The organism is Collinsella sp. CLA-AA-H167, from assembly GCF_040095305.1.
GTDB lineage: Bacteria > Actinomycetota > Coriobacteriia > Coriobacteriales > Coriobacteriaceae > Collinsella.
On the sequence record NZ_JBBNGA010000017.1, the window covers coordinates 1 to 42,924 of the forward strand.

At 59.5% G+C, this 42,924-nt stretch carries 38 protein-coding genes and 1 rRNA gene; 12 read left to right on the top strand and 27 right to left on the bottom strand.

From position 1 onward, the window contains the following. Positions 1-171: 171 nt before the first annotated feature. Positions 172-819, bottom strand: a complete 648-nt coding sequence (locus AAAT03_RS09280; RefSeq protein ID WP_117779374.1) for a VTT domain-containing protein — start codon at positions 817-819, stop codon at positions 172-174. 223 nt (positions 820-1,042) lie between these two features. Between AAAT03_RS09280 and cysE the strand changes: the two genes are divergently transcribed. Further along, on the top strand, positions 1,043-1,747 hold the full coding sequence (gene cysE, locus AAAT03_RS09285) for a serine O-acetyltransferase (RefSeq protein ID WP_124786624.1): 705 nt from the start codon (positions 1,043-1,045) through the stop codon (positions 1,745-1,747). A 113-nt stretch (positions 1,748-1,860) separates the two neighbouring features. Here cysE and AAAT03_RS09290 read toward each other — a convergent pair whose 3' ends face one another. The 4 genes from AAAT03_RS09290 to AAAT03_RS09305 all read right to left on the bottom strand — a co-directional run bounded on the left by AAAT03_RS09290 (position 1,861) and on the right by AAAT03_RS09305 (position 6,574). Then, positions 1,861-3,876: an ABC transporter ATP-binding protein gene (locus tag AAAT03_RS09290; protein WP_124786625.1), complete on the bottom strand. Its 2,016-nt coding sequence runs from the start codon at positions 3,874-3,876 to the stop codon at positions 1,861-1,863. Position 3,877: 1 nt separating this feature from the next. Next, complete coding sequence (locus AAAT03_RS09295; protein WP_240143149.1) at positions 3,878-5,593, bottom strand: ABC transporter ATP-binding protein; 1,716 nt, start codon at positions 5,591-5,593, stop codon at positions 3,878-3,880. Positions 5,594-5,601: 8 nt separating this feature from the next. Continuing rightward, positions 5,602-6,102 (bottom strand): MarR family winged helix-turn-helix transcriptional regulator, encoded by a 501-nt coding sequence (locus AAAT03_RS09300; protein WP_349103181.1) that lies wholly within the window; start codon positions 6,100-6,102, stop codon positions 5,602-5,604. Positions 6,103-6,283: 181 nt separating this feature from the next. Then, positions 6,284-6,574: a hypothetical protein gene (locus AAAT03_RS09305; RefSeq protein ID WP_055251737.1), complete on the bottom strand. Its 291-nt coding sequence runs from the start codon at positions 6,572-6,574 to the stop codon at positions 6,284-6,286. 294 nt (positions 6,575-6,868) lie between these two features. On the opposite strand from AAAT03_RS09305, the gene AAAT03_RS09310 reads away from it, so the two are divergent. Together AAAT03_RS09310 and AAAT03_RS09315 are read left to right on the top strand one after the other, a co-directional pair. Then, positions 6,869-7,003 (top strand): nitroreductase family protein, encoded by a 135-nt coding sequence (locus AAAT03_RS09310; protein ID WP_349103182.1) that lies wholly within the window; start codon positions 6,869-6,871, stop codon positions 7,001-7,003. Continuing rightward, on the top strand, positions 7,000-7,389 hold the full coding sequence (locus tag AAAT03_RS09315; protein ID WP_349103183.1) for a diguanylate cyclase: 390 nt from the start codon (positions 7,000-7,002) through the stop codon (positions 7,387-7,389). Before AAAT03_RS09310 ends, AAAT03_RS09315 begins: the two co-directional genes overlap by 4 nt. 41 nt (positions 7,390-7,430) lie before the next feature. Here AAAT03_RS09315 and AAAT03_RS09320 read toward each other — a convergent pair whose 3' ends face one another. The 3 genes from AAAT03_RS09320 to AAAT03_RS09330 all read right to left on the bottom strand — a co-directional run bounded on the left by AAAT03_RS09320 (position 7,431) and on the right by AAAT03_RS09330 (position 10,616). Continuing rightward, positions 7,431-7,856: a hypothetical protein gene (locus AAAT03_RS09320; protein ID WP_161194918.1), complete on the bottom strand. Its 426-nt coding sequence runs from the start codon at positions 7,854-7,856 to the stop codon at positions 7,431-7,433. Positions 7,857-8,090: 234 nt separating this feature from the next. Beyond that, positions 8,091-9,308, bottom strand: coding sequence for a helix-turn-helix domain-containing protein (locus AAAT03_RS09325; RefSeq protein ID WP_349103184.1), 1,218 nt, complete (start codon positions 9,306-9,308; stop codon positions 8,091-8,093). Between the two features lie 273 nt (positions 9,309-9,581). Next, positions 9,582-10,616, bottom strand: coding sequence for a YeiH family protein (locus AAAT03_RS09330; RefSeq protein WP_349103185.1), 1,035 nt, complete (start codon positions 10,614-10,616; stop codon positions 9,582-9,584). A 193-nt stretch (positions 10,617-10,809) separates the two neighbouring features. Between AAAT03_RS09330 and AAAT03_RS09335 the strand changes: the two genes are divergently transcribed. Then, positions 10,810-11,511, top strand: a complete 702-nt coding sequence (locus AAAT03_RS09335) for a GntR family transcriptional regulator (RefSeq protein ID WP_050766156.1) — start codon at positions 10,810-10,812, stop codon at positions 11,509-11,511. Between the two features lie 114 nt (positions 11,512-11,625). On the opposite strand, the gene glmS is transcribed toward AAAT03_RS09335, so the two are convergent. Continuing rightward, the gene (glmS, locus tag AAAT03_RS09340; RefSeq protein ID WP_161192204.1) at positions 11,626-13,473 is read right to left on the bottom strand and encodes a glutamine--fructose-6-phosphate transaminase (isomerizing); all 1,848 of its coding nucleotides are present in this window, start codon (positions 13,471-13,473) and stop codon (positions 11,626-11,628) included. A gap of 312 nt (positions 13,474-13,785) precedes the next feature. Between glmS and AAAT03_RS09345 the strand changes: the two genes are divergently transcribed. Together AAAT03_RS09345 and AAAT03_RS09350 are read left to right on the top strand one after the other, a co-directional pair. Then, complete coding sequence (locus AAAT03_RS09345) at positions 13,786-14,919, top strand: LacI family DNA-binding transcriptional regulator (RefSeq protein ID WP_349103186.1); 1,134 nt, start codon at positions 13,786-13,788, stop codon at positions 14,917-14,919. 215 nt (positions 14,920-15,134) lie between these two features. Further along, positions 15,135-16,340: an ATP-binding protein gene (locus AAAT03_RS09350; RefSeq protein WP_349103187.1), complete on the top strand. Its 1,206-nt coding sequence runs from the start codon at positions 15,135-15,137 to the stop codon at positions 16,338-16,340. A 201-nt stretch (positions 16,341-16,541) separates the two neighbouring features. On the opposite strand, the gene AAAT03_RS09355 is transcribed toward AAAT03_RS09350, so the two are convergent. Continuing rightward, positions 16,542-17,192, bottom strand: a complete 651-nt coding sequence (locus AAAT03_RS09355) for an HAD family phosphatase (protein ID WP_349103188.1) — start codon at positions 17,190-17,192, stop codon at positions 16,542-16,544. Positions 17,193-17,365: 173 nt separating this feature from the next. On the opposite strand from AAAT03_RS09355, the gene AAAT03_RS09360 reads away from it, so the two are divergent. Then, positions 17,366-18,244, top strand: a complete 879-nt coding sequence (locus tag AAAT03_RS09360; RefSeq protein WP_349103189.1) for an ATP-dependent sacrificial sulfur transferase LarE — start codon at positions 17,366-17,368, stop codon at positions 18,242-18,244. Positions 18,245-18,374: 130 nt separating this feature from the next. On the opposite strand, the gene AAAT03_RS09365 is transcribed toward AAAT03_RS09360, so the two are convergent. From AAAT03_RS09365 to AAAT03_RS09390, 6 genes are all read right to left on the bottom strand, one after another. Further along, positions 18,375-18,827 (bottom strand): PTS sugar transporter subunit IIA, encoded by a 453-nt coding sequence (locus AAAT03_RS09365; protein WP_349103190.1) that lies wholly within the window; start codon positions 18,825-18,827, stop codon positions 18,375-18,377. A gap of 11 nt (positions 18,828-18,838) precedes the next feature. Beyond that, positions 18,839-19,777 (bottom strand): transketolase family protein, encoded by a 939-nt coding sequence (locus AAAT03_RS09370; protein ID WP_349103191.1) that lies wholly within the window; start codon positions 19,775-19,777, stop codon positions 18,839-18,841. After that, entirely contained in the window at positions 19,777-20,607 is an 831-nt protein-coding gene (locus AAAT03_RS09375; RefSeq protein WP_349103192.1) for a transketolase, read from the bottom strand. Before AAAT03_RS09375 ends, AAAT03_RS09370 begins: the two co-directional genes overlap by 1 nt. 63 nt (positions 20,608-20,670) lie before the next feature. Then, positions 20,671-21,354 carry a fructose-6-phosphate aldolase gene (gene fsa / locus AAAT03_RS09380; RefSeq protein ID WP_349103193.1) on the bottom strand — a complete coding sequence of 228 codons (684 nt, stop codon included), beginning with the start codon at positions 21,352-21,354 and terminating at the stop codon, positions 20,671-20,673. A 125-nt stretch (positions 21,355-21,479) separates the two neighbouring features. After that, a complete protein-coding gene (locus tag AAAT03_RS09385) occupies positions 21,480-22,754 on the bottom strand; it encodes a class II D-tagatose-bisphosphate aldolase, non-catalytic subunit (protein WP_006235615.1) in 1,275 nt (424 codons plus the stop codon). A 144-nt stretch (positions 22,755-22,898) separates the two neighbouring features. Beyond that, entirely contained in the window at positions 22,899-24,371 is a 1,473-nt protein-coding gene (locus AAAT03_RS09390; protein WP_070097143.1) for a fructose-specific PTS transporter subunit EIIC, read from the bottom strand. Between the two features lie 415 nt (positions 24,372-24,786). Here AAAT03_RS09390 and AAAT03_RS09395 point away from each other — a divergent pair, with 415 nt between their 5' ends. Both AAAT03_RS09395 and AAAT03_RS09400 read left to right on the top strand, forming a co-directional pair. Continuing rightward, on the top strand, positions 24,787-25,797 hold the full coding sequence (locus tag AAAT03_RS09395; protein ID WP_349103194.1) for a LacI family DNA-binding transcriptional regulator: 1,011 nt from the start codon (positions 24,787-24,789) through the stop codon (positions 25,795-25,797). A 129-nt stretch (positions 25,798-25,926) separates the two neighbouring features. After that, the gene (locus tag AAAT03_RS09400) at positions 25,927-26,892 is read left to right on the top strand and encodes a DNA/RNA non-specific endonuclease (RefSeq protein ID WP_349103195.1); all 966 of its coding nucleotides are present in this window, start codon (positions 25,927-25,929) and stop codon (positions 26,890-26,892) included. A gap of 129 nt (positions 26,893-27,021) precedes the next feature. On the opposite strand, the gene AAAT03_RS09405 is transcribed toward AAAT03_RS09400, so the two are convergent. The 4 genes from AAAT03_RS09405 to AAAT03_RS09420 all read right to left on the bottom strand — a co-directional run bounded on the left by AAAT03_RS09405 (position 27,022) and on the right by AAAT03_RS09420 (position 31,838). Further along, entirely contained in the window at positions 27,022-29,097 is a 2,076-nt protein-coding gene (locus AAAT03_RS09405) for an elongation factor G (RefSeq protein WP_117646325.1), read from the bottom strand. A gap of 319 nt (positions 29,098-29,416) precedes the next feature. Beyond that, complete coding sequence (locus tag AAAT03_RS09410) at positions 29,417-30,181, bottom strand: amino acid ABC transporter ATP-binding protein (RefSeq protein WP_349103196.1); 765 nt, start codon at positions 30,179-30,181, stop codon at positions 29,417-29,419. Further along, the gene (locus tag AAAT03_RS09415) at positions 30,174-30,812 is read right to left on the bottom strand and encodes an amino acid ABC transporter permease (RefSeq protein ID WP_118206397.1); all 639 of its coding nucleotides are present in this window, start codon (positions 30,810-30,812) and stop codon (positions 30,174-30,176) included. Before AAAT03_RS09415 ends, AAAT03_RS09410 begins: the two co-directional genes overlap by 8 nt. A 165-nt stretch (positions 30,813-30,977) precedes the next feature. Beyond that, entirely contained in the window at positions 30,978-31,838 is an 861-nt protein-coding gene (locus AAAT03_RS09420; RefSeq protein ID WP_349103197.1) for a transporter substrate-binding domain-containing protein, read from the bottom strand. Positions 31,839-32,272: 434 nt separating this feature from the next. On the opposite strand from AAAT03_RS09420, the gene rlmD reads away from it, so the two are divergent. Next, a complete protein-coding gene (gene rlmD / locus AAAT03_RS09425; RefSeq protein ID WP_349103198.1) occupies positions 32,273-33,721 on the top strand; it encodes a 23S rRNA (uracil(1939)-C(5))-methyltransferase RlmD in 1,449 nt (482 codons plus the stop codon). 67 nt (positions 33,722-33,788) lie between these two features. Here rlmD and AAAT03_RS09430 read toward each other — a convergent pair whose 3' ends face one another. The 5 genes from AAAT03_RS09430 to tilS form a co-directional block, all read right to left on the bottom strand. After that, positions 33,789-34,610 carry a phosphatase gene (locus AAAT03_RS09430; RefSeq protein WP_349103199.1) on the bottom strand — a complete coding sequence of 274 codons (822 nt, stop codon included), beginning with the start codon at positions 34,608-34,610 and terminating at the stop codon, positions 33,789-33,791. 165 nt (positions 34,611-34,775) lie between these two features. After that, entirely contained in the window at positions 34,776-35,960 is a 1,185-nt protein-coding gene (locus tag AAAT03_RS09435; protein WP_349103200.1) for a pyridoxal phosphate-dependent aminotransferase, read from the bottom strand. Positions 35,961-36,139: 179 nt separating this feature from the next. Further along, complete coding sequence (ftsH, locus tag AAAT03_RS09440; RefSeq protein ID WP_349103201.1) at positions 36,140-38,218, bottom strand: ATP-dependent zinc metalloprotease FtsH; 2,079 nt, start codon at positions 38,216-38,218, stop codon at positions 36,140-36,142. 61 nt (positions 38,219-38,279) lie between these two features. Beyond that, positions 38,280-38,828: a hypoxanthine phosphoribosyltransferase gene (gene hpt / locus AAAT03_RS09445; RefSeq protein ID WP_055251779.1), complete on the bottom strand. Its 549-nt coding sequence runs from the start codon at positions 38,826-38,828 to the stop codon at positions 38,280-38,282. Positions 38,829-38,976: 148 nt separating this feature from the next. Next, positions 38,977-40,518 carry a tRNA lysidine(34) synthetase TilS gene (tilS, locus tag AAAT03_RS09450; RefSeq protein ID WP_349103202.1) on the bottom strand — a complete coding sequence of 514 codons (1,542 nt, stop codon included), beginning with the start codon at positions 40,516-40,518 and terminating at the stop codon, positions 38,977-38,979. A 48-nt stretch (positions 40,519-40,566) separates the two neighbouring features. Here tilS and AAAT03_RS09455 point away from each other — a divergent pair, with 48 nt between their 5' ends. Beyond that, positions 40,567-41,376 (top strand): MBL fold metallo-hydrolase, encoded by an 810-nt coding sequence (locus AAAT03_RS09455; protein ID WP_118094359.1) that lies wholly within the window; start codon positions 40,567-40,569, stop codon positions 41,374-41,376. 81 nt (positions 41,377-41,457) lie between these two features. On the opposite strand, the gene AAAT03_RS09460 is transcribed toward AAAT03_RS09455, so the two are convergent. Beyond that, positions 41,458-41,889: an Hsp20 family protein gene (locus AAAT03_RS09460; RefSeq protein WP_117779449.1), complete on the bottom strand. Its 432-nt coding sequence runs from the start codon at positions 41,887-41,889 to the stop codon at positions 41,458-41,460. 277 nt (positions 41,890-42,166) lie between these two features. Here AAAT03_RS09460 and AAAT03_RS09465 point away from each other — a divergent pair, with 277 nt between their 5' ends. Continuing rightward, complete coding sequence (locus AAAT03_RS09465) at positions 42,167-42,634, top strand: hypothetical protein (RefSeq protein ID WP_349103203.1); 468 nt, start codon at positions 42,167-42,169, stop codon at positions 42,632-42,634. A gap of 131 nt (positions 42,635-42,765) precedes the next feature. Here the strand turns inward: AAAT03_RS09465 and rrf are convergent. Further along, a 5S ribosomal RNA gene (rrf, locus tag AAAT03_RS09470) occupies positions 42,766-42,881 on the bottom strand. Between the last annotated feature and the right edge of the window lie 43 nt (positions 42,882-42,924).

The following is a 42,924-nucleotide window of genomic DNA, read 5'->3' on the forward strand; positions in this document are numbered from 1 at the left end:
ACCCGTGCCCGAGCTCGAAGAGCCCTATGGCCGCCTTCCTGGCCTCGATATCATGCTTCACTCTCAAATCAACGCGCATAAAGAAAGCCTCCCATTTCTCATGTCCAAGAAATGGGAGGCAGTTCAAAGCGGTGACGGGCCTCAACTGCACGGTTTGCGCGCTGGCTCGAGCTAAGCGTTCTTTTTGCCCAGCTTAGCCTTAACCAGACCGACCACGGTCGGGATAATCGACACGGCAACGATGCCAACGATTAGCAGCTCAAAGTGCTCCTGCACAAAGGGAATGCCGCCAAAGAAGTAGCCCAGCAGCGTAAAGACCGTCGACCAGGTAATGCCGCCCAGCACGTTAAAGATGACAAAGTTGCGCCAGTGCATGCCGCCCATGCCAGCGATGAAGGGCACAAAGGTGCGGATAAACGGAAAGAAGCGGCCCAGGAAGATGGCCAGGTGGCCCCACTTGTCCAAGAAGTCCTCGGACTTTTTGATGCGCTCGGGCGTCATGGCCTTGACCTTGCCCGAGGCAATGATCTTTTTGCCAAAGAAATGGCCGATCATAAAGTTGCACTGATCGCCCAAAATGGCAGCGGCCCATGCGGTGGCCAGAAGCGCCACAATGTTAAAGCCGCCGTTGTGGGCGAAGAAACCCGAGGCGAACAGCAGCGAATCACCGGGAAGGAACGGGAAGAACACCACGCCCGTCTCGATAAAGATGATCAGGAACACGCAGCCGTAGGCCATAAGCGGGCCGGCGGCGATCCAGCTGGCGATCGCGGTGCGCGGGTCCTTAAGCAGCTCGGCGATAAAATTGATGAAACCCATGAAGTAAAACCTCTCAGTTGTGGGCGCGGATACGTCCAAGTTGACCAGTATACGGTTGCGGCGCCCCCTCGTGCGCAACCCCACAAAAGCATGACTCCATTACCAGCAAGTTTGCATAACTGACACCTGTCGTGCAAAGCTGCCAAGATTGTTCTACCTAATCCCTAGCGAATCGCTATACTTTATTGAATCGCATTGCCATGGCGCTAAGGGAGGGCGGCCGGTGAGCTTTATCAATACCATTCGCGAGGACATCAAGACCGTCCAAGCGCAGGACCCCGCCGCGCAAAACGGTCTGGTCATTTTCCTTTCCTATCCTGGCCTGCATGCCAAGTGGAACCACGTACCCGAGCACTGGCTCTGGGAGCACGGTCATCGCTCGCTCGCCCGCGTGCTCTCGCAAATCACCCGCCACATCACCGGCGTCGAGATTCATCCCGCCGCACAGATCGGCAAGCACTTCTTTATCGACCATGCCATGGGCGTCGTCATCGGCGAGACCACCATCGTGGGCGACAACTGCGTGCTCTACCAGGGCGTCACGCTCGGCGGTACCGGCAACGAGACCGGCAAACGCCACCCAACGCTCGGCGATAACGTCACCGTGGGCACGGGCGCCAAGGTGCTCGGCAACATCCGCATCGGCAACAACGTCAAAATCGGCGGCAACTCGGTTGTCGTCAAGGACGTGCCCGACAACTGCACCGTCGTGGGCGTGCCGGGACGCATCATCAAGCGCAACGGCTGCCGTGTGTTCGAGGAGAGTTTCGACGCCAAGCAGCATCGCGAGTACATGCCCGATGACGCCGCCGAGCAGTCCGCCCTCAACCGCCAGGGTATCACCGAGAATGCCCGCCGCGTCAAAGAACTCGAGCGAGAGGTGGCCGAGCTCAAGGCCCTCGTCGCCAAGCTCGTGGACGAGCGCTAGGAACGCGAGCGGCACAAAACAACATCGGCACCGACGCAAAAGGCTCGCCAGGGAATCCATCCCCGGCGCGCCTTTCTTTTTGATGTGACATGCGGGACTGTCCCTTTGTCACATTATGCGAACTGACTCAGATAGAGGTCGGCGTAAGCACCCTCGGCAGCCAGCAGTTCCTTATGCGTGCCTTGCTCGATAATGTTGCCGTGATCCATGACCAAGATCAGGTCGGCGTCCACGATCGTCGACAGGCGATGCGCGATCACAAAGCTTGTGCGCCCATGCATGAGCGCGTCCATGGCACGGCCGATGGCAAGCTCGGTGCGCGTATCCACGCTTGAGGTCGCCTCATCCAGAATGAGAATCGCCGGGTTGTTGAGCAGCACGCGCGCAATGGTCAGCAGCTGACGCTGGCCCTGGCTGATGCTTTCGGCATCATTGGCCACGCGCGTGTCGTAGCCCTGCGGCATGGTGCGCACAAAGAAGTCGACCTGCGCGGCGCGGGCGGCAGCCACGATCTCATCGCGCGTTGCCTCGGGGCAGCCGTAGGCGATGTTTTCGGCAATCGTGCCGTCGAACAGCCAGGCGTCCTGCAGCACCATGCCAAACTGCTGACGTAGCTCACCGCGGTTCACGAGGCGCGTATCCACACCGTCGAGCGTAATGCGGCCGCCGTCGATTTCGTAAAAGCGCATGAGTAAGTTGATGAGCGTGGTCTTACCCGCACCCGTTGTTCCCACCACCGCAATCTTCTGACCCGGTTCGGCGGTAAACGACACGTCGCACATGAGCGGCTTTTCGGGCGTGTAGCCAAAGCGCACATGCTCAAAAGCGACACGGCCCTCCACGCGACCCGGCAGATTGGCAGCCTCGCCCGGCTGCGGATCGGCCTCCATCTCGGGCTCATCGAGCAGGTCGAACACGCGCTCCGCACTCGCCAGCGCGCTCTGCAGCGAGTTGAAAGTGAACGACAGCTGCGTCATGGGTTCGGACGCCTCGTAGATAAACTGGAAGAACGCCTGGAACACGCCGACGGTCATGTGACCGGCGACCAGCATGCTGCAGCCCACGAGCGCAATCACGATCTGCGCCAGGCGACCGATAAAGCGAACCGCGGGTCCGACGGCGTTGATCATAAAGTCGGCCTTGGTACTCACGCGCGCCAGCTCGCCCGAGGCCTCGTGCACCTCGGCAGAGCTCTGGTGCTCACGGTTGAATGCGCGAATCACCAAACGGCCCGAATAGCCCTCCTCGACCGCGCTCGTGATTTTGGACACCCATTCCTGACGCTCGCCCGTCACATCATGCGTACGGCGCGAAACCACCTTGGTCACCAGCAGCGATACCGCCGTAAAACCCAAAAAGATCAACGTGAGCCTAACGCTATAGACGAACATCATGATGATGGCACCCGTCACGGTACCGATCGATACCAGCAGCTGCAGCAATCCGCGCTGCATGCTCTCGGACATCTTGTCCAAGTCGTTGGTCGCACGGCTGACCACCTCACCGGGGCGATGTGCGTCAAAGTAGGCGAGCGGCAGGCGGCTGAGCTTTTGCGCGATGCGGTTGCGCAGACGCAGGTTGAGTCGCTCGGCCACACTCGACATCAAAAAGCTCTGCAACGCATAGAACGACCCGGCAGCCGTCCAGATCAAGAAGTAGACAAAGATGGTCTTGCCGCATTGGTCCCAGGTGATGCTGAAGGTGGTTCCGCTGGCAAACGCCACCTGTATATGGCCCCACAGCTCGTCGATAACATGGGCGCTATATGCCGGCGCGGCGGTGTTAAAGATGACGTAGAACACGATGCTCGCAAACACGATGTAGAAGCGCCAATGGTCGCCGGCGGCCTCGCCCCACAAGCGGCGCACCGTCGCCCAGGTATCGCGGGGTTTCTCGTCCTCATCCTCGTCGTCCACATCGCGCATGCGCTCTGCTTCCGCGCGGGCACGCTCGTCCTCGGCACGCTCGTTTTCCTCGTACAGCGCTTGGCGGCGAGCCTCACGCTCGGCCGCGGCCTTGGCGGCGTCATCCAGCTCGGTCGGCGCGGCAGCCTGCTCGACCGCTTCCTCGGCAGCGTCCGCAGCGGCGGCATCGATAGTGTCGCTGTGCTTCTTGAGCTCCCCGGTCATGCTACTCACCTCCCTTCATTTGCGATTCCGCGATGGCGCGGTATACCTCACAGGTTTCCATAAGCTCGCCATGCGTGCCCAAGCCCACGACCTCGCCATCCTTGAGCACGACAATCTGGTCGGCGTGCAGAATCGTCGAGATGCGCTGCGCGATGATGAGCACCGCGGCGTCGCGCGTCTCGTCCTGCAGCGCATGGCGCAGGGCCGCATCGGTCTTAAAGTCCAGGGCCGAAAAACTGTCGTCGAAGATATACAGGTCGGCGCGCTTCATGAGCGCGCGAGCAATGGCCAGGCGCTGGCGCTGACCACCCGAGAAGTTCGTACCGCCCTGGGCAACCGGGGTATCGAGCCCCTGCGGTTGATCGAGCACAAAGGTGCTCTGGGCAACCTGCAGCGCATGAAGCATGTCCGCCTCGGTCGCGTCCTCGTTGCCAAAGCGCAGATTGCTTGCCACGGTGCCCGAGAACAGCCACGCCTTCTGCGGCACATAGGCAATGCGCCCGCGAATCTCGTCTTGCGAAAGGTCGCGCAGGTCAACACCGTCCAGGCGAATGGCGCCCTTCGTGGCATCGTGAAAACGCAGCAAGAGCTTTGCCACCGTCGACTTACCCGAACCGGTCGAGCCCACGATCGCGGTGGTCTGCCCGCGACGACAGGCAAAGCTCAGGTCGCACAGGGTATCCTCGTCGGCATCGTCAAAGCGAAACGACATGTGATCGAACACGGCGACCGCATCGGCCCCGTCCTTTGAGTCGGACGCGACCGCATCGAGCGTACGCTGGCCATCGACGATGCTCGGCTTAATCTCCAGCACCTGCTGTGCGCGGTTCAGACATGCGGCGGCACGCGGAAGCGTCAGCACCACCATCTGGGCCATCATCACAAAGAACAGGATCAGAAGCGCGTACTCCAGCACCGCCGAGATGCTCGCGATCTGCATGGCGTGGGCGCCCACGCGGTTGCCGCCCACCCACAGTACCGCTACCTCGGCGATATTCATCAGAAAGAAGGTGGAGCTGTCGAGGCCCACAAACAGATGGTTGACTTTGATGGCGTTGGCGGCGTAGTCGCTAAACACCTCGTCCAGGCGCTGTTCCTCACGACGCTCCTTGTTAAACGCACGGATGACGCGCACGCCCACGATGTTTTCGCGCAGCACCACGTTCATGCGGTCGATAAAGCTCTGCAAGCGCATAAAAATCGGAGCCGCGTTGGCAACCGTAAAGACCGCCGCAACCAGCACGATCGCAACCACGACGCCCAGAAGCATGCCCATGGCCGGATCGATGAGCCAGGCGAAGATGATGCCTGCCACCGCCAGGAACGGCACCGGCAGCACCAGCTGAATGGTCTGCAGAATCGCCTGCTGAATCACGTTGATGTCGTTGAGCGAGCGCGTGATCATCGAACCCGTGCCAAAGCGCTCAAAGTCACTGGCAGACAGCTCGAGCGACTTGTCGTAGACGGCATTGCGGATATCGCAGGCCACGTTGGCGGCCAGGCGCGCCGAAAGATAGCAGCCCAACACCGCGCCGCCGCTGGCCATGCCGGTCGCGATAAGCATGTAGAGACCGTTGCGCAAAATGTAGTCGACATCGCCCGTGGTGATACCGGTGTTGACCATGTTCGCCAACATCGTGGGTACCAGCAGTGTGCCGACGTTGTCGATTAGCAGCACCAACAACGTCACCGCGACAAGCCTGCGATACGGCTTCATAAACCTCATTAAGAGTCGCACGACTCCCCCTCGCCTTGATTCTCGGCCTGGCTCTCGGCAGCGATATGCTGCTTAAAGGCATCGCACTCATCGCCGAGCGCATGGGAAAATTTTCCGATTAGGCGCATGATTTCGCGTTGCTCACACGGCTCAAGCGCGCCAAAGGCTCGCTGCTCGGCCTTGAGTGCCGGCAGCGCATAACGCTCGGCAAACCGCATGCCCGCTTCGGTCAAACGCACAACCTTGTTCTTACGGCTGCCTTCGGCAAACTCCAACGTTGCAAAGTCCCGCGCCGTCAAGGTTTTAATGACCGAGTTGATGGTCTGCTTGCTGTAGAACCATTCGCTCGTCAGGCGGCTTACGGCAATACTGCCGCCCGCCGTGCTGGTATCGACGAGCATCCAGTAAGCGCAGTCCGAAAGACCGCAGGCGCGCGAGAACTCCGAATAGATATGGTCGAGTCCATTGAGCAACCGGTCGAAGTCGACCAGCGCAACCGCACTATTCATCTATCCCACCATTCGATTGTCCGATTTTTGACCAATTTTGTATCTCTAGATTAGTCCGAGTTTTGACTATCGTCAACAGGCTCTCCGCAAATGCTTGCACTTTTATGGCCTATCGGCAGAAAAAGACCGCCGGCGCGGGGGCAGCGCCAGCGGTCACGTGAAAATCGGGTTTTATTGCCCGTTAAGCGGCGACGGCCTCATAGACCGTAGCGCCCGAGAAGCTGTCATGCAGGCTCTTGCCGGCAATCCACGGCAGCTCGACGACCTCGCAGACCGTATTGACCAGCTCGGAGCAGTCAGTAAAGTGGCCCTTGTCGTTGAGGGCCTCGCAATCCTGAACACGCCAATAGCCATCGGTGTGCGTGATGTAGTACTCGTGATCATCAATCGTCACAAAAGCGCGCGTCTTGGAACGCAGCAGCTTCAGAAATCCTTCGAAGTCGGTCTCGACGACATCTCCAGCCTGGAACATGATGTTACCTCCTGGCCCGGCGCCACCACGGCGCATTGATAAACGTTGGTACTCCTTTAGTAAAACCTTTATCAGAGGTTATGCGTTCGTCATTTAGGCAAGTGGTAAAAAACCGCAGGGTAGACGGGATAAAACGTTTAACCATCCCATTTGTTTGTCACATTCTGAAGGTACTTTTATGCAAACCTACTTTTCCAATTGGAATCTACCCTTTTGGCCGGGCAATTGACCGTCTATCGTTTGAGCCCGACGGGTATGAACGGGGCATCTGCAACGCCACCGCAAGGAGACACCATGGAGACTATCGAAGCACTCATCCACCGCCGCAGCTGCCGCAAATACAGCGATCGTCCCGTCGAGGTCGAAAAGCTTGCACGTATTATCGAAGCTGGCCAATATGCACCGAGCGGCATGGGCGCCAACCGGTGACGTTTGTCGCCGTCACCGACCCCGCGACCGTCGAGCGTCTCTCACAGCTCAACGCCCAGGTCATGGGCAGCAACGGCGACCCCTTCTATGGCGCCAAGACCGTTGTGGTGGTGCTGGTTGACCGCAGCGTGCCCACGCATCTGGAAGACGGCTCGCTCGCCATGGGCAACTTGCTCAACGCCGCCTATGCACTGGGTGTCGATTCGTGCTGGATTCACCGCGCGCATGAGGTCTTTGACTCGCCCGAGGGCCTGGAGCTGCTGGCCAGCTGGGGCCTGCCCGCCGACGGCAGCCTGCGCGGTGTCGGTCACTGCATTCTGGGCTATGCCGAGGACACGCTACCCGAGGCAAAGCCGCGCCGCGACAACGTGGTGTATGTAAAGTAATTAGTTCCGCCGTTCTAACGAACGGCGGACCCGCTTGCAACTTATCTTGCCGGTGGAGTTGTCGTCGTTTCGTTCGTTTGAGTCGTTTCGGCGCCGTCGCCCTGTTCGCCGTCGTCCTTTTGAGCGTCGGCGATGGTGGAGGCTGCCGCAACGATACCGCGCTGGGGCACGACGCCCGTCTGGGTCTGAGCGCCCTCGACAATTTCTGTGCCTGCATGCGCGAGCTCGGGCGATTTAAACATCGCGTCCAAGTTGGCACCGCCGCCGGCGTAGCCAAGCGCAGCGAGTGCGATGACGATCACTGCAACGACGACCGCGATCGGAACATAACGATGCCAACCAGCCGGATTGAGTCCGCTGCGACGAGCCGCCCCGCGGCTGATGTAGCCGAGCGTGCCGTCGTGCTTGAGCTTTGAGCCCACCACGCGTTTGCGGTCCCACAGCGAGGACTCTGCCTGCATTGCCAAGCGGGCACCTGTCGAAGGATAGCCGTATTTAGTGCGCTTGAACGAGCCGTCAAACCCCGAGGCGTGTTTGCCCCACGCCACCGATGTTGTGCGTCGGTTAACCGGCGCGGCGCTCCGCCTTCTGCGGCTCGGTTTTGTAGTCTCAGCCATACGCCCCCGCACGCCGTAACCAAATCGAAACAATAACGCTTTGGACTGTAGCACACGCGTCGCGCGCGGTCACGGGCGCCTCGCTCAACGGTCATCGTCCTTCAGTAAGCGCCACAGCGTTGTTCGGCTTATGCCCAGCACCTCCGCCGCACGGGTTCGGTTGCCGTGGAGATGATCTACAACCAGATGCGCGATATCTCGCTCGGTATCGGCCAGCGGTCGCAGGATATACAGGTCGCTTTCGAGTGTCGGGGCGCCAAAGGTTGCGGTCTTAATCACGTCCTCTTGGGCTAGCACTTCCTCCGCCACAGCGCGATCCACCGTGCCCGCCCCCACCAATATATACAGTCGTTCCGAGACCTCGCGGAGCTGCAGATAATTGCGCGGCCAGCGGTAAGCATCGAGCGCCTTCGTCGCCGCGGCAGACAGCGTGGGCGCTGCCGTCCCAAATGCACCAGCGAGATATTCCAAATAGCGCGCAACCTTCGTCGACGCGGCTCCCTGCTCGGCGATTGCCGGCGCCACGCTCACCGCACAGGCGAAACGCTCGGTCACAAAGGCGGCCTGATCGCTTTCGCTGCCGCCCGGCATGTCATTCGCCGTCAGTACCACATGGCAGCGCATCGCCAACGCGGTGTCGGCCATCGTGGAAACGAGCTCGCGGAGGCGCTGGGGGCCAACCGCATTCCAGCCCGCAATGCAAAGTGTCAGCCCCGTTTGGAACAACGGCGATTCGGCGCTTTTGAGCACGTGGCGCCAGCCGCGATCGGTAAGCTCATCGAGCGCAACGGCAACAAAGGGCTGATCGACAAAAGGACCGTCCAGATAGAGGCGCATGGCAATCTCGACCTGACCCGTTCCCAGCTCGCCCTCGAGCATAAGGGGCACACCGCGCGCGTAGCTCTCGGCGACCGGCGCAGCCACCGAGGCAGGCCCCTCAACGATGCCGTACGCGCTCGATTCGTAGCGGGCCTCAACTTCGTCGGCGTTGAGCCACTCGATGCCCGCGTGCGCCGCGGCGCCGCGCACCTCGCGGACCACGACGACCCAAAGGCCCCCGCCCTCTTTGTCGGCGGGGCGAACGGTCAGGCTCAGGCGCGTACCCGCACGCCCCATAACCAGACGCGCGCCGTCTCCTATACGGTCGAGGCGTTCGGCAACAAAAGCTGCCACATCCCGCTCAAGCGCCGCGTCATTCATGGTCGAAATCGCGACGTCCCCACGCGCATCGATTGCCAATGCCGAGGCCCCGGCAGCAGCCAGGGCCTCGGTCAAGATGTTCAGCTTGGCATCGCTATCCATGATTTGCCCCTGTCCGCGGCGACGTGCAACCGCCGACGGTCGCACGACCGAGTGTTTCAAAATTGAACGATATTGCTCACCAAACACTATAGGGCAGAAAGCGCCGTCCTGCGAGTATAGGTGTTGCCCCGCATCGCCATCCTGGCGGGGCGATAAGAGCTCTTCGGGACTTATAAACCTGCGGACAAGCCATACCCGCAAGAGCTCCTATCGCTCCACCGCAGGCTTGCGCTCACCAGCAACCAGCAACCAGCACGCGAATAAGCTACTTCTCTACCAGATTCCCAGCACGTGCTGCATTCCCAAGCTCATGCACGCAATGCCAATCCAGCAGCAAAAGCCCAGCGCGATGGGCTTGCCGCCCTTTTTGACCAGCTCGACGATATCGGTATTAAAGCCAATAGCCGCCATGGCCATCACGATAAAGAACTTCGAAAGCTCCTTGATGGGCGCCGTAATGGACGTGGGAAGCTGAAACACCGTGGTGACCACGCTTGCCAGCACAAAGAACAGCACGAACATGGGAAACGCGCGTTTAAGGGAGAACGTGCTTTTGGCGTCACCGCCGGCCTTGCGCGCCAGATGCATCTGCCAGCATGCGAGGACCAACGTGATGGGAATAATGGCCAGCGTCCTGGTGAGCTTGACCACCGTAGCGCTCTCGAGCACATTGGCGCCGGGATGCATGCTGTCCCAAGCGCTCGCCGCAGCCGTTACGGACGAGGTGTCGTTGATGGCGGTGCCGGCAAACAAGCCAAAGCCCTCGTTGGTCAGCCCGAGTACGCCGCCGAGCGTCGGAAACACGAGCGCCGCGATAACGTTAAACAGGAAGATGACCGAAATAGCCTGGGCAATCTCGCGATCGTCGGCATCGATGACGGGCGCGGTCGCGGCGATGGCAGAACCGCCGCAAATCGACGAACCCACGCCCACAAGCGTCGCGATCTTGCCCGGCACGTTCATAACGCGGCAGAGCACAAAGGCGATGACAAGCGAGGTCGAGATCGTCGCCACGATAATCGGTAGCGACTGAGCGCCTTTGGACAGAATCTGCGAGAGGTTCATGCCAAAGCCAAGCAGGATAACCGCGTACTGCAAGACTTTTTTAGACGTATAGGTGACACCGGCGGCGAGCTGTTCGCGATGATTCTTGGGAAAGACGAGCGCCAGAACCATGCCGAAGAGGATGGCGAATACCGGCCCACCGACCACCTCAATCTGTTTGCCGAGCAGCGTCGCGGGAATGGCGATGATCAGGCAGAACAAGACGCCCTTCCAGCGCTCACGTACGATATTCGCCAGTTGCATATGGGATTCCTTCTTTCTATTTCACGTTTGTGACGGCTTATGATACGGCAACATTGAGCGCAGCCTTGCGCAAACACAGACTAAGATGCCGCAATAGTTCTTGGGCAACAGCCGAATTACCCACCGCGGAAAGCTGATTCGCGGCATAATTAACAACTGACATATGAGTTTGATAGAACAGTTGCGAGGCGCTATGGAAGAATCGATGCACGTCGGCGAGCAGGAAACGAGCCTACAGGACCAGTCCTACCACACCATTCGACGCAAAATCGTCTACCTGGACTACAAGCCGGGCGAAAAGCTGGGCGTCAAGCAACTTTGCGACGACCTGGATATGGGTCGCACGCCCGTGCGCGAGGCTTTGGTTCGCTTGGCGCAGGAAGGCCTGGTGCGCACCGTGCCCCAGAGTGGCACCTACGTCTCACCCATCAACCTCACCCTTGCCGAGAGTGCCTGTTACATCCGCGAACATCTGGAAAAGCAGGTGATTGTGGAGTGCTGTGCGCGAGCCACGTCGGCCGGCATCGAGCAGCTCGACCGCGCCATCGTGCTGCAGGAAAAGGCCATGGCCGAAGAGGATCGCATCGGCTTCTTTTTGAGCGACAACCTCATGCATCACATGATTTTTAGCATCGCATGTCGCAGCACCGTGTGGTCGTGGCTCGAAGAGACCAATGCCGACCTGGAGCGCTTCCGCTGGCTGCGCGCCGCCACGCAGGTTCTCGACAATCAGGACATCGTGAACGAGCACAAGCAGATTCGCCGCGCTATCGCCGGTCGCGACCCCATCGAAGCGAGCTTTTTGGTCAGCAAGCACCTGCACATGATGTTCCGCAACCAAACCGAAGTTCTGGACCAGTTCCCCGAGTACTTCGAGACCAGCAAGCTCCGCTAACCTGCCAAAAAGGGACAGGTTTATTTTGGCAGGTTTTATCTGGGCAAACGCAGAAAAGGCCCGGCTCCGTCTTGATGCGGAGCCGGGCCTTAGTCGCTAGAACGGCGGAACCAACTACTCTACCGTGACGCTCTTGGCCAGGTTACGGGGCTGGTCGACGTCGCAGCCGCGCAGGATGGCGACCTCGCGGGCGAGCAGCTGCAGAGGAACGCTCGCCGTGATGGGGCTGAACACGTCGCGGACTGCCGGCACGCGGACGATGCAGTCGGCGATCTTGTTGATCTCCTCGTCGCCCTCGGTGGCAACGACGATGACCTTGGCGCCGCGTGCCTTGCACTCCATAAGGTTCGACACGGTCTTGTCGTAGGTGGCACTCTTGGTGGCCACAGCGATGACAGGGAAGCCCGGGTCGATCAGGGCAATGGGGCCGTGCTTCATCTCACCGGCGGCGTAGGCCTCGGCGTGCAGGTAGCTGACCTCCTTGAGCTTGAGCGCACCCTCGTAGGAAATAGCGGCACCCATGCCGCGACCCACGAACAGCGCGGACTGCGCGTCCTTGCACAGCAGGGCGGCCTCATGAACGGCCTCGGTCTGGGTATCCAAAATCCACTGGATCTGCTCGGCCGTATCGGAAAGCTCGCGGAACAGCATGCGCGCCTGTTTGGTGGTCAGACGGTACTTAACCTGCGCCAACAGCAAAGCCAGCAGCGTAAGGCTCACGACCTGGCCGATGAAGCTCTTGGTCGAGGCGACCGCGATCTCCTTGTTGGCCTTAGTGTAGATGACGCCGTCGCTCTCACGCGCCACGGGGCTACCAACCACGTTGGTGATGCCGAAGACCTTGGCACCCTTGATGCGCGCGTCGCGAATGGCGGCAAGGGTGTCGGCCGTCTCGCCCGACTGGGACACGGCAACGACAAGCGTCGTCGGCGTGATGATGGGATTGCGATAGCGGAACTCGCTGGCCGCCTCCACCTCGGTGGGGATGCGAGCCCAGCCCTCAATGAGATTCTTGGCAATGAGTCCGGCGTGGTAGCTGGTGCCGCAAGCGATCACGTAGACACGGTCGATGTCGTTGAGCTCCTCGAGCGAAAGGCCCAGCTCGTCGATATCGAGCTCGCCGGCGGGGGTCATGCGGCCCACCAGGGTATCGCGCACAACGCGAGGCTGCTCGTGGATTTCCTTGAGCATAAAGTCGGGATAACCGCCCTTTTCTGCCATGTCCAGGTCCCAGTCGATGTGGGTGACCTTGGGCTCGATAACGTTGCCGGCCTCGTCGGTGTACTCGACGCCTGCGGGCGTAAGCTTGGCAAACTGACCGTCCTCGAGCACCACGACATCGCGGGTGGCGTCGATGAGCGCGATCACGTCGGAAGCAACATAGGAACCGGTTTCGCCCACGCCGACTACGATCGGGGAATCCTTGCGGGCCACGGCGATCACGCCGGGCTCGTCAGCGCACACGGCGGCCAGACCATAGGCACCGACCACGTGGGTGCAAGCCTCGCGCACGGAGGCCATCAGGTCGTGCGTCTCGACATAAGCCTCTTCGATCAGATGCGCGAAGACCTCGGTATCGGTCTCGCTCTTAAAGTGATGGCCGCGGCCCTCCAGCTCTTCGCGCAGCTCGGCGAAGTTCTCGATGATGCCGTTGTGGACGATGGCGATACGACCGTCGCAGCTGGTGTGGGGGTGAGCGTTAACGACGGAGGGCTTGCCGTGGGTGGCCCAACGGGTGTGGCCGATACCGCAGGTAGCGTCGCTGTCGATGTTGGAAAGCTCGCTCTCTAGGCCCGCGACCTTGCCCACGCGGCGGATGACGTCGAGGTGCGCCGCGGCGCCCTCGCCCACCTCGAGCGCGACGCCCGAGGAGTCATAGCCGCGATACTCCATACGCTTGAGGCCCGTGACCAGGATGTTCTTTGCAATATCAGAGCCGGTGTAGCCGACGATTCCGCACATAAGATAAATCCCTTCGTTCGCGTGACTGCAAGACGTCCACGCACAAGGGGCGCTGAGACGCATAACGTTCGAGTATTGTACTCACGCAGGCGCAAGCTGATATACCAGATGTGGTATCTCAACTTAGATACCACCCGATGCACACACGTCCAGCCGGTCCAAACCACCACATAGGTGCCTGTCCCCTTCGTGGTGGTCGCGTTGGCAACAGCGTTTCCCAAGATAAAACCTGCCAAAATAAACCTATCCCTTTTTGGTGGGTTTGGGATGCTACAATCTGGCTTGTACTTGAAACGCATCAAAGGGGCCGCTATGGCAAAGGTAAAGATCAGTGACGTCGCGCGCGAGGCCGGGGTTTCGCTGGGCACGGTTTCCAACGCGCTCAACCACCCCGAAAAGCTGCGCCCCGAGACCCTCAAGCTCATCAACGAGACCATCAATCGCCTTGGCTACCTGCCCAACCAAAGCGCCCGTCAGCTCGCGGGCGGCGCCACCAAGTCCTTTGGCCTGGTGCTCCCCCGTCTCGATCACGGCTTTTCGCTCCAAATCGCCAGCGGCGCCCACAACGAGGCGCGCAAGCACGGCTACGATCTGCTCATCGCCAATGCCGATAACGACGATATTCTCGAGGACCATTACCTGCGCTATTTTATGGGCACGCAGATGTCCGGCGTCATGGTTCAGCCCATGGCGTCCCTCGATTGGCACCCCGCCATGACCAAGATTCCCGTCCCCATCGTCCATTTGGACGTCCATTGTTCAGAACCCGGTTACTACGTGGCCGCCGACAACGAGGCACAGGGGCGCATTATCGCCGAGCTCGCCATCGCCCGCGGCGCACACCGCATCGTCGTTGTAGGCCGAGCGGCATTTATGCAGCTCACCCTGCGCGTCCTGGGCATCCACAAGGCACTTGCCCTGCATCCCGATATCAAAATTGAGGTCATCGATGCCGGAGAGTGGAATACCGCAGCCGACGGCTACAGCATCGGTACCCAGATTGCCGAACGCCCTGCTGACGAGCGCCCCGATTTTGCCATCGGCCTGACCGACGTATTGGCCTCGGGCGTTATCTCGGCGCTGACCGACAAGGGCATTTCCGTCCCCGGCCAGATTCTTGTTGCCGGCTGCGATGGCAACCCGCTTGCCTGGAGCGGATCGGTCCCCCTCACCACGGTTGCACCACCGGGCTACGAGATCGGCCGCAAGGGCGTGCAGCTGCTCATGGAACAAATCGAGGATAAACCTGCCGCCAAGACCAAACGAGTCCGCATCGGCTCCGCCGCGCGCACCGTCACCACGGTCACGGCCACCGAGGACATTAACCGTCAGGAGCTCGTGCGCCCCTTCTTGCTCGAGCGTGTGAGCACCCAAAAGGCCGAGCAGCACCCGACGGGCCCATCCGCGGCCCCTATAACCGACATCAACCTGGGCGCTTACCTGTAACAAATAAACGCCGCAGCGGAAATAACTACGCTGCGGCGTTTTTGTTGGCCCCACGTGCCCTCCCCATTTAGCCGGGCCTGCGGCTACGGAAATTTATGGCATATAATCCGTTTTTTATTAACTTTTTTGCTAAAATGGATTCAATTCCATATTTTTAGAAATTTCCTATAAGTATTGATTTTGCTCCAGTTTTTTCTCGCCAAGAAAGAGGCTTCATGAATCTGATTGATCGCAAACAGTACCTCGACTGGCTCATTTCGTGGAAAGACTCGCACGTCATCAAAGTCGTTTCGGGCGTCCGAAGGTCCGGCAAATCAAAGCTATTCGAAATCTACCGCAGCTACCTGCGCGATCATGGAATCACAGGCGACCAGGTTATATCCCTCAACTTTGAAGACCTGGAGTTCGAGTCGCTTACGTCGTATAGAGCACTCTACGACTACATTTCCGCCAGACTCGTCCCCGATAAGATGAACTACGTTTTTCTGGACGAGATACAGCACGTCGAGCATTTCGAAAAAGCCGTCGACAGTCTTTTTATCAAAGACAATGTCGACCTCTACATAACCGGTTCCAACGCCTATCTGCTCTCGGGCGAGCTGGCAACTTTGCTCTCCGGTCGCTACGTAGAGCTCAAGATGCTGCCCCTATCCTTTAAAGAGTTTTGCTCGGCAAAAACCAATGACGGAAAGGCTCCCGCGCAGTTGTTTGACGAGTACATCACCCGGGGCTCTTTTCCCTTTATCGCCGAGACGGGCATTCAGGGACCCCAGGCGCGCGATTATCTTATGAGCCTCTACGATACCATCGTCATACGCGACGTTATCGAACGCCTGAAGGTCTCGGACGTCCCGACCCTGCGCGATATCACCAAGTTCCTACTCCATAGCATTGGAAACCGGATCTCGATTAAAAAAATCTCCGACACGCTCTCGTCCAACGGCAACAAAACCGACCAGAAAACCGTAGCCAAGTACCTCAAAGGCTTAACAGACAGCCTTGTGCTGTACTATGCTCCGCGCTATAACGTGCGCGGTCGGCAGCTTCTTACAACAAACGGCAAATACTACGCCGTTGACCTTGGACTTAGAGGCGCTCTTGTCAAAACCCAAAGCCGCGATATCGGTCATATCCTCGAAAATGTTGTCTATCTCGAGCTCCTACGCCGCGGATACGACGTCTACGTGGGCGATATCGACGGTGGGGAAATCGATTTTGTTGCCCTACGCTCAGACGAGACGGCCTATTTTCAGGTTTCAGCCACCACACTCGACGAAGCCACCCTCAATCGAGAGTTGGCCCCCTTTAAAAAAGTCCGAGACAACTACCCCAAGACGCTTCTTACGCTCGACACGCTGTTTGCGAACGCGAACTACGAAGGAGTCCGCAAGCGCAACGTGATCGACTGGCTCCTGGAGTAACTTGTAGCGTCATAACCCTCCGCCAGCTCCTTACCAAGGCCGCAGCCCCAGTCGCTTAAAGCACAATGCCCCTCTTATCGGCCAAAACAGCAATCTTGGCGTGATAAAAGGGGCTGACTGCGTCAGCGCTTCCACGCAGGCGCCGTTGCCGTCACCGTCCCGCGGGATCGGGCGCGGGACATGGCGACTCGCGTGCGAACGCTAACACACGGCCTTGACCGCGGCCGTCAGATCGAACAGCGTATCGAGCACGGCCTCACAGCCGTCCACCACGTCCTGCGGCAGCGGCACGATATCGGGGACGGCAAAGACGTGGCAGCCGGCCGTAATGCCCGAGACGCAGCCGTTACGCGAATCCTCGACCACGGCGCATTCCTCGGGGGCAAAGCCCGCGCGCTCGCAGGCGAGCAGGTACATCTCGGGGTCGGGCTTGCCGTGTACGACGTCCTCGCCGCAGGTCACCGCCTCAAACTTATCAAAGAGGCCGACCATCTTGAGGTTGCGCTCGGCCGTAACGTGGCGCGACGACGTCGCAAGACCCACGTGATAGCCCGCAGTCAGCAGCTCGTCGAGGCACTCGGCGGCACCGTCCTTAAGCTCCAGATCGGTCTTGACCATCTCGTCGCGAATCTCCCTATGGCGACGATAGATTGCCTCAGCGGTTTCGCGGCTGCCGTAATGCCCATCAAGGATCTCCATGACATCGGGCAACGTGCGGCCGATAAACTGATGGATCAGCGCATCGTCAATCGCGAATCCCAGCCCGGCCGCGCCCGCCTTCCACGCCTTGATACCCAAACGCTCGGTGTCGACCAGCGTTCCGTCCATGTCAAAAATAACGGCCTTGATCATATCGGTCCCCCATCTCTTCGCGCTGCTGTACTCCCGCAACTTTACCGCACCTGTAAACTTGTATATAACGTATATAGCATATTGCACTTTCGTTACATAGATAGAAGTCTTATGACAAGCGACTCGGTAGGATTATAGTTTTCGACCGAGTACATATTGGTAAGGATCAATTCATGTTTTCAGACACTACCGCGCCCGCAGAGGGGCTTCAGGACAAACTCGCAGCGCTCGAGCAGCTGCTTTTGGCATACGGACGCGTCGCCATCGGCTTTTCCGGTGGCGTCGACAGCAGCTTTTTGGCCGCGGTCTGCGCCCGCATCATGCCCGCCAGCACGCTTCTCGTTCACCTCACCACGCCGCTCATCGGCACGCCCGAGCAGGCTTCGTTTGAGCGGGCAGTTGACGGGCAGGCCGATGAGGGGCCGCACTTCAAGCTTCCCGTACTCAACCTCTCGGTCGATCAGCTGCAGCTCCCCCAGGTAGCCTGCAACGACGCCGACCGCTGCTACCACTGCAAGCGCGCCGGCTTTACCGCCATCGTCAACCACGCAAAGTCGCTGGGCTTTCCCACCGTCATCGACGGCAGCAACGCAAGCGACCGCGGCGACTACCGCCCCGGCATGCGCGCCGCCCAGGAGCTCGGCGTGCGCTCGCCGCTTATGGAGGTCGGCTTTACCAAGGACGAGGAGCGCGAGCTGCTACGCGCCTGGGGCTATCCCGTCTGGAACCTGCCGGCAGGAGCCTGCCTGGCCACGCGAGTCCCCACGGGCGAGGAGCTCACGCGCGAGAAGGTCGATGTAATCCGCACCTGTGAGGACTACCTGCACGACCTTGGCCTGGACCAGGTCCGCGCACGCCTCGTCGGCGGCTGCATGCATATCGAGGCCGAGCCGGCAGACGTCGCCAAGATCGCCGCCCTCGGCAGCACCGCGGTCAACGACGAGGGCAAGGCCCCGCTTCCCGCCGCCATCGAATCTGCCCTGCACAACCTAGGCTGCGATCATATCTCCCCCGAGGTCACCCCCTACGTCCACGGCAACATGAACCAGTAACCTACCAAAAAGGGACAGGTTTATTTTGGCAGGTTTTATCTGGGGAAACGCAAACAGGGCCGCAACGTCGCATGGCGTTGCGGCCCTTTTCCTTGGAGAAGGATCGATTGATTGAGCGGGCGGGTTACACCTAGCCCTCGAGCCCAGCGTTAATAAGCTCCGCGATCTCGACGGGATCGGTGCTCGCGCGCACCTTATCGCGGAAGCCGGCGTCCATCAGCATCACGGCAGCCTTGGAAAGCAGACGCAGGTGCGTGGTTCCAGCTTCGCCGGCGGGCACGTATAGCGCAAGCGCGACATCGACGGGCACGCCGTCAAAGCTCGGCCACTCGACAGGCTCGGCCAGCTTGAGCACGGCAACGCCCGGCGCATGGATCGCGTCGCTCTTGGCATGCGGAACAGCAAAACCGGCGACAAGGCCGGTCTCGGCCTCGTTCTCGCGAGCAATGAAGGCGGCCTCGACGGCAGAAGCATCATCGGCAAAGCCAAGATCAACAGCCTGCTCAGACAGATAATGCAACGCGTCCTCGCGCGAGGCAGCGACGTGGCCAATCGTCACTTGGTTGGCAGATACAAATCCCATGGAAACCTTCCTTACAACACGGACCTGACCGCGGCTTCGATGCCGTCGGCGTCCAAACCGTACTTGTGCAGCAGATCAACCGCAGGACCGGATTCACCGTACACATCGCGCACGCCGACGCGACGCATCGGCACTGGATGCTGCTCCGCGAGCACCGAGGCAACGGCCTCGCCAAGACCGCCGATAATCGAATGCTCCTCGGCAGCGACCACGCGACCGGTCTTCTTGGCGCTGGCAACCACCAGACGCCCATCAAGCGGCTTGATCGTGTGCATGTTGATGACCTCGGCGTCGATGCCATCGGCAGCGAGCGCCTCGGCTGCCTCGAGCGCCTCGGCAACCATAAGGCCACACGCGACGATCGTGACATCGGAACCATCGCGCACGACCACGCCGCGACCAATCTTGAACTCATAGTCCTCGTGGTCGTTGATAACCGGCGTAGCCAGACGGCCAAAACGCATGTAGACCGGGCCCTCAAACTCATAGGCGGCGCGCACGCAGGCGCGAGCCTCGATGTCATCGGCAGGAACGATCACCGTCATACCCGGAATCGTGCGCATGAGCGCGATGTCCTCGCAGCACTGATGCGTAGCGCCGTCCTCGCCCACCGAAATGCCGGCATGGGTGGCGCCAATCTTGACGTTGAGATGCGGGTAGCCAATGGAATTGCGGACCTGCTCGTAGGCGCGACCGGCGGCAAACATCGCAAAGGTGCTCGCAAAAGCAACGCGGCCCGTGGTCGCGATGCCGGCGGCAAGACCCATCAGGTTGCTCTCGGCGATACCGGCATCGTAAAAGCGCTCAGGGTGGGCAGCCTTAAACTTACCCGTCTGCGTAGCGGCGGCCAGGTCGGCATCGAGCACTACAAAGTCATCGTGCTCATTGCCCAGCTCGACAAGTGCCTCGCCATAGCTAACGCGCGTGGCGACTTTCTTGACCTCTGCCATTAGAGCTCCTCTCCTGCTGCCGCGAGCTCGGCCATGGCCTGCTCAAACTGCTCGTCATTGGGCGCCTTGCCATGCCAGCCAACCTGGTTCTCCATAAAGGAGACGCCTTTGCCCTTCACCGTCTCGGCGATGATAGCGACGGGCGCGCCGGTCACCTCGCGAGCCTCGGCGAAAGCCGCCTCAATCTGCGCCATGTCGTTGCCATCGGCGAGCTCTATCACATGCCACTTAAAGGCGCGGAACTTGTCCGCGAGCGGCATGGCCGAGTTGACTTCATCGATCGTGCCGTCAATCTGCAAGCCGTTGTGGTCGACGACGGCAACAAGATTGTCGAGCGCATGGTTGCCGGCAAACATTGCCGCCTCCCACACCTGGCCTTCCTCGCACTCACCGTCGCCCAGCAACGTGTAGACACGGTAGCTGTCGCCCCAGTGCTTAGCGGCAAGCGCCATTCCAACTGCAGCAGAGATGCCCTGACCGAGCGAGCCGGTGGACATGTCGACGCCCGGCGTGTCATTCATATTGGGATGGCCCTGCAGGCGGCTGCCGATATGGCGGAGCGTCTCGAGCTCTTCGATGGGAAAATAGCCGCGATTCGCCAACACCGAATACAGCCCCGGCGCCGCGTGACCCTTGGAGAGCACAAAGCGGTCGCGATCGACCTTGTGAGGGTCGGCAGGATCGATATTCATTTCCTCAAAGTACAGATAAGTCATGATGTCGGCAGCACCGAGCGATCCACCCGGATGTCCCGACTTGGCCGCGTGAACCGCAGTCACGACACCCTTCCTGACCTCATTGGCGACCTTCGTCAGCTCCTGGTTGGTCATACGAATTCCTCTCTTGAGAACAACCCCGGCACCGGATAACGCGATGCCGGGGCAACCCACTCGTTAGGCCTGAGCGACGACCTTCTGCCAGTCAGCCTCAAAAGAGGCGAGGCCCTGGTCGGTCAGCGGGTGATGCAGGCACTTCTTGAGAGCGGCCATGGGCACGGTCGCGATGTCGGCACCAAGAAGAGCCGCCTGGGTCACATGGTTGGGCGTGCGGACCGAAGCGGTGATGATCTCGACGGTGTCGTCGACGTTCTTGCCGGTCCAGTCATAGTTCTTGATGCAGGTCACGACATTGTCGAGCTGCGAGATGCCGTCCTCGGCGATGTCGTCAAAGCGGCCGACAAACGGGCTGATGTAGCGAGCGCCGGCATTGGCGGCCATAAGGGCCTGCGTCGGCGAGAAGACGAGCGTCATGTTGACACGCACGCCCGCATCGGCCAGAGCGCGGCAGGCGGCAAGGCCGGCCTCGCAGACGGGGAGCTTGACCACAATGTTAGGGGCGAGGGCGGCAAGGTGCTTGCCCTCCTCGATCATGCCCTCGGCCGTGGTGGCGGTAGACTCGGCAGACACGGGCAGACCCTCGCAGAGCTCGGCAATCTTGAGCATATGGGGCTCAAAGTCGGCGAGCTTACCGCCGGTCTTGGCGTACAGGGACGGATTGGTGGTAACACCGGCCAAGCAGCCCCAGCTCTTGGCCTCGGCAATCTCGTCAAGGTTGGCGGTATCGATAAAGAACTTCATGGTGCAAACTCCTTCTAAGGAATCCAAAACTCAAAAAATAGGACAAAGGGGATGTCCCTTTGTCCTATGTGCCGGGCCCGCAGCTGGGACATGCCCCGGGCCCGGCGTCGTGTAGGGAAAGCTACCTAGTCCTCGAGAGCCTTCTCGATGCGGCTCGTGACGCCCTTGAGGTTAAGACCGACGACGTACTGCTTGATCGGGCGCTTGATGTGCTCGATCACAAAGCGCTTGCCGTCGATGTCCTGGGCAGCGAGGTTGCGGTAGAGCTTCTCGACCTGCTCCTTGACCTCGGGATCGTTGAACGCGTAGTGGCCGGAGACATCCAGAATCTTCAGGCTGAGCTCGTCGTCTGCCAGAATGTCGTCAACCTGCAGGTTGACATCGTCGCCGGTCATCCACTTGCGCCAGCGCTCGGTCTTGATGGCCTTGACCAGCAGCGTGTGGTACAGGTCGGAAGGATCGTCGCACAGGCCGTTGTCGACCAGGATCTGCTCGGTAGCACAGAGCTTGAGGTAAGCGCGGGTCTCCTCGGTGCCGTACTGAGGGGCGACATTGGAGGCCGTCACGTGAGCCGGAATGTGCTCGAGCAGCGTCGCGTCGTCCAGGTAGTCGGCGTTGTGCTCCTTCAGGCCCACGCCGTAGCGCTTGGCCATGTCGGCGAGCTCGCGGGCATTCTTAAAGTTGTAATGGCCGACCTGCTCGGTCCAACGGGTGAGCGTACCGGTCTGGCCAACGATAAAGGTGGGCATGGGGCAGCCGCGCTTCTCGAGCTCGGGCTGCAGCTGAGAAATGAACTCCTCGTACTTGTCGGTGGAGGTCAGGCCGCCATTGGTCTCCTCGGTACCGACCTCATAGGCAACCTCGGGCAGGTTATGCTCGCGACGGTACTGCTCAAGGTAGTCGATAAGATCGATCGTGCGGCGAAGCACCACGTCGAGCGGAATAACCTTGCCGATCTGATAGGGGTCCTTGGTGGGGTCGACCATCAGCAGGTCAAAGCCTGCCTCCATGTCGGCGACAAAGGACTTGCGGGCGAGCTCCATGGCCTCGTCCTCGGGCAGGTGGGCGTTACGCTCCTCGTCGCGCTGCCACGGACCGCCGTGATCACGGCACAGGTAGTACGGACCGGTGTAACCCACCTCGTCGGCAACCTTCTTGATGTCGGCGGCAAAGCGCGTCTGATCCCAACCGTTGACGTAGCCGGCGCCCATCTCGTCCATATCGACCTGGTTGCGGCTGGCGATAAACATGGGCGGGAAATCCTCGTCCTTGGCAAGCTCGAACACAGCCTGAATCAGGTTGGGGCTCATGGGGCCAATGCCGACCATGGTTGCGTGATCGCCGCTATCCTGCAGCTTGAGCATGCCTTGAACGGCCTGGCGGATGGTGAGGTTGGACATTTTGTTCTCCTTCTCCAGAGGATTTTTGACAAAAGTTCCCTGGGACCCAGATGTGGGCCCTATCAGTACGGATGGATTTTGTTGTGTAGGGGCGGTTGTGCGGAGTCAAATCCATCCCTCCGCACAACCGGAGTCCTTAAAGGTTTACTTGGCCTGCTTATCGAGCGTGGGCTTCATGGCAATCAGGATTGCAGCGGCGACCACGGAGCCAATCACGATGTCCAGGCAGAACAGCGCGACGTTGTTGGTGGCAAGGGCGACGATAAAGCCACCGTGCGGGACGTAGCAGTCGATGCCCTGGAAGGCGGCAAGCGCCGCACCCACAGCAGAGCCGATGCAAATGCCGGGAAGGGTGTGACCGAGGTCCTTCACCGCGAAGGGGATAGCGCCCTCGGTAATACCGATGCAACCCATGAACAGCGCGGAGATGCCCATCTGACGGTCGGCGTCATCGAACTTGTTCTTGGCGATGAGCGCGGCGAGGCCACAGGCGATCGGGGGAACGGCGACGGCGACGCGGAACATACCATTAGGACCGTAGATGCCAGAGGCCATGATGGCCATGGTGAAGGTCGAGGCGGTCTTGTTGATGGGGCCACCCATATCGAAGGCGGTCATAACGCCAATGACCAGACCCAGGACAACCGCGGAACCGCCCTGCAGGCTGCCGAGCACGCCGGTAAGCCAGTCCATCACAAAGCCAAGCGGCGTGGCCAGGATGTAGATATAGGCCATGCCCAGGACAAGCGAGGTCAAAATCGGGATGATCAGGATGGGCATGATGGTCTGGATGGTGTTGTTGACCTTCCAGGTCTTCATCCAGCGGACAAAGTAGCCGCAGATAACCGCCATGATCATGGCGCCCAAGAAGCCAGTCGAAACGCTGTTGCCGTTAGGGGTAACGACTGCGTTGTTGACCAGGTAGCCCAGGACAAAACCGGGGGCGAGCGCGGGCTTGCCGGCCATCGAGTAGGAGATGTAAGCCGCAAGCACCGGGATCATCATGGAGATGCCGGCCATGCCGATGGTGTTAAGACTCACCATCAGCGGGTTCGTAACCTCCATGCCGTTGGCGCCGGCGGTACCGGATGCCAGCGAGAAGGCGAGAAACACGCCGCCGATAACGACGATGGGGATAAAATAGGAAACGCCGGTATTGAATGCATTGAGCAGCGTCTTACCAGGATCGGCAAAGATAGACTGCTTGGACGCCGGTGTCGGGGCCTGCGGGGCAGCGGAGACGGCCTTCTTCTCTGCCTTGGCCTCGGCCTTGGGCGCGTCAACGGCGCCACCCGTCGCCTTAATGATCTCAACGGCCTGGTCGATGATCTTCACCGGATCGGCGATTACATCCGAGGTGCCGACCTTCAGGAACTTGCCCTCGGCCATCTTCTGCTCAAAACGATCCTCGTTCTCGACGCCCACGTCGACGGACTCGAGCACCAGGTCGGCGGAATCCACGTCTTCCTGCGTCAGCTCGTTCTCGATACCCAGGCCACCCTGAGCCTCGACTTTGCACTCGATGCCACGGGCGGCGCATTCATCCTGAATCGCCTTCTGGGCCATATACGTGTGGGCAATACCCACGGTACAGGCGGCAACGCCTACGATCTTCATTGCTTCCCTCTTTTCATAGAGTTGCGTGCGCAAGACACCGTTTGCGGAGGCCTCCGGAGCATCCCCTGCCGTTTGGACTTGCTGTCTTTTCGACAAGACCAATATAGGTGCTCGTTTTTCTTAATGCCAGCTTATTTCGGTAAACGCGCAGGTCAGAGCGTTGGTTATGCTATTTGGTTATGCGTTTAACCAAAAATGAATCCTGCGATTTTACCCTCGATTTCAAAAGTCAAGAAGTATTTGATTTTCTCGGTAGACGGCAGATGCGCATGCCGGTCACAAATTTCGACCCCACCCGTATACCGCATTTGTTGCATACTCATATGAAAGGAAAAGGTCGCTCACCGAAGCGCATCCCTCACCAAGACTCAAAGTCATCATGTTGGAAAATGCTCATCTGTCGGAAGGAGTCGCTGTGGCAAAACAGCGCGTTACGATCGCAGACGTCGCTCGAGAGGCGGGAACCTCGACGGCAAGCGTCTCGTATTACCTCAACGACAAACGAGAAAAGCTTAGCGAGAAGACGCAGGCAAAGATTGCGCGCGTCATCAAGGAACTCGGATACGTTCCCAACGCCCAAGCGCAAACGCTCACCGGCAAGCAGACCCACGTCATCGCCATCATCATTTTGGATAACACCAACAAGTGGGCGGGCCTCGTCCTCAACGGCATGGAACAAGTCATGCTCCCCGCGGGCTACCAGACGGTCGTTTGCACGAGCAACTTTAACCCCGAGACCGAGCTCATGTATGTCGACAAAATGCTCTCGCTGGGCGTCGATGGTTTTATCATCCAGCCCACGGCAAATTTCAAGGCCGTCCACGACCGCATCAAGCGCGCCGGCAAGCCCGTCGTCTTTTTTGACGCGGCCATCTACAGCCCAGGCACCAGCTGGATCAAAACCAACCTCTACGACGGCGTGTACAATGCCACGCAGGCGCTTCTCGATGCCGGTTACGAGGACTTTTTCTCCATTGCCGCTAACATGACCGAAATGCGCACCCGCATGGAGCGTTTTCAGGGGTATGCCGAGGCACTGGCAGCGAACGGACAGATCTACAAAGCGATTCCCATCGACCACAACAAGCCGTCGGTCGGTGAGCTTACCGAGTACTTTAAATACAAGTTCAACCCCGCCAAGCGAACCCTTATCTTCGTGCAAAATCAGTGGGCACTTCCCCGTGTCTACAAGGCTCTCCAGCCCATGGCCCATCTACTTCCGCAGCAAATCGGTCTTTTGGGACTCAACTGCGAAGACTGGACCAACCTCACCACGCCGACCGTCTCCACGATCATCGAGCCCGTCGACCAGGAAGGCAGAGAGGCGGCCGAGATGCTCCTCGCGCTACTCGATGGCAGCAGCACGCCCGGTGAGCAGCGCATTCTCGAATGTAAACTCAATTGGCTCGGTTCCACCTCGATCTAGCCATACGTCAAATATGAGGCAAATGGATCCGTAGCGTTTGTCCCAAATCTTAAGTATTTGTTCGACAGAACGGCCCCTGTCGGCTCCTGCTAGACTGGTAGATTCCCAACCGTCCATCCAGGAGCCTCCATGTCGCGCAAGTCCGTTTACAAGCAAGTACTTTCCATCGGCACCGCCGTGGTGCTGGGGTTTGCGCTGTTCACAGGATCGCTCGACGGGGCGCCCAAGCTGTTGTCGCCGCAAAGCGATGAGCAGGCAGCGGCCCTGGCCGAAAAACAAAACGAGAGTCCCAGCCGCACCGACGACGAGGCGGACCTGGTTGCCCGGCTCGAATCGGGAACAGCCAGCTCCGAGGACTCCGGCGATGGCTCCGAATCCGCCGCACCCGACACCGGTGACGCCGCTTCCGAGGACAGCTCCACCACCCCCATCGACGAGGTCGAAAACCCCGATCTCGACCGCGCCCGCGGCGTATATCTCAGCAGCATTCCCGACTACGCCGGCAACCCCTACGTTGCCCTTCGCGCCGACAGCACGCACCCGCTCGGCACGCCGTCATTCACGCTCGATGAATACGAGCGCGCTACCAAAGAGGGCTGCTTTAAGAAGTTCTCCAAGCTCGACAGCTTAGGCCGCACCCGCAAAGCGCTCGCCTGCGTGGGTCCCGAGTCGCTCGGTCAAGGCAAGCGCGGGGATATCTCGCGTATCCACCCCGCCGGATGGCACCAGCAGCGCTACGACTTTATTCCGGGTCAAAGCCTCTACAACCGTTGCCACCTCATCGCCTGGTCGCTCTGCGGCGAAAACGCTAATCGCAAGAATCTCCTCACCGGCACGCGCTATCTCAACGAAACGGGCATGCTGCCGTTTGAAGAGCAGATCCTCGACTATATCCACGACACAGGCAACCATGTGCTCTACCGCGTCACGCCCATGTACAACGAAGAGGAACTTGTCTGCCGCGGCGTGCGCCTTGAGGCGCAATCGGTCGAGGACCACGGCAAGACCCTCTGCTTCCACGTATATTGCTACGATCTGCAGCCGCACGTGCAGATCGACTACGCCACCGGCCGCAATCAGGCCTCGGGGGACTAGGGCCGACCAAGCTGCCCCAAAACCTAAAATGATCCGTTTTCCTCCGTCCCCCAGGGATCAAAAAGGGCCGCCCTGGATTGCCCAGAGCGGCCCTTGCACCGGCATGCATGTTGCAGGCAACGCCACGCGCTACTTGGCGCGGCCCTCCTCATAGCGCTCGACCAGCTTGGCCTGAACGTCATAGGGCACCTGCTCATAGCCCGCGGGCTTCATGGTAAAGTCGCCCGTGCCGCGCGTGATGGAGCGCAGGCGCGTCGAGTAATCCGTCAGCTCGGCCAGCGGCGCCTGGGCAATGACCACGGTGTCTCCGCGCTCATCGGTCTCCATGCCCGTCACGCGACCGCGCGAGGCCGAGATGTCGCCCATCACGGCGCCGGCGTAGCTCTCGGGGATCGTCACCGTGATTTCCTCGATAGGCTCCAGCACCACTGGATCGGCATCGGCGCATGCCTTGCGCAGGCCGATGCGAGCCGCCGCGCGGAACGCCATCTCGTTGGAGTCGACGCTGTGATACGAACCGTCGTACACCGCGACGCGAATGCCCGTGAGCGGGTAGCCGGCAATAATACCGTCCTTCATGGTCTCCTGGACGCCCTTGTCCACGGCGGGAATCAGCGAGCGCGGGATGCGGCCGCCCACGACCTCGTCCACGAACTCATAGCCGTCGCTCGTGCCGTCGGGCCCAATGAGCGGCTCCACGCGCAGCCAGCAGTCGCCGTACTGACCGGCGCCGCCGGTCTGCTTCTTATGGCGGCCCTGGGCACTTGCCGTACGGCGAATGGTCTCGCGATACGGAATGCGGATCGGCACGCTCTTGGCAGCAACCTTGGTGCGGTCCTCCAGACGATTGAGCAGCACCGAAACCTGCGCCTCGCCCACTGCCGAGATAATGGTCTGGCCAGTCTCCTCGTCGCGGTCGATGCTCATGGTCGGGTCTGCCTTGCAGGCCTTCTCGATAAACGTGTAGAGCTTCTCTTCGTCGCCGCGGTTCTCGGCTTCGATGGCGATGCGGTACTGCGAGTTGGGGAACTTAAACGCCGCAGCCTCGACCTTGCCGGTAATCGAGAGCGTATCGCCCGTCTCGGCAGCCAGCTTGGGCGCCACGATGATGTCGCCGGCATAGGCATGGCCAACCTCGGTCATATCGCGGCCGCACATCACATACAGGTGAGCCAAACGATCGCTCTTGCGGGTACGCGCGTTGACCAACTCAAGACCCGGCTCAAGCGTGCCCGTCAGCACCTTGATAAAGCTGATGCGGCCCTGCTGCGGATCGGCCAGCGTCTTAAACACAAACGCCACCGGACGGTCATCGTCACTCGAAATCTTAAGCGAATCGCCGTCGATGAGCGGCATCTCGCCGTAGTCGGTCGGCGCCGGGAAGTACGTGGCGATGTCGTCCATCAGCGAGTTGACGCCCTGCTCCTTAATGCAATCGCCCGCAAAGACCGGCACAAAGATGCGCTCGGCGATCGCCTTAGACAGCAGGCCTTCAAGCTCCTCCTGCGTCAGCGTCTCCTCGCCTTCCAGGTATTTCATCATCAGCTCGTCGTCGGCCTCGGCCACCAGCTCGCACAGATGGTCATGGGCCTCCTCGGCCTGGGCACGATACTCCTCGGGAATCTCCGACTCAACGGCCTCGGCGCCGTTGCAATGGCGCGCCTTCATGCGCACCAGGTCGATGATGCCGTCAAAGTCCTCGCCCTCGCCCCAGGGAAGAGTCACGGCGCCCAGGCGCGTACCAAAGCGCTCCTGCAGCAGGTCCATTGTGGTCGCAAAGCTGGCCTCGGAGCGCGACAGGCGGTTTACGAACACCGCACGCGCCAAGCGCAGGTCCTCGGCGGCATACCAGAGCTTAACCGTCGTAGGCTGCGGGCCGGCCTCGGCGTCGACCACAAACAGAGCCGTCTCGCAGACGCTCATCGCGGCAAAGGCGTCGCCGATAAAATCGGGGTAGCACGGGGCATCGAGCACATTGATGCGCGCGCCCTTCCAGTCGATCGGCGCAATGGTCGTCGAGATGGAAAATGCACGCTTAACCTCTTCGGGGTCATAGTCGAGCGTGGGCTTGGTGCCGTCGTGGCCGCCCAGGCGGGCGGTCTTGCCGGAAAGGTGGAGCATGGCTTCGGCGAGTGAAGTCTTGCCCACCCCGCCTTGGCCTACGAGCACCACGTTCCTTACGTTACCGGTCTTGGGAGCACCCATGATGACCTCCTTGCAGGGCCGCGCGCAATGCGCGACGCCAACGGGGAGAGTTCGCGGTCGGTGCCATCCCGGGAGCAGCATGGTCGGCAGCCGAGCCGACTCACCCTCCAAATGTCCTATGCCACCACCCTACCCTCACGGGCGACCGTCCATGCACACCTTTCGGCACACGTATGAATACAGGCGGCGAGAGGAAGAGACAAGCTTGTGAGGCAATTATTGAACCCCGTCGATGTAAACAAAAAGCCGCCACAGACCGTAAGACCTGTGGCGGCTTCGCCTCAATTGCCTCAATTAATAGTTGAGTAAATACCTGAGTCTATCCCTCGATACGGCTCAAGAACTCACGTGTGCGCTGCTCGCGCGGATGGTCGATAACCTGCTCGGCAGGTCCCTCCTCGACAATGCGACCGCCGTCCATAAAGACCACGCGGTCGGCAACATCGCGCGCAAACTGCATTGCGTGGGTCACGATTACCATCGTCATATTCTGCGCCGCCAGGTCCTTAATGACACGCAGCACCTCGGCCGTCAACTCGGGATCGAGCGCCGAAGTCGGCTCGTCAAAGAATAAGATTTCCGGGTCGAGTGCCAGGGCGCGGGCAATACTCACGCGCTGCTGCTGACCGCCCGAAAGCTCACACGGCACCTTGTTCTCGTTGCCCGTAAGCCCCATCTGCGCGATCAACTCATGCGCACGCGCCTCCGCCTGCTCGCGCGGGCGCTTGAGCACGCGAATCGGAGCATCGGTGATGTTTTTCATCACCGTATAGTGCGGGAACAGGTTGTAATTTTGGAACACCAGGCCGAATCGCGAGCGCGCCTGCTTGGGCACATCGCCCTTCGCATAGACCGCGCCCGAACCCACATCCGTCGCAACGGCAAGGTCGCCAAACGAGAGCGAGCCTCCGTCGAGTGTCTCGAGCAGCGTGGCACACCGCAGCAGCGTGGACTTACCGCCACCCGAAGGCCCGATAATCGCCACGACCTCACCGCGCTTGACTTCGAGTGAGATATCCTTGAGCACCTCATTGCCGCCAAACGCCTTACGCGCGCTTTCGATTTTCATCACTGAGTTAGTCATGATAATAGTCCAGCTTCTTTTCGGCAGCGCCCAGCAGCATCTCGACCACAAAGTTAAAGACCCAGTAGATCAGCGCCGCAATCGCAAACGGCACCATGCTCACTTGCGAGGCAACCAGCGCCTTGGCCGTCGAGAACATCTCCCCCACGCCGATGGCAAACGCCAGCGAAGTGTCCTTGACCAGCGTGATGATCTCGTTGCCCATCGCCGGCAGAATACGCTTGGCGACTTGCGGCATCACAATGTACAAAAATGTCTGCAGACGCGAATAGCCCAGCACCTCGGCTGCCTCGTATTGTCCGCGCGGAATGGACTGCAAGCCCGAGCGATAGATCTCGGCAAAGTAGCCGGCGTAGTTGATGATGAATGCCACGACGCACGCCGTCCATTTGGAATCGGGCGTGAGCGAGATGCCAAACACGTAGTACGGGGCAAAGTAGATCGCAAACATCTGCAGCATAAGCGGCGTGCCGCGCATCACCGAAATATAGATGCGCGCAATCCAACGCAGCGGCGCGACCTTGCTCATGCGCATAAACGCCACGGGGATTCCCAGCGGAATCGACCCGAGCAACGTCAGCACAAACAGCTGCAAGCTGACCAAGAATCCCTGGCCAAGCATCTGCATCATGACCTGAATAGACAACCCAAGCTCTCTTTCACAGTAACGGAACAGCGAACCCAATGCTAAAGCGGGTTTTCCAGGTGCCCGAGTTTGCCGTGAAAGAGGAGCGCCGCGTACTAAATGTACGCAAGCGACGGTTTGAACGGCAAAATCGGGTGCCTGGGAAAGCCGCTATTTGAGCACCCAGTTGTCGAAGGAAAGACCATAGCTTGAATACTTGTCGCACAGGTCCTTAACCGTGCCGTCCTCGTAGAGCGCCTTGAGCGACTCGGTCACAGCATCGGCCGACTTGGTGTCGCCTTTCTTAAAGCCAACGGCGTAGTGCTCGCTGGACAGCGGCTCATCAAGCTGCGTGTAGGCATCGGGCTTGGCGGCAAGCTGATACTGGGCAATCGAAAGGTCGCACGCCACAGCATCGACCGCACCGCTCTCGAGCTGCATAAAGGCCGTGTTGTACTCGCCGATGGTATCGAGCGTGGCAAACGTCGCCGCCAGATCCTTCTGGTCACCCTCGAGCACGTCCTGCGCAGCGGAATCGGTCTGGGTAATCACGGTCTTGCCGGCAAGATCGTCCCAGCTCTTGATACCCGCGTCCTTCTTGACCACCAGCACCTGCTCATTGAGCATGTACGGCTCGGAGAACGTGTAATCGTCCTCGCGGCCCTCCTTGGTAAAACCGTTCCAGATGCAGTTGATGGCGCCGGAGTTGAGCAGCGTGTCCTTGGCATCCCAGTCGATGGCCTCGTATTTGACCTCCCAGCCCTGCTTATCGGCAACAGCCTTGGCCAGATCGAGATCAAAGCCGGTGTACTCGCCATCATCGCCCACAAAGCCGTACGGAGGATAGGACTTATCAAAGCCCGCCACGAGCTTCTTGGACTCCGCAGCGCCCTTCACATCCTTGGCCGCGGCAGAACCAGCAGCGGAGCCCTTGCCAGCACCACCGCCGCAACCGACAAGACCAAGGCCAAGCACCGCGGCGAGCGAGCCGGCTAGACCAACAAACTGACGACGAGACATATCGGTATTCATGGTATTCCCCCTCGATAGCACTTTAGTTAGGTAAAGTGAATCATGTAACGTCCAGAATCATACACTTTACCTTGATGGAGCACAAGGTTGGGGTTGCCCGGCGCGGGCGGGGAGCGGCGCGGAATTAAGTTTCCTGCTCTACAGTCCTGCGCAAGACGGAAAGCACGCATGGAGCACTAGGTTGGAGCACCCGGCTGGGTGGCGCCCGGCGCGGAGTTTAATTTGCTGCTCTACAGTCCTGCTCACGACGGAGGCCACATTAAGTGGCCTCCTGTTCGTGCGGAACTCGCGACAAATTAAACTCCGCGCCGGGCGCCACCCAGCCGGGAGACAACGTGCTCGGAACCTTAGATAGCCTCCTCTCCAAACGGGCACGTTGAATGCACGGTACAATTGCTTCGGACTTTTCTTTTATTTAATAGTGGGGTTAATTCATGGCAGAATCTCGTGCGGAGCGTAAGGCTCGTCGTGCTTTGATCGAGGCGGCTGAGGGGTCGGAGGAGAAAAAAACTTCTAAGAAATCCAAGTCGTCTCAGGATGCGAAGGGTAAGTCGGCGAAGGGCAAGGTTAAGACCAAGCGTTCTGGCTCTCGTCAGGGCGGGGATAAGGCGCCTCACGTTCGCTCCAAAGGCTCGCGCAAGGATTCGGCTCAGCCTGCGCGTAAGGCCGTGGATCCCAAGTCTCCCTGTTCGATCATGAAAGCTTGTGGTGGGTGTACGGCACTCAATCGTCCTTATAAGAAGCAGTTGGCGGCCAAGCAGGCTGCTATGGAGGAGCTGTTTGCTGAGCTCTGCGAGCGCGAGGGCATTAGCGTCGACCCCATTCGCGGTATGGGAGTCACCCTGGGAGACCCGGGCAAATATCCTGCGCCGCGTGGTTTTCGTCATAAGGCTGCCACTCCGTTTGCTCCCGGCAAAGAGGGCGCTGTCCGCTGCGGCTTTTTTGAGCGCGGTTCGCACAGAATCGTTGCCGTGCCCGAATGCCCCGTCGAGGTACCGGGCGCCCGACAAATTCTTAACGGCATCGCGCGTGAAGCTGAGCGCCTGCACATTCCCGCCTTTAACGAGGACAAGCATCTGGGCTTGCTCCGCTATGCCGTCGTCCGCTGCGGTTGGCGTACCGACCAGGTCATGGTCACGCTCGTGACCGCTCAGCGCGACCTGCCGCATGCGCAGGAGTTCTTTGAGGCCGTCGCGGCACTCGATCCGCATATCGTCACCGTTGCCCAAAATATCAATGGCCGTCCCGGTAACGCCATCTTGGGTGAGGAGACTCGTATCGTCTATGGCGCCGAATGCATGCGCGATCAGCTGCTCGGCTGCGAATTCGATATCTCCCCCACCGCGTTCTACCAGACCAACCCACAGCAGACCGAACTGCTCTATCAGCTCGCTATCGACGGCATGGATTTGCACCAGGGCGATGTGCTCATGGATGCCTATTGCGGCAGCGGCACCATCGGCCTGTGCGCAGCCAAAGCCGCCCAGAACAAGGGCATCGGCATTATGCTGCTCGGTGTGGAGCGCAACCTGGCGGGCATTGCCGACGCACGTCGCAATGCCGAGCTCAACGGCCTCACCCGCAGCGCCTGGTTTATGGCCGACGATGCCACCGATTACATCCTAGATGCCGCCGACAACAACGAACGCGTCGACGTTCTTTCCATCGACCCGCCGCGCGCCGGTTCCACCACCGAGTTCCTCGAAGCCGCCTGCGCACTTAAGCCGCGCCGCATCACCTACATCAGCTGCAACCCCGTCACTCAAGAGCGCGACCTGCACCAGCTCCTTGACGGAGGCTATCGCCTGCTCAGCATTACGCCGGTTGATATGTTTCCCCATACCGACCATACCGAGACCGTCGCCGTCCTCGAACGCCGTTAATCTACTGACATAAGAAAAGGAGCGGTCCGTCTTGACCGCTCCTTTTCTCGTTACAGATTGAGCCTCGCTACATCCCCTTGCGCAGGTCGCACACGCCGGCTGCCGCCATCTCACGCAGCAGCGTCTCGCGGTCGCGCGTCACGATCAGGTCCAGCGGGAAATGAATCTCGTCGAGCATCTTGCGCGCGTGATCGAGCTTGCCAATGGCCATGCCAATGTGGGCATCGGTCGACACGCCAATACCCACGCCCAGCTCGGCGCAGCGCTCGGCGATCTTGCGGCATACAGCCCAATGCTCAGTGTCGACACCGTGTTCAAGACTATGGTTGTTGATCTCGATAATCTTGTGCTTGGCCTTAGCCGCCAACAGCACCTCGTCGATATCGAACAGCACGCCCGAGCGACCCGCGTGGCCCAGCATGAACACCTTGGGGTGTTCCAAGGCATTGATATACATCTCGGTCGTTTGGGCGAGCGTCGCGCCCTCAGCAATCTGCGGATTATGCACGCTTGCAACCAAATAATCCAAATTACGCGTCACCAAATCGAACAGCGAATGCTCACGACTATACGAATCGCCGGCGATATCGAGCGTGACAGGAGTGTCCTCGCCAAACAGGCTTCCGTCCAGCGAAACGATATCGGCCTCGGCACCACGCAGCACTAGCACGCCGCTCCAAATGCGCGGCCAGATATCCTGGTTGATAAAGAACTGGTAACTGCGCAGGTCATTGGGGCAAGCCGTAACCATAGAGCTCAGATGGTCGGCGGATCCGAGCACCTGCAGGCCACGCTCTGCCGCCCAATACACATTCTCCTCAATGGTCGAATATGCATGCGCAGAGAACATCGTATGGGTATGAATGTCACAAGAAAGCAGGTAGGGCATCAGGTCTCCTTATCTGGCATGGCCGTCGCTTATATTCATTGTACGCATAGCCTTCGATAGTCGTAAAACCACTCCATCCCAAAGACACAACGTCCATGACAACGGGGTCCGGCTTAACACCAAACCCCGTTTCACGTAAAACATTGTAGGCAGAGCGCTTTACTTTTAACGATACTCGTCCGCCAACTGTTTCCAAGCGGGTAGCGAATTGATAATCGTCTCGTAACTCACGCAGTAGCCCAAGCGGAACCAACCCGGCATACCAAAGCTGTCCGAGGGAACCGCAAGCAACTCATACTTCTTTGCGCGCTCGCAGAACGCATTCGCATCGGGCTCCAGCGCCTTCACCCATAAGTAGAATGCACCATCCGGCTCAACATAGGTGTAGCCGTACTCCGCTAGTGCATCGGTAAGCGCGGTGCGGTTGCGCGCATAGGCCTCGACATCGCTCGGTTCATCAATGCAGTCGATGATTACACGCTGGAAGAGGGCCGGTGCGCACACGAAGCCCAGCGTGCGGGCGGCACCGGCAACGGCCGGCATCAGGCGAGCAGCCTGCGGATTGGTATTGGGAACCAAAATCCAGCCCACGCGCTCGCCCGGCAGCGAAAGCGACTTGGAATACGAGTAGCACACCACGGTGTTCTCGTAGATCGAGGGCACCCAAGGCACCTCGGCACCGTACACGATCTCGCGGTACGGCTCATCAGAGATGAGCGTGATTGGGTTCTCGGAATCGCGCTTGGCGTTGACCTCGCGTAAAACATTGGCCAGTCGCGTCAGTGTATCGCGCGTATACACTGCACCGGTCGGGTTGTTGGGCGAGTCGATAATGACGGCAGCGGTCTTATCGGTAATCGCCTTGAGCACGTTATCCACGCTCAGCTGGAACGTATCTTCATCGGCGAGCGCCTCGACGCACGTGCAACCAGCTTTCTCGATCCACACGCGATACTCCGGGAAGTACGGAGCGATAACGATGACCTCGTCGCCCGGATTGGTGATCGCGTTGAGCGTGCAGGTGAGCGAAGCCGCGGCACCCACCGTCATAAAGACGTCCTTGCCCTCATAGCTCGTGCCAAAGCGACGGTTGAGCGAGTCGGCGACGGCTGCTCGACATTGCGGCAGACCCGGCGCAGGCGTGTATCCATGCAGTTGGTCGCTCGGCAGCTCCAAGGCCTTCTTAATGGACTCAGCCACGGCGGCAGGTGCCGGAACGCTCGGGTTACCCAGCGAAAAATCGAATACGTTCTCCGCGCCGATCTGTGCCTTGCGCTCAAGGCCATAGCTAAAGATCTCACGGATGATGGAGCTTTCCGCACCGCGAGCATACATAGTTTCGTTGATCATCTGTTCCCCTTTCGCATAGGCGCTATTGTACGCTTTAGCTGAGCAAAGTGCCGCAGCAATGTTGATTGGGGACAGACTTAAATGCGTGAAAACGCTCATTTAAGTCTGTCCCCAATCAACATATCGCTCAAAAGAAAGAGCCTCCACAGGTTTCCCCGCGGAGGCTTTCGCTACAAGAACTATTTGTCGGCGTCGGTGTTGCCGTCAGCGTTGGCAGCATTGCCATCTCCGGCATCATCGGATGCGGCTTCGGCATCCTCCTGCATGGCCGCCTGCGCAAAGGCCGCGGCATCAGCCGCCAACTCCTCCTCGCTCATGCGAAGCGAGCGCTTCTTGGTCGGCATGCCAGCCGCCTTGGCGTTGAGCTCCTCCTTGGCCGCCAGGATATCGCCCTCGCGCTCAAGGTAAGCGTCCCACTCGTTGTCGAGCAGGGCGTTCACGGCGTCGCCTTCGACGGTCTCGCGCTCAAGCAGCACCTTCGCCATCAGATCGAGCTGATCGCGACGGGCATCCAAAATCTCGACCGCACGGCGATGGGCTTCGCGCATGATGCGCTGAACCTCGATATCGATGCGGCGCGCCGTCTCCTCGGAGTAATCCTGGTGATCGGCGTAGTCGCGACCCAGGAACACCTGATGTTGCGCCTCGCCAAAGACCTGCGTGCCCAGCTCCTCGCTCATGCCCAAGCGCGTGACCATCTCGCGCGCCATCTTAGTCGCGCGCTCCAGATCGTTGCTCGCGCCCGACGTGATGTCGTCGCACATGAGCTCCTCGGCAACGCGACCGCCCAAGAACACGGCGAGCTCGTCGAGCATCTCGTTCTTGGTCTTGAGGAAGTGATCCTCCTGCGGAAGCTGCAGTGTGTAGCCCAGGGCCTGACCGCGGCTGACGATCGAGATCTTATGAACCGGATCGGAATGCTCCAAGATGTGACCCACCAGGGCGTGGCCGCTCTCATGGTAGGCAATCGTGGTGCGCTCGGCTTCGGTCATCACGCGACCCTTGCGTTGCGGTCCGGCAATCACGCGCTCCATCGACTCCTCGACCTCGTCCATCGAGATCACAGAACGATGACGGCGAGCGGCCAGCAACGCAGACTCGTTGAGCAGGTTCGCCAAATCGGCACCAGTAAAGCCAACGGTCATCTGGGCGAGCTTCTCAAACTTAACGTCCTCGTCCATCGGCTTGTTCTCAGCATGCACGCGCAAGATCTGCTCGCGGCCCTTCACGTCCGGACGGTCGACCGTAACCTGACGGTCAAAACGACCGGGACGCAGCAATGCCGGATCCAGGATGTCAGGACGGTTGGTCGCGGCGATCAGGATGACCGACTCGCTTTCCTCAAAACCGTCCATCTCGACCAGCAGCTGGTTGAGCGTCTGCTCGCGCTCGTCGTGGCCGCCGCCCAAACCGGCTCCGCGCTGACGTCCCACGGCATCGATCTCGTCAATAAAGATGATTGACGGAGCCTGAGACTTGGCCTCCTTAAAAAGGTCGCGCACGCGGCTGGCGCCGACGCCCACGAACATCTCGACAAAGTCGGAACCCGAGATACTAAAGAACGGCACGCCCGCCTCGCCGGCAACGGCCTTGGCCAGCAGGGTTTTACCGGTACCCGGAGGGCCAACCAGCAACACGCCGCGCGGAATCTTGGCGCCCAGCTTGCGATAGCGATCCGGATCGCTCAAAAAGTCGCGGATCTCCTCGAGCTCCTCGACTGCCTCGTCCACACCGGCAACATCCTCAAACTTGACCTTGGGGCGCGTTGCCTCGTTGGTCTTGGCGTTGGTCTTGCCAAACTGCATGTTCCTGTTGTTGGCGCCCATCATCTGGCGCATAAAGTAGAACATGATGGCGATCAGGGCAATCGTCGGCAGCACACTCATCGCCAAGTCGCCCCAAAAATCGGGGTCGTTGGTGTTGACGATGTACTTGGTGTCGGGGTGCTCCGCCATAAGCTCGGCAAGCGAATCGGAGCCGACATAGGTCGAGGAGAAGCTCTTGAGCTCGCTCGTATCACCCTTGTCCTTTTTCGTCTTCCAGTAATGACCCGCCACGCTTCCGTCTTGAACCGTATAGGTCAAATCTTCGACGCGATCCTGCTTAATGGCGCTCACCATCTCGCTCGTCGCGAGCTTAACGGTATTGCTGGAGCTGGCAAAGCCGGAGCCCATGTTAAAGAAGGCGTAGCCCAGAAGCGCGCAAGCCAAAATAAAATACAGCCAGCCCGCACGCGTGGGCTTCTTGCCTCCGGGCATCCCCGGGATCTTAGGCTCCCGGGGAGTCTGGGAATTGTTATCGTTACGGTCGTCGGGCATCTTACGAATAAACCTCCGGTTTCAAAATGCCCAGATACGGAAGGTTACGATAGCGCTCGGCATAGTCGAGGCCGTAGCCCACCACAAAGGCATCGGGGCAATGGGTTCCAACATACTTGGGCGTGACGGCCGAGGTACGGTCCTCAACGTCCTTCCACAGGAAGGCGGCGACCTCCAGCGAGGCGGGCTTACGGCTCTCGAGGTTCTTCATCAGGTACTTGAGCGTCAGGCCCGAGTCCAGAATGTCCTCGACGATCAGCACGTCGCGACCGCGGATGTCGATATCCAGGTCCTTAATGATACGCACGATACCCGAAGACTTCACGCCGTCGCCATAGCTCGAAACAGCCATGAAATCGATGTTGGTCGGCAGCTCGATCTTGCGCATCAGGTCGCCCATAAAGACCACGGCGCCGCGCAGGACCGCAATCAGCACCAGATCCTTACCCGCGTAGTCGCGAGTAATCTGCTCGCCTAGGCGAGAGACGATGCCGTCGATATCCTCCTGCGTAAACAGAACCTTCTCGATATCCGGATGTTGAGAAGCCATGACAACCCTTTCTTGTGCTTAATCGCCCACACACCGCCGTATGGACGCGAACTACACATTCTAGCAGCGCACGGGGCATATTTTCCAGCCCGCGCACCATCAGCGCGGGAATACCGTCAACGCCGCACAGAACAGCTGGTGCGAGGGGCTAATCTGCATCAACCACGCGAAGCAGATAAGCCACACGCGTTGCGGCCGTGCACTTAAAACGCTCGTCCGCGCGAACTCCGGCGACCCATACCACGGCACCTCCCGGAGCCGTTCTCATCACAGGAACGCCTGCGCGCTCAGAAACGGGAATACGAGCCTCGTTCAGCAGGTCTGACACTTTCTTGCTCCGGCCGTTCATCCCCAACGGGCACATCACATCTCCCGGTGCGGGACCGTCCACCCACAGGCGCGCCAATCGCGCCTCGGCAGGGATCTCGCCACGCGAGCCCGCCAGGATCCGCTCACTATCGCTGTCGGCAAAACCCAGGGCAGCCGCGTCTACCAAAGCTGTCACTTCCCCGGCAGCCGCAAGCTCACGGGCGCGGCGCACGATATCGCATCCCGGCTCAACGGCCATCGGCTCTGCGACCAGCACACGTCCCCCGCCCAACGGCAAACGACCGGGTACGGTAACCCAGTCCGCGACCAGGCCCTCGCGAGCCACCGGCGCCTTAAACGCCAGCATGCCAAACTCAATGCGTGCGTCAATCCCCGCCGGAAGCGTGACCGAGCCGGCGCCCTCGGCAACGCAGGAAAGAACTCGCTCCACATGTCGCATCTCTGGACGAGCGTCCGGATCGATGCGTTTAATCGCCAGTCTCACGATGCGCCGCGCGATTACCACCTCAGCCGCGGCCAGTCGACGAGCGTCAAGGACCAGTGCACCCGCCGCCTCCTTACGCAGGCAGCTTCGGAACGCCTGTGCGGAAAGCTGGGAAAGAAAGGCATCCTCATCGCCCAAGATCTCGCAGGCAGCGCCAATCGTCTTACAGACGCTCGCGTTGCGCTGCGCCACCACCGGCATCACTCGATGGCGCACATAGTTGCGCAAGTACGACACATCCTCGTTGCTCTCGTCCTCCCGCCACGGCTGACCATGCACCTGCAAATAGCCCACGAGCTCATCATGAGTCAGGTCGAGCAAGGGACGCACCACGATATTCCTTCGGCGCGGAATGCTCGAAAGCCCAGCTGGGCCCGACCCCTTAATCGCGTTCATCAAAAACGTTTCCGCGCGATCCGAAGACGTGTGCGCAGTGCAGATACGAGCCGCCGTCCGCGGTGCCCCCGTCTGGGCGCAGAGCTCGCGAACATACCTCCGCGCCGCGGCATAGCGAACCTCGCGGGCAGCCGCCTCGATATTGCCCGATTCGTCATCAAAATAGGCATGCTCAACACACAGCGGCAAACCGTATTGTGCGCACAGGTCACGTACAAAGGCCTCGTCGCCATCGGATGCCTCCCCGCGCATATGATGGTTTACATGCAGCACGTGCAATCGCTCGCGCGCAATGGGAGCGACGCCGCGCCCGTCATGGATATCCAGCTTTGATGTGCAAGCCATAAGGAGCAGCGCCGTCGAGTCCGCACCGCCTGATACCATGAGCACTACGGGGGCAGCGGCCTGCCGCGTTGCCAGGGCGCTCTTATCCGTCCTCGGCGCGGCATGATGTCCATAGTGCTGAGATACCGTTGGCATTCGCTTCCTCCTCTATTCGTCCGCACTCATTGTATCCTTTGGAATCTTATGTCTCGCCTGCACCTTCATATCCTCGGCAGCGGCTCAAAAGGCAACTGCGCACTCGTCGAGGGACCTCAGGGGCTCATCATGATCGACAACGGCCTGTCCCGCCGCGAGACACTTAAACGCATGGCGGAGCTTGGCCTCTCGGCAGACGACGTCGCCGCTCTTGTAATCACCCATGAGCATGGTGACCATATCAAGGGGCTCGATGTATGGTGCAAGCACTGGCATGGTCCCCTCTTTGCCAGCAGGGACACCCTTTCATGCAAAGAAAACCTCGCGCGCCTGCCCGTAGAGGAATTTGACCCCGGCGACACGCTCCCCATTGCCGGCATCCACGTGCAAACCTACTCAACATCGCACGATGTCATCAATCCTGTCGGCTATCGATTTAATGCTCTCGATGATTCCATTGGGTTTGCCACCGACACCGGAGAGTTATCGAGCAAGGCCATAGGCATCCTCAAAGACTGTCGAGTTCTCGCGCTCGAAAGCAACCACGATGTAGCTATGCTGCGCGAAGGAGCGTACCCCCGCTTTCTTCAGGAGCGCATCCTGTCTACAAAGGGGCACCTCTCCAACAACCAGGCCGCCGAAGCCGCGCGCGAACTTGTTACCGATCGCACCGAACAGCTCATCGCCATGCATATCAGCCAGGACAATAATCGTCCGAGCCTTACCGTCAAAAGCTATGCCAACGCGCTTGATGCAAGTCTCGATGATGAACTCGGCAGTTCTGCCACCCGTCTTCAAGGGCCACGGAAGCTCTCGATACGCCCTGCAAGTCAGTATCAACCGACAACTATTCAATAGCCCACTCAAGACAACAAAAGGGGGCTGGGAATCACTTCCCAGCCCCCTTAATTCATACTCTCGATTGAAGCAGAGCCATCGTTAGTCGATAGAAATCTTCGTGACGTTCTTCTTCTCGACAATCTTGGGAACCGTAACGGTCAGGATGCCGTCAGCATACTTAGCCGAAAGGCCCTCGCTCGAAGCGTCCTTCAGATACACGCCGCGCGTCGCGCTGTACGAGCCGAACTCCTTCTGGAGGAAGTTCTTACCCTCGTTTTCGGCGCTCTCCTCGACGTTCACACTGATCGACAGGCGACCCTCATTGAGCTCGACGTCGATGTCATCCTTGGCGACACCGGTAAGATACGCCTTGACCTCGTAGCCATCGCCCTTGTCCTCAACGTCAACGGGGAACGCCTTGGAGGCAATCGAGTTGTTTGCAAGGTCGGTCATATCATCAAACAGATCGAACAGCGAGCTAGCAGAAGGACGAACGCCAAAAACCGAACGATAAGGAACCATGCTTGCCATGTTTACCACTCCTTTTAAGGACTGCCGAGCCATCTTCTAGGTGACTGGGACTTCTTTTGACGCTCTTATATATGCCCACCCAGTGCCCATATATACATCGACTATAAAGTTTTTTGAGTCCAGTACTATAAGCATATCTAAGTGTGTATGACTCAGGTTTTAGTAAGGTTAAGGTTCTTTGAACCAGAGCTTAAATAACAAGTATGTTCGCAGCTACAAATAACAAGGGGCTTACAATGAGCGCGTACACGTTGTTGGTAACGAGCTAAAGGGCATCATGGACGACCAAAACCAGAACAATATGTTTATGCCGACGCAGGGCGAAGATACTTCTACGCAGCCGCCACGGTTCCATCGCCCCCACATCTCGCAAGAGCCCATCAATGACCCAGAGCCCGATTATGTGACGAGAAACCGATATCAAACGCTCGAGGATGCCCAAACGGGACGTAAACATATGGGCGTCGCCTCGGGAGACCCTGTATATCTGAAAAACGCACCATTATCTAAAAACAGCGCAGCTAGTGATGAGCCGATGAAAGCATCCGCCGTCCATCAACAAAGAGGGCCTCGACCCAAGCAAACCTTGACGCATTCGACTCGCTATCTCGAAACGCCAAAACAGGGAAAGTCAATCTTCGTTTCGTCAAGTAAACGACGCAAGCAGCATCAGCTGACAATTCTGCTTTTGACCATTGCGGCCATAGCAGTTGCCCTTGTTATACGATTTATTTTCTTTAAATAAAGGCTCAATACCGAAAACAACAAGATCGTCTGGTGTAATTGAGTCATTTACGCCCCGTAAACGCAAAAAAGGGGGAGGCCTCGCGGCCTCCCCCTTCTTCAAGTCAAGCGTACGGCTCGGTGCCGTCCACCGGTCAGCGGCGCCCTGGCCTCCCACGGGCTGACCCCGCAGTACTCTCGGCGCGATGGGGCTTAGCTTCCGGGTTCGGAACGGGACCGGGCGTGCCCCCCATGCTCTGGCCGCTGACCGGTGGGCGGCGCCCACCGTTACGGTGTCCTGGGTCTCATCTA

Bases quoted from the DNA above. Each gene is read 5' to 3' on its own strand.
- AAAT03_RS09280 (WP_117779374.1), bottom strand. From the start codon at position 819: ATGGGTTTCATCAATTTTATCGCCGAGCTGCTTAAGGACCCGCGCACC.
- AAAT03_RS09290 (WP_124786625.1), bottom strand. From the start codon at position 3,876: ATGACCGGGGAGCTCAAGAAGCACAGCGACACTATCGATGCCGCCGCT.
- AAAT03_RS09295 (WP_240143149.1), bottom strand. From the start codon at position 5,593: ATGAAGCCGTATCGCAGGCTTGTCGCGGTGACGTTGTTGGTGCTGCTA.
- AAAT03_RS09300 (WP_349103181.1), bottom strand. From the start codon at position 6,102: ATGAATAGTGCGGTTGCGCTGGTCGACTTCGACCGGTTGCTCAATGGA.
- AAAT03_RS09305 (WP_055251737.1), bottom strand. From the start codon at position 6,574: ATGTTCCAGGCTGGAGATGTCGTCGAGACCGACTTCGAAGGATTTCTG.
- AAAT03_RS09310 (WP_349103182.1), top strand. From the start codon at position 6,869: ATGGAGACTATCGAAGCACTCATCCACCGCCGCAGCTGCCGCAAATAC.
- AAAT03_RS09325 (WP_349103184.1), bottom strand. From the start codon at position 9,308: ATGGATAGCGATGCCAAGCTGAACATCTTGACCGAGGCCCTGGCTGCT.
- AAAT03_RS09330 (WP_349103185.1), bottom strand. From the start codon at position 10,616: ATGCAACTGGCGAATATCGTACGTGAGCGCTGGAAGGGCGTCTTGTTC.
- AAAT03_RS09335 (WP_050766156.1), top strand. From the start codon at position 10,810: ATGGAAGAATCGATGCACGTCGGCGAGCAGGAAACGAGCCTACAGGAC.
- glmS (WP_161192204.1), bottom strand. From the start codon at position 13,473: ATGTGCGGAATCGTCGGCTACACCGGCTCTGATATTGCAAAGAACATC.
- AAAT03_RS09345 (WP_349103186.1), top strand. From the start codon at position 13,786: ATGGCAAAGGTAAAGATCAGTGACGTCGCGCGCGAGGCCGGGGTTTCG.
- AAAT03_RS09350 (WP_349103187.1), top strand. From the start codon at position 15,135: ATGAATCTGATTGATCGCAAACAGTACCTCGACTGGCTCATTTCGTGG.
- AAAT03_RS09355 (WP_349103188.1), bottom strand. From the start codon at position 17,192: ATGATCAAGGCCGTTATTTTTGACATGGACGGAACGCTGGTCGACACC.
- AAAT03_RS09360 (WP_349103189.1), top strand. From the start codon at position 17,366: ATGTTTTCAGACACTACCGCGCCCGCAGAGGGGCTTCAGGACAAACTC.
- AAAT03_RS09365 (WP_349103190.1), bottom strand. From the start codon at position 18,827: ATGGGATTTGTATCTGCCAACCAAGTGACGATTGGCCACGTCGCTGCC.
- AAAT03_RS09370 (WP_349103191.1), bottom strand. From the start codon at position 19,777: ATGGCAGAGGTCAAGAAAGTCGCCACGCGCGTTAGCTATGGCGAGGCA.
- AAAT03_RS09375 (WP_349103192.1), bottom strand. From the start codon at position 20,607: ATGACCAACCAGGAGCTGACGAAGGTCGCCAATGAGGTCAGGAAGGGT.
- fsa (WP_349103193.1), bottom strand. From the start codon at position 21,354: ATGAAGTTCTTTATCGATACCGCCAACCTTGACGAGATTGCCGAGGCC.
- AAAT03_RS09385 (WP_006235615.1), bottom strand. From the start codon at position 22,754: ATGTCCAACCTCACCATCCGCCAGGCCGTTCAAGGCATGCTCAAGCTG.
- AAAT03_RS09390 (WP_070097143.1), bottom strand. From the start codon at position 24,371: ATGAAGATCGTAGGCGTTGCCGCCTGTACCGTGGGTATTGCCCACACG.
- AAAT03_RS09400 (WP_349103195.1), top strand. From the start codon at position 25,927: ATGTCGCGCAAGTCCGTTTACAAGCAAGTACTTTCCATCGGCACCGCC.
- AAAT03_RS09405 (WP_117646325.1), bottom strand. From the start codon at position 29,097: ATGGGTGCTCCCAAGACCGGTAACGTAAGGAACGTGGTGCTCGTAGGC.
- AAAT03_RS09410 (WP_349103196.1), bottom strand. From the start codon at position 30,181: ATGACTAACTCAGTGATGAAAATCGAAAGCGCGCGTAAGGCGTTTGGC.
- AAAT03_RS09415 (WP_118206397.1), bottom strand. From the start codon at position 30,812: ATGATGCAGATGCTTGGCCAGGGATTCTTGGTCAGCTTGCAGCTGTTT.
- AAAT03_RS09420 (WP_349103197.1), bottom strand. From the start codon at position 31,838: ATGAATACCGATATGTCTCGTCGTCAGTTTGTTGGTCTAGCCGGCTCG.
- rlmD (WP_349103198.1), top strand. From the start codon at position 32,273: ATGGCAGAATCTCGTGCGGAGCGTAAGGCTCGTCGTGCTTTGATCGAG.
- AAAT03_RS09430 (WP_349103199.1), bottom strand. From the start codon at position 34,610: ATGCCCTACCTGCTTTCTTGTGACATTCATACCCATACGATGTTCTCT.
- AAAT03_RS09435 (WP_349103200.1), bottom strand. From the start codon at position 35,960: ATGATCAACGAAACTATGTATGCTCGCGGTGCGGAAAGCTCCATCATC.
- ftsH (WP_349103201.1), bottom strand. From the start codon at position 38,218: ATGCCCGGAGGCAAGAAGCCCACGCGTGCGGGCTGGCTGTATTTTATT.
- hpt (WP_055251779.1), bottom strand. From the start codon at position 38,828: ATGGCTTCTCAACATCCGGATATCGAGAAGGTTCTGTTTACGCAGGAG.
- tilS (WP_349103202.1), bottom strand. From the start codon at position 40,518: ATGCCAACGGTATCTCAGCACTATGGACATCATGCCGCGCCGAGGACG.
- AAAT03_RS09455 (WP_118094359.1), top strand. From the start codon at position 40,567: ATGTCTCGCCTGCACCTTCATATCCTCGGCAGCGGCTCAAAAGGCAAC.
- AAAT03_RS09460 (WP_117779449.1), bottom strand. From the start codon at position 41,889: ATGGCAAGCATGGTTCCTTATCGTTCGGTTTTTGGCGTTCGTCCTTCT.
- AAAT03_RS09465 (WP_349103203.1), top strand. From the start codon at position 42,167: ATGGACGACCAAAACCAGAACAATATGTTTATGCCGACGCAGGGCGAA.